The 55,076-nt window shown below is 72.7% G+C and carries 56 protein-coding genes and 3 pseudogenes (2 of these 59 cut by a window edge); 36 read left to right on the top strand and 23 right to left on the bottom strand.

Annotation, left to right across the window (positions count from 1 at the left end; genetic code table 11):
- Positions 1–1,788 carry the 5' portion of a D-glycero-beta-D-manno-heptose 1-phosphate adenylyltransferase gene (gene rfaE2 / locus C569_RS0110160; protein ID WP_026267941.1) on the bottom strand. It extends 27 nt beyond the left edge of the window, so only the first 1,788 of its 1,815 coding nucleotides appear in the window; its start codon is at positions 1,786–1,788; its stop codon lies off the left edge, out of view.
- A 111-nt stretch (positions 1,789–1,899) separates the two neighbouring features.
- On the opposite strand from rfaE2, the pseudogene C569_RS30045 reads away from it, so the two are divergent.
- Positions 1,900–2,259 (top strand): annotated as a pseudogene (locus tag C569_RS30045) (type 1 glutamine amidotransferase domain-containing protein); the annotation flags it as partial.
- Positions 2,260–2,295: 36 nt separating this feature from the next.
- Here the strand turns inward: C569_RS30045 and C569_RS0110170 are convergent.
- Complete coding sequence (locus C569_RS0110170) at positions 2,296–2,787, bottom strand: NUDIX domain-containing protein (protein WP_018785677.1); 492 nt, start codon at positions 2,785–2,787, stop codon at positions 2,296–2,298.
- 85 nt (positions 2,788–2,872) lie between these two features.
- Between C569_RS0110170 and C569_RS0110175 the strand changes: the two genes are divergently transcribed.
- Positions 2,873–4,522: a fatty acid--CoA ligase gene (locus tag C569_RS0110175; protein WP_026267942.1), complete on the top strand. Its 1,650-nt coding sequence runs from the start codon at positions 2,873–2,875 to the stop codon at positions 4,520–4,522.
- A gap of 181 nt (positions 4,523–4,703) precedes the next feature.
- Here C569_RS0110175 and C569_RS0110180 read toward each other — a convergent pair whose 3' ends face one another.
- The 5 genes from C569_RS0110180 to C569_RS0110200 form a co-directional block, all read right to left on the bottom strand.
- Positions 4,704–5,717, bottom strand: a complete 1,014-nt coding sequence (locus C569_RS0110180; protein WP_026267943.1) for an NADPH:quinone reductase — start codon at positions 5,715–5,717, stop codon at positions 4,704–4,706.
- Positions 5,718–5,780: 63 nt separating this feature from the next.
- Positions 5,781–6,440, bottom strand: a complete 660-nt coding sequence (locus C569_RS0110185; protein ID WP_018785680.1) for an HAD-IA family hydrolase — start codon at positions 6,438–6,440, stop codon at positions 5,781–5,783.
- Positions 6,441–6,463: 23 nt separating this feature from the next.
- On the bottom strand, positions 6,464–7,312 hold the full coding sequence (locus C569_RS0110190; RefSeq protein ID WP_026267945.1) for a hypothetical protein: 849 nt from the start codon (positions 7,310–7,312) through the stop codon (positions 6,464–6,466).
- Between the two features lie 139 nt (positions 7,313–7,451).
- The gene (locus C569_RS0110195) at positions 7,452–8,111 is read right to left on the bottom strand and encodes an FKBP-type peptidyl-prolyl cis-trans isomerase (protein WP_026267946.1); all 660 of its coding nucleotides are present in this window, start codon (positions 8,109–8,111) and stop codon (positions 7,452–7,454) included.
- Positions 8,112–8,388: 277 nt separating this feature from the next.
- Complete coding sequence (locus C569_RS0110200) at positions 8,389–9,381, bottom strand: Ku protein (protein WP_026267947.1); 993 nt, start codon at positions 9,379–9,381, stop codon at positions 8,389–8,391.
- A gap of 87 nt (positions 9,382–9,468) precedes the next feature.
- Between C569_RS0110200 and ligD (C569_RS0110205) the strand changes: the two genes are divergently transcribed.
- The 5 genes from ligD (C569_RS0110205) to C569_RS30050 all read left to right on the top strand — a co-directional run bounded on the left by ligD (C569_RS0110205) (position 9,469) and on the right by C569_RS30050 (position 13,309).
- Positions 9,469–10,407: a non-homologous end-joining DNA ligase gene (ligD, locus tag C569_RS0110205; RefSeq protein WP_026267948.1), complete on the top strand. Its 939-nt coding sequence runs from the start codon at positions 9,469–9,471 to the stop codon at positions 10,405–10,407.
- Positions 10,397–11,311: a non-homologous end-joining DNA ligase gene (gene ligD / locus C569_RS0110210; protein WP_018785685.1), complete on the top strand. Its 915-nt coding sequence runs from the start codon at positions 10,397–10,399 to the stop codon at positions 11,309–11,311. The genes ligD (C569_RS0110205) and ligD (C569_RS0110210) overlap by 11 nt, the downstream gene beginning before the upstream one ends.
- A 76-nt stretch (positions 11,312–11,387) precedes the next feature.
- Entirely contained in the window at positions 11,388–12,098 is a 711-nt protein-coding gene (locus tag C569_RS0110215) for a TIGR03089 family protein (protein WP_018785686.1), read from the top strand.
- Between the two features lie 139 nt (positions 12,099–12,237).
- The gene (locus C569_RS0110220) at positions 12,238–13,095 is read left to right on the top strand and encodes a GNAT family N-acetyltransferase (RefSeq protein ID WP_026267949.1); all 858 of its coding nucleotides are present in this window, start codon (positions 12,238–12,240) and stop codon (positions 13,093–13,095) included.
- On the top strand, positions 13,088–13,309 hold the full coding sequence (locus C569_RS30050; RefSeq protein WP_018785688.1) for a hypothetical protein: 222 nt from the start codon (positions 13,088–13,090) through the stop codon (positions 13,307–13,309). Before C569_RS0110220 ends, C569_RS30050 begins: the two co-directional genes overlap by 8 nt.
- Before the next feature lie 119 nt (positions 13,310–13,428).
- Here the strand turns inward: C569_RS30050 and C569_RS33110 are convergent.
- Positions 13,429–13,625: pseudogene (locus tag C569_RS33110) on the bottom strand (helicase); the annotation flags it as partial.
- Between the two features lie 41 nt (positions 13,626–13,666).
- Between C569_RS33110 and C569_RS0110230 the strand changes: the two are divergent.
- On the top strand, positions 13,667–13,912 hold the full coding sequence (locus tag C569_RS0110230; protein WP_026267950.1) for a toxin HicA: 246 nt from the start codon (positions 13,667–13,669) through the stop codon (positions 13,910–13,912).
- A complete protein-coding gene (locus tag C569_RS0110235) occupies positions 13,912–14,256 on the top strand; it encodes a type II toxin-antitoxin system HicB family antitoxin (RefSeq protein ID WP_026267951.1) in 345 nt (114 codons plus the stop codon). Before C569_RS0110230 ends, C569_RS0110235 begins: the two co-directional genes overlap by 1 nt.
- 10 nt (positions 14,257–14,266) lie before the next feature.
- Here C569_RS0110235 and C569_RS0110240 read toward each other — a convergent pair whose 3' ends face one another.
- On the bottom strand, positions 14,267–15,946 hold the full coding sequence (locus tag C569_RS0110240; protein ID WP_018785691.1) for a DNA repair helicase XPB: 1,680 nt from the start codon (positions 15,944–15,946) through the stop codon (positions 14,267–14,269).
- 185 nt (positions 15,947–16,131) lie between these two features.
- On the opposite strand from C569_RS0110240, the gene C569_RS0110250 reads away from it, so the two are divergent.
- Both C569_RS0110250 and C569_RS0110255 read left to right on the top strand, forming a co-directional pair.
- Positions 16,132–17,007, top strand: coding sequence for a L,D-transpeptidase (locus tag C569_RS0110250; protein ID WP_018785693.1), 876 nt, complete (start codon positions 16,132–16,134; stop codon positions 17,005–17,007).
- Between the two features lie 157 nt (positions 17,008–17,164).
- Positions 17,165–17,401, top strand: coding sequence for a hypothetical protein (locus C569_RS0110255; RefSeq protein WP_018785694.1), 237 nt, complete (start codon positions 17,165–17,167; stop codon positions 17,399–17,401).
- Position 17,402: 1 nt separating this feature from the next.
- On the opposite strand, the gene C569_RS0110260 is transcribed toward C569_RS0110255, so the two are convergent.
- Complete coding sequence (locus tag C569_RS0110260) at positions 17,403–19,865, bottom strand: helicase-associated domain-containing protein (protein ID WP_018785695.1); 2,463 nt, start codon at positions 19,863–19,865, stop codon at positions 17,403–17,405.
- Between the two features lie 37 nt (positions 19,866–19,902).
- On the opposite strand from C569_RS0110260, the gene C569_RS0110265 reads away from it, so the two are divergent.
- Positions 19,903–20,526, top strand: a complete 624-nt coding sequence (locus tag C569_RS0110265; RefSeq protein WP_018785696.1) for an HAD family hydrolase — start codon at positions 19,903–19,905, stop codon at positions 20,524–20,526.
- A gap of 28 nt (positions 20,527–20,554) precedes the next feature.
- Positions 20,555–20,941: a cold-shock protein gene (locus C569_RS0110270; protein ID WP_026267952.1), complete on the top strand. Its 387-nt coding sequence runs from the start codon at positions 20,555–20,557 to the stop codon at positions 20,939–20,941.
- Here C569_RS0110270 and C569_RS0110275 read toward each other — a convergent pair.
- Positions 20,902–21,732, bottom strand: a complete 831-nt coding sequence (locus tag C569_RS0110275; protein WP_018785697.1) for a 1,4-dihydroxy-6-naphthoate synthase — start codon at positions 21,730–21,732, stop codon at positions 20,902–20,904. The genes C569_RS0110270 and C569_RS0110275 overlap by 40 nt on opposite strands.
- A gap of 34 nt (positions 21,733–21,766) precedes the next feature.
- Entirely contained in the window at positions 21,767–22,477 is a 711-nt protein-coding gene (locus C569_RS0110280) for a TetR/AcrR family transcriptional regulator (protein WP_018785698.1), read from the bottom strand.
- A 117-nt stretch (positions 22,478–22,594) separates the two neighbouring features.
- Between C569_RS0110280 and C569_RS0110285 the strand changes: the two genes are divergently transcribed.
- The gene (locus C569_RS0110285) at positions 22,595–23,578 is read left to right on the top strand and encodes an NAD(P)-dependent alcohol dehydrogenase (protein WP_018785699.1); all 984 of its coding nucleotides are present in this window, start codon (positions 22,595–22,597) and stop codon (positions 23,576–23,578) included.
- Between the two features lie 56 nt (positions 23,579–23,634).
- Here the strand turns inward: C569_RS0110285 and C569_RS0110290 are convergent, their stop codons facing one another.
- Together C569_RS0110290 and C569_RS0110295 are read right to left on the bottom strand one after the other, a co-directional pair.
- Positions 23,635–24,321 (bottom strand): futalosine hydrolase, encoded by a 687-nt coding sequence (locus C569_RS0110290; RefSeq protein ID WP_018785700.1) that lies wholly within the window; start codon positions 24,319–24,321, stop codon positions 23,635–23,637.
- A complete protein-coding gene (locus tag C569_RS0110295) occupies positions 24,318–25,934 on the bottom strand; it encodes an MFS transporter (RefSeq protein ID WP_018785701.1) in 1,617 nt (538 codons plus the stop codon). The genes C569_RS0110290 and C569_RS0110295 overlap by 4 nt, the downstream gene beginning before the upstream one ends.
- Positions 25,935–26,021: 87 nt before the next feature.
- Here C569_RS0110295 and C569_RS0110300 point away from each other — a divergent pair, with 87 nt between their 5' ends.
- A complete protein-coding gene (locus C569_RS0110300; RefSeq protein ID WP_026267953.1) occupies positions 26,022–26,861 on the top strand; it encodes a DUF3027 domain-containing protein in 840 nt (279 codons plus the stop codon).
- 4 nt (positions 26,862–26,865) lie between these two features.
- On the opposite strand, the gene C569_RS0110305 is transcribed toward C569_RS0110300, so the two are convergent.
- Positions 26,866–27,084, bottom strand: coding sequence for a DUF2530 domain-containing protein (locus C569_RS0110305; RefSeq protein ID WP_254187972.1), 219 nt, complete (start codon positions 27,082–27,084; stop codon positions 26,866–26,868).
- A 138-nt stretch (positions 27,085–27,222) separates the two neighbouring features.
- Here C569_RS0110305 and C569_RS0110310 point away from each other — a divergent pair, with 138 nt between their 5' ends.
- From C569_RS0110310 to thpR, 5 genes are all read left to right on the top strand, one after another.
- Entirely contained in the window at positions 27,223–28,704 is a 1,482-nt protein-coding gene (locus C569_RS0110310) for an NCS2 family permease (protein ID WP_018785704.1), read from the top strand.
- A 61-nt stretch (positions 28,705–28,765) separates the two neighbouring features.
- Entirely contained in the window at positions 28,766–29,215 is a 450-nt protein-coding gene (locus C569_RS0110315) for a MarR family winged helix-turn-helix transcriptional regulator (protein ID WP_026267955.1), read from the top strand.
- Between the two features lie 68 nt (positions 29,216–29,283).
- Positions 29,284–30,570 (top strand): MFS transporter, encoded by a 1,287-nt coding sequence (locus tag C569_RS0110320; RefSeq protein WP_018785706.1) that lies wholly within the window; start codon positions 29,284–29,286, stop codon positions 30,568–30,570.
- A 74-nt stretch (positions 30,571–30,644) separates the two neighbouring features.
- Positions 30,645–31,154, top strand: a complete 510-nt coding sequence (locus C569_RS0110325) for a hypothetical protein (protein ID WP_026267956.1) — start codon at positions 30,645–30,647, stop codon at positions 31,152–31,154.
- Between the two features lie 4 nt (positions 31,155–31,158).
- Complete coding sequence (gene thpR, locus C569_RS0110330) at positions 31,159–31,719, top strand: RNA 2',3'-cyclic phosphodiesterase (RefSeq protein ID WP_018785708.1); 561 nt, start codon at positions 31,159–31,161, stop codon at positions 31,717–31,719.
- A gap of 50 nt (positions 31,720–31,769) precedes the next feature.
- On the opposite strand, the gene sepH is transcribed toward thpR, so the two are convergent.
- The 3 genes from sepH to C569_RS0110345 form a co-directional block, all read right to left on the bottom strand.
- Positions 31,770–32,849, bottom strand: coding sequence for a septation protein SepH (gene sepH, locus C569_RS0110335; RefSeq protein ID WP_018785709.1), 1,080 nt, complete (start codon positions 32,847–32,849; stop codon positions 31,770–31,772).
- Positions 32,850–33,040: 191 nt separating this feature from the next.
- Positions 33,041–34,168 carry a phosphoserine transaminase gene (serC, locus tag C569_RS0110340; protein WP_018785710.1) on the bottom strand — a complete coding sequence of 376 codons (1,128 nt, stop codon included), beginning with the start codon at positions 34,166–34,168 and terminating at the stop codon, positions 33,041–33,043.
- A gap of 283 nt (positions 34,169–34,451) precedes the next feature.
- Entirely contained in the window at positions 34,452–35,558 is a 1,107-nt protein-coding gene (locus C569_RS0110345) for a citrate synthase 2 (RefSeq protein ID WP_013283721.1), read from the bottom strand.
- Between the two features lie 273 nt (positions 35,559–35,831).
- Between C569_RS0110345 and pdxH the strand changes: the two genes are divergently transcribed.
- From pdxH to C569_RS0110380, 7 genes are all read left to right on the top strand, one after another.
- Positions 35,832–36,461, top strand: a complete 630-nt coding sequence (pdxH, locus tag C569_RS0110350) for a pyridoxamine 5'-phosphate oxidase (protein ID WP_018785711.1) — start codon at positions 35,832–35,834, stop codon at positions 36,459–36,461.
- Positions 36,458–37,750, top strand: coding sequence for an MFS transporter (locus tag C569_RS0110355; protein ID WP_018785712.1), 1,293 nt, complete (start codon positions 36,458–36,460; stop codon positions 37,748–37,750). The genes pdxH and C569_RS0110355 overlap by 4 nt, the downstream gene beginning before the upstream one ends.
- 15 nt (positions 37,751–37,765) lie before the next feature.
- Positions 37,766–38,692, top strand: coding sequence for an aldose 1-epimerase family protein (locus C569_RS0110360; RefSeq protein WP_018785713.1), 927 nt, complete (start codon positions 37,766–37,768; stop codon positions 38,690–38,692).
- A gap of 2 nt (positions 38,693–38,694) precedes the next feature.
- Positions 38,695–39,297, top strand: coding sequence for a nitroreductase family protein (locus tag C569_RS0110365; RefSeq protein ID WP_026267958.1), 603 nt, complete (start codon positions 38,695–38,697; stop codon positions 39,295–39,297).
- A gap of 53 nt (positions 39,298–39,350) precedes the next feature.
- Complete coding sequence (locus C569_RS0110370; RefSeq protein ID WP_013283726.1) at positions 39,351–39,656, top strand: type II toxin-antitoxin system VapB family antitoxin; 306 nt, start codon at positions 39,351–39,353, stop codon at positions 39,654–39,656.
- Positions 39,657–39,687: 31 nt separating this feature from the next.
- Positions 39,688–40,848, top strand: a complete 1,161-nt coding sequence (locus C569_RS0110375; RefSeq protein WP_018785715.1) for an acyl-CoA dehydrogenase family protein — start codon at positions 39,688–39,690, stop codon at positions 40,846–40,848.
- A 134-nt stretch (positions 40,849–40,982) separates the two neighbouring features.
- Positions 40,983–41,759, top strand: coding sequence for a DUF4230 domain-containing protein (locus tag C569_RS0110380; protein ID WP_018785716.1), 777 nt, complete (start codon positions 40,983–40,985; stop codon positions 41,757–41,759).
- Between the two features lie 80 nt (positions 41,760–41,839).
- Here the strand turns inward: C569_RS0110380 and C569_RS0110385 are convergent, their stop codons facing one another.
- Positions 41,840–42,043, bottom strand: a complete 204-nt coding sequence (locus C569_RS0110385) for a PspC domain-containing protein (protein WP_026267959.1) — start codon at positions 42,041–42,043, stop codon at positions 41,840–41,842.
- 893 nt (positions 42,044–42,936) lie between these two features.
- Here C569_RS0110385 and C569_RS0110390 point away from each other — a divergent pair.
- The 6 genes from C569_RS0110390 to C569_RS0110415 all read left to right on the top strand — a co-directional run bounded on the left by C569_RS0110390 (position 42,937) and on the right by C569_RS0110415 (position 51,567).
- Positions 42,937–44,307 (top strand): L-serine ammonia-lyase, encoded by a 1,371-nt coding sequence (locus tag C569_RS0110390; protein ID WP_018785718.1) that lies wholly within the window; start codon positions 42,937–42,939, stop codon positions 44,305–44,307.
- Between the two features lie 65 nt (positions 44,308–44,372).
- A complete protein-coding gene (locus C569_RS0110395) occupies positions 44,373–45,200 on the top strand; it encodes an ABC transporter permease (RefSeq protein WP_018785719.1) in 828 nt (275 codons plus the stop codon).
- Positions 45,201–45,944 carry an ABC transporter ATP-binding protein gene (locus C569_RS0110400; protein ID WP_018785720.1) on the top strand — a complete coding sequence of 248 codons (744 nt, stop codon included), beginning with the start codon at positions 45,201–45,203 and terminating at the stop codon, positions 45,942–45,944.
- Positions 45,941–47,896, top strand: coding sequence for a DUF5941 domain-containing protein (locus tag C569_RS0110405; RefSeq protein ID WP_018785721.1), 1,956 nt, complete (start codon positions 45,941–45,943; stop codon positions 47,894–47,896). Before C569_RS0110400 ends, C569_RS0110405 begins: the two co-directional genes overlap by 4 nt.
- A 16-nt stretch (positions 47,897–47,912) precedes the next feature.
- Positions 47,913–50,096, top strand: a complete 2,184-nt coding sequence (locus tag C569_RS0110410) for a bifunctional glycosyltransferase family 2 protein/CDP-glycerol:glycerophosphate glycerophosphotransferase (RefSeq protein ID WP_018785722.1) — start codon at positions 47,913–47,915, stop codon at positions 50,094–50,096.
- 157 nt (positions 50,097–50,253) lie between these two features.
- A complete protein-coding gene (locus C569_RS0110415) occupies positions 50,254–51,567 on the top strand; it encodes an ABC transporter ATP-binding protein (RefSeq protein ID WP_026267961.1) in 1,314 nt (437 codons plus the stop codon).
- A 47-nt stretch (positions 51,568–51,614) separates the two neighbouring features.
- On the opposite strand, the gene C569_RS0110420 is transcribed toward C569_RS0110415, so the two are convergent.
- On the bottom strand, positions 51,615–51,962 hold the full coding sequence (locus C569_RS0110420) for a hypothetical protein (RefSeq protein ID WP_018785724.1): 348 nt from the start codon (positions 51,960–51,962) through the stop codon (positions 51,615–51,617).
- Positions 51,959–52,207 carry a hypothetical protein gene (locus tag C569_RS0110425; protein ID WP_026267962.1) on the bottom strand — a complete coding sequence of 83 codons (249 nt, stop codon included), beginning with the start codon at positions 52,205–52,207 and terminating at the stop codon, positions 51,959–51,961. The genes C569_RS0110420 and C569_RS0110425 overlap by 4 nt, the downstream gene beginning before the upstream one ends.
- A 157-nt stretch (positions 52,208–52,364) precedes the next feature.
- Between C569_RS0110425 and C569_RS0110430 the strand changes: the two genes are divergently transcribed.
- From C569_RS0110430 to C569_RS0110440, 3 genes are read left to right on the top strand one after another with little or no spacing between them, the layout of a single operon-like run.
- Positions 52,365–53,165 (top strand): helix-turn-helix transcriptional regulator, encoded by an 801-nt coding sequence (locus C569_RS0110430; protein ID WP_026267963.1) that lies wholly within the window; start codon positions 52,365–52,367, stop codon positions 53,163–53,165.
- Positions 53,156–53,344 (top strand): DUF397 domain-containing protein, encoded by a 189-nt coding sequence (locus tag C569_RS0110435; protein WP_018785727.1) that lies wholly within the window; start codon positions 53,156–53,158, stop codon positions 53,342–53,344. Before C569_RS0110430 ends, C569_RS0110435 begins: the two co-directional genes overlap by 10 nt.
- Complete coding sequence (locus tag C569_RS0110440; RefSeq protein WP_018785728.1) at positions 53,341–54,252, top strand: aminoglycoside phosphotransferase family protein; 912 nt, start codon at positions 53,341–53,343, stop codon at positions 54,250–54,252. Before C569_RS0110435 ends, C569_RS0110440 begins: the two co-directional genes overlap by 4 nt.
- A 12-nt stretch (positions 54,253–54,264) precedes the next feature.
- Here C569_RS0110440 and C569_RS34190 read toward each other — a convergent pair whose 3' ends face one another.
- The gene (locus C569_RS34190; RefSeq protein ID WP_141708186.1) at positions 54,265–54,645 is read right to left on the bottom strand and encodes a nuclear transport factor 2 family protein; all 381 of its coding nucleotides are present in this window, start codon (positions 54,643–54,645) and stop codon (positions 54,265–54,267) included.
- A gap of 27 nt (positions 54,646–54,672) precedes the next feature.
- Positions 54,673–55,076 (bottom strand): annotated as a pseudogene (locus tag C569_RS34195) (AAA family ATPase) (its annotated part continues 301 nt past the right edge of the window); the annotation flags it as partial.

Consider the following 55,076-nt stretch of genomic DNA (forward strand, 5'->3'; position numbering starts at 1 on the left):
GTGGGCGCGGATCCGGTCGATGATCGCCGAAGTGGAGCGGTCCGGCACGTACCCGAGCGTGCGCACCTGACCGCCCAGCCGCCGGACCAGCGGCGCCTCCGGCACCATCTCCGGCGGGTAGTCGCCGCCCTTGACGTAGACGTCGGGGCGGACCGCCTCGATCAGCCGGGCCGGCGAGTCCTCCTCGAAGACCACCACGTGGTCGACGCAGGCCAGCGCCGCCAGCAGGGCGATCCGGTCCTCGACCGGGTTGACCGGCCGGTCCGGGCCCTTGAGTCGCCGTACGCTGCCGTCCGAGTTGACCGCCACGATCAGCAGGTCGCCGAGCGCGCGGGCCTGGGTCAGGTAGCGGACGTGCCCCGGGTGCAGCACGTCGAAGCAGCCGTTCGTGAACACCACCGACCGCCCGGCCCGCCGGTGCTCGCCCACCAGCGCGGCCAGCTCGTCGGCGCCGACCAGGGCCGGATGCCCGCCCTCGTCCGCGCCGGTGCCCAGCGCGGCCAGCAGATCCTGCCGTCGGCACACGCAGGTACCGGTGTCGGCCACCGTGATGGTGGCGGCGAGTTGGGCGAGCTGGGCGGCGGTGGGCAGGCCCGCGTCGGCGGCGAGCGCCAGCGTCATGGCCGCCAGGTAGGCGTCCCCGGCGCCCACCGCGTGGCTGGCCGGGACCGGGGTGCTGTGGCTGCGCCGGGGTTCGCCCTCGGCGCCGCCGACCACCGCGCCCTCGGTGTCCAGTGTCACCGCCACCACGTCGGCGCCGGTGTGTGCGCGCAGCTCGGGCAGGCGCGACTCGGCCAGTACGGCCCGGTCCACTCCGGCGCCGGCCGCCGCGTTCACCGTCACGCCGGTCCCGGTGACGCTGAGGCCGTCGCCGGTCAGCGCCACCCGCTCCTCGCCGGGCACGGGCTCGCCGGTCGGGCCGGCCGGCGCCTCGGCGGCGGGCGTGCCGGAGGCCGGGTGCGGGCTGCCCGGTACGCGCTCACCGGACCCGCCGGGGGCGGCGCCCACCATCAGCTCGGACGGGCCGTCGGTCTCCGCCCGGTGGTTCAGATGTACGTCGCCGCTGGGGACGGCACCCCGCTCGGCGTGCGCGAACCCGGCCGCCGCGCGGGCCAGCAGCCGGGTCGCCTCGGCGAAGCTCGGCGTCACCACCGTCGGGTTCAGCCCGCGCCAGTCGGCCAGGTCGTGCGCGTCGAGCGCCACGGTGCCGTACCGGTCGCGGTTGGCGACCAGCCAGGCGCGTACCGCCGAGGGCAGCGCGCCCAGGCCGTAGTCGCAGACCACGAGCGTGAGCGGCTGACCGGCGGCCACCGCCCGCAGCTCCTCGGTGGCACAGTGCAGCGCGGTCAGGAGGCGGGCCACGCCGTCGGCGTCCAGCCCGTCCTCCGGACCGCCGGAGTCCTCGCGGAGCAGGATCTGGTTGCCGGCGAGCATCCGCCGTTTGACCGGCGTGGGGCGGCCCGGCTGGCTCACCGTGCGGTCCCAGACCGCCGCCCGGTCCAGGCAGTCGTGCAGTTCGTCGCCGGCCACGTCGGCGCCGACCGGCGCGACCAGGGCGGCCCGGCCGCCGAGCGCTGCCACGTTCACCGCCGTGTTCGCGGCACCCCCGGCCGCGGAGATCCGCCGCCGCAGGGTGAGGACCGGTGCGGGCGCCTCCCGGCAGAGCCGCTCCGACTCGGCGAACCGCCACTCGTCCAGCATGGCGTCCCCGACGACCAGCACGGGACGCTGCTGCCAGCTCGCCACGACGGTGGCCAGCCGGCGCTCTTCCGCTGCTGCTCCTGCCATGCCTGTGCGGATCCCCCCGGGCTGTCGGGCCAAACGCGACGCGGGCCTCCCGATGCGTCCGGTTTCGCGGCATCGGGCGGGGGAACCGTGCAGACGTACCCCGGAGAGGAGGAGGCGGACGCCGGGGCGTACGACGGCCTGGTCCTGCCCGGTGGCGTGGCGAACCCCGACTTCCTGCGGACGGACCCGGAGGCGGTGCGGTTCGTCAAGTCGTTCTTCGACGCGGGCAAGCCGGTCGGCGTGATCTGCCACGGCCCGTGGACGCTCGTCGAGGCGGACGTGGTGCGGGGCCGCACCGTCACCTCCTGGCCGAGCCTGCGCACCGACCTCACCAACGCCGGCGCGAACTGGGTCGACCAGGAGGTCGTCACCGACAACGGGCTGTTCAGCAGCCGCAAGCCGGACGACCTGCCGGCGTTCTGCGCCAAGATCGTCGAGGAGTTCGCCGAGGGTCGGCACACCGCTTACTGAGAACTCGCGTCCCGGCTCAAAGGCGCCCGCGCCCGGCTACTTGAGGATCAGCCGGTTGGTCTGCTCGAACACGTCCAGGTCGGCGAGCGTCTCGTGCACGCTCGACGACAGCGGGTGCGGGAAGTCCGCCGGGTGGAAGAACCCCGAGTCGGTGGTCTCGTCGGTGAACCGGGCCAGCTCGCCGTCCCATTCGTCGACCCGGAACGCCGTGGTGAAGACCTGGTAGGTGTGCCCGTACATGTTGGTGTGGGTGCGGTCCGGGCCGGTGTAGAGCGCGAACGCGCTGACCCGCAGCGCCCGCAGCCCGGTCTCCTCCCGGACCTCCCGGACCGCGCAGTCGGCGATCGACTCGCCGAGTTCCATGGCGCCGGCCGGCAACGCCCACTGGCCGTTGTCGGAACGCTGGATCAGCAGCACCCGGGCGGCGTTGTCGCGCACCACGGCGCGGGCGCCGACGAACATCAGGGTGCGGTCACCGGCCAGGGCGCGGAGCTGCCCCACGTACGAGTCGGCCCACGAGATGCTCACCCGGACAATCTACGCATCATCCGCGATCACCTCGACGATTCCGGGGGGTTCCGCAGATGTGACCGCCGCCACTACGTTGTTACCCATGCGTAGCACGATGATGGATGCCCCGCTCCAGGTCGCCCGGATCCTCGAACACGGCGCCACCGTGCACGGCGCGGCGGAGGTGGTCACCTGGACCGGTGCCGAACCCCGCCGGATGACGTACGCGGAGGTCGGCCGTGCCGCCGCCCGGCTGGCCCACGCGCTGCGCGACGAGTGCGGGGTGACCGGCGACGAGCGGGTCGGCACGTTCATGTGGAACAACAACGAGCACCTGGTGGCGTACTTCGCCGTCCCGAGCATGGGCGCGGTGCTGCACACGCTCAACATCCGGCTCTTCCCCGACCAGGTCGCCTACGTCGCCAACCACGCGCAGGATCGGGTGGTGCTCGTCGACAGCACGCTCATCCCGTTGCTCGCCCGGGTGATCGGCGAGATGACCACTGTGGCCCACGTGGTGGTGGTCGGCGGCGGCGACCCGGCCCCGCTGCTGGCCGCGGCCGGCGACCGGATCACCGTGCACCACTGGGACGCGCTGCTGGCCGACCGCCCGGACCACTTCGACTGGCCGGAGGTGGACGAGCGCGACGCCGCCGCCCTCTGCTACACCTCCGGGACCACCGGCCACCCCAAAGGTGTCGCCTACTCCCACCGCTCGATCTACCTGCACTCGCTCCAGGTGTGCATGCCGGAGGGCTTCGGTCTCGGCCCGAACGACAGGGAACTGGCCATCGTGCCGATGTTCCACGCGATGTCGTGGGGCCTGCCGTACGCGGCGTTCCTCTCCGGCGCCTCCCTGCTCATGCCGGACCGGTTCCTCCAGGCCGAGCCGATCGCCGCGATGATCGCCGCCGAGCGCCCCACGCTCGCCGGGGCGGTGCCGACCATCTGGACCGACCTGCTGGCCTACCTGGACGCGCACGAGGTGGATCTCTCCTCGCTGAAGGAGGTGATCGTCGGCGGGTCGGCCTGCCCGCCGGCGCTGATGCACGCGTTCCACGACCGCTACGGCATCGACGTCATCCACGCCTGGGGCATGACCGAGATGTCGCCGCTGGGCTCGGTCTCCCGGGCGCCGGCCGGGGCGACCGGCGACGACGCCTGGCGCTACCGCTACACGCAGGGCCGCGTCCCGGCGGGTGTGACCGCGCGGATCGTGGGCCCGGCGGGCGAGCCGCTGCCCGCCGACGGGACGTCGGTGGGCGAGCTGGAGGTACGCGGACCGTGGGTGACCGCGCGGTACATCGGCGACGACGCACCGGAGGAGGAGAAGTTCCGGAACGGCTGGCTGCGTACCGGTGACGTCGGCACGCTCTCGCCGGACGGCTACATCACGCTCACCGACCGCGCGAAGGACGTGATCAAGTCGGGCGGGGAGTGGATCTCCTCGGTCGAGCTGGAGAACGCCCTGATGGCGCACCCGGCGGTGCTGGAGGCGTGCGTGGTGGGCGTACCGGACGAGCGCTGGGACGAGCGGCCGCTGGCCACTGTGGTGGTCCGCGAGGGCGCCTCGGTGACCGCCGAGGAGCTGCGGGACTTCCTCGCCGGTTCGGTCTCCCGCTGGCAGTTGCCGGAGCGCTGGGCGTTCATCGACGCGGTGCCGAAGACCAGCGTCGGCAAGTTCGACAAGAAGGTGGTGCGCTCGCGGTACGCCGACGGCGGGCTCGACGTGCGGGAACTGACCGCGTCGTAACGTTTCGCGGCGTACCGTCGCCTACACGGGTAGGAACGAGTTCCCAACGGACTTTCCTCCCCAGAGGGCGGCCCCGGCGTTCGCACCGCGCCGGGGCCGCCCGTCCGTTACGGGGTGACCCGCACCGTCATTGTTGCGAAACTTGTTCGCGTCTGTCCGGCTGTCGGGGAAATCCGGTCGCCTACTCGTCGGCGGTGCTCACCAGCACCTTGCCCACCGCGCCGTCCTGCACCGCCTGCTGCGCGGCGGCGGCCTCCGCCAGCGGATACCGGTGCAGCGGCAGCCCCGCCTCCTCGCCGACCCGGATCGCGCCCTGCGCCACCGCCGCCGCGATGTCGGTCACCGCCTGAGCCTTCGCCACCTTCGGCGCGGTGTAGATCAACACGAACTGCCAGCGCGCGTTCGGGCCCATCAGCGGCCGGATCGGCAACGTCACCTCGCCACCGCCGTCGTCGGCGTACACGCAGACCGCCCCGCCGGTGCGCAGCATCCGCACATCGGCGGCGGCGTTGCGGGCGGCTGACACCTCGACGATCGTGTGCACCCCGTCGGGCGCGACCTTGCGGACCTCCTCGACCACGTCCTGCTCGCGATAGTTGATCACGAAGCTGGCGCCGGCCGCCGCCGCGAGCTGCGCCTTCTCCGGGCTGCTCACCGTGGTGATCACGCACGCGTCGGCCCACCGGGCGAGCTGGATCGCCGCATTGCCCACCGCACCCGCACCGCCCTGCACCAGCACCACGTGGTCGCTCAGCGCGCCGGCGTGCAGCTTGTCCGGCATGAACTCGCCCGCGGTCAGGCAGCGGTGCGCGGTCATGAACGGGATACCGAGCGCCGCGCCCAGGTCGAACGAGGCCGCACCGAGCGGCACCGCGTGCCGGACCGGGACCAGTGTGTACTCGGCGGCGGTGCCCCACGGCCGCTGCCACGCCGCCTCCCACACCCAGACCCGCTCACCGATGAGCGTCCCGTCCACGCCCCCACCGACCGCCTCGACCACCCCGGCGCCGTCCTGGTGCGGGATCTGCCAGCCGGCCGGCAGCGGCCACGCCTGGCGGGCCTTCCAGTCGGTCGGGTTCACGCCCGACACGGCCATCCGGACCAGCACCTCGCCCGGTCCGGGTTCCGGCACCGGCCGCTCGGCCACCTGGAGCACCGAGGCGTCCCCGCTGCGCTCGTACACGATCGCCCTCATCGCCGTCCCTCCATTCAAGGAAGGGCCCCCTATTAACGCCTCAGGTAGAGGAAGGGCCCCTTCCTAACATCCCTCGACCAGCTCGGGCGTGAGCGCGCCGATCGAGGGGAGCAGCACGGCCGCCAACGCCTGCGCGTCCGGGTCGAGCGGGTACGACGAGTGCGGCACCGCCACCACCCGGCATCCGGCGGCGGCCGCCGACCGGACCCCGTTCGACGAGTCCTCCACCGCCACGCACCGGGCCGGGTCGACGCCCAACCGCTGCGCCACCGCGAGCCACACGTCGGGCGCGGGCTTGCCCCGGGCGGTCTCCTCGGTCGACAGCGTCGCGCCGAACGCGCCGGCCAGCCCTGTCGCGTCCAGCGCCGCCGCGATCAGCCGGGTCGGTGAGGAACTGGCCAGCCCCAGCGGCCACCGCGCGGCCATGCCGCGCACCACCGCGTCCGCGCCGTCGATCAGCGGTACGCGCTGCGCGTACCGCCGGGCCATCTCGGTCACCACCTCGGTGGCGACCTGCTCGGCCGACCTGTCGACGCCCAGCTCACCGCTCAGGTACGCGGCCCACTCGCCGGTGCTCATCCCCATCAGCCGGCGCTGCGTGTCCGGCTGCCAGGTGCCCCCGTGCTCGGCCACGTACGCGCGCCGGACCTCCTCCCAGACCGGCTCGGAGTCCACGATCACGCCGTCCAGGTCGAAGAGCACCGCGTCCACCACGTCGACCATCCTGCCCCAGCCGACGGCCGGACTCACCGCGGAAGCGCCGCCGACGCCGAACGCTGCGCCGGAAGACCGATCGGGGCCTGGGACGGGATGATCGTGCGGCAGCGCGTCGCGATCGGTTCCAGCAGCTCCCGCAGCCGGGCGGTAGGCTCCGCGCCCAGCGCCCGCCACGGACCCGCCGCGGCCCGGTCGGTGGCCTCCTCGACCACGCGGAACGTCTCAGTGGCGTACGGCGTGGGACTCAGCTCGGCGGTCAGCCAGCCCTTCTCCACCAGGCGTTGCTCGGCGGTGGTCCACTGCTCGTCGGTCCACCCCCGGGCCGGCTGGTGGAACTCGCGGGACTGGTCGACCCGGCACCGCCAGGCCACCACCTCGACCGGTTCCAGCCCGGTCGTCACCAGCGCCGCCACGTGGCCGTCTCCGCGGTGCTCGCGCAGCGTGGCGGCGGCCTGCCAGAGCCGGGCGAGCGGGTATTCGCCCCGGGGCAGCGCGGCGTTCACCGCGCCGAGCACCCGCCCGGCGACGTCCACCCGGCCGGCCGCCTCCGCCAGCAGGTCGGCGGCCTCGACCAGATGCGACTCGGGCAGTTCGTAGGTGAACTCGGCGAGCGCCTGGACGCCACCGGTGAGCCGGGCCCGCAGCGCCTCCTCCGGGGTGGCCAGGCGCCACACCGACGGCAGCGCACGGGCCACCATGGCCGGCGCGAAGCTGAAGAACGCGGCGGTCACCGCGGGCGCGTCGACCGCTCCGAGCGGCGCGGCCCGGCCGGCGAAGTAGCCGCGCCAGTAACCCCGCAGCCCGACCGCCTCGAACGCGGCGCGGGCGCGCGGATGGAAGTAGGTGACCGCGTGGACCGGCTCGTAGAGCGTCCACATCTGCCGGGCCACCCCGGTCTCGTCCAGCGCCGCCACGTGCACCTCCGCGTCGGTGGGCAGGTCACCACGGGCGGACGTACCGCCCGTGGTGACCACGAACCTACTGCCGCTGGGTGACCGGACGGAAGCCCGGAGTGAGCTACTGCGCAGCCAGCACGTCGACGACGAAGCGCAGCGGCCCGGCCGGACGGCCGCCCGCGGCGTCGTTGCCGTACGCCAGCTCGGCCGGGAGGTCCAGCTGGACCCGGCTGCCCACCGGCACGCCGACCAGGCCCTGGTCCCAGCCCTTGATGACCTGGCCCACGCCGATCTGGAAGGTGGCCGGCTGGCCGCTGTCCCAGGACGCGTCGAACTGCTTACCGTCCTTGTAGAAGACACCCACGTAGTTCGTGGTGATGTTCTGCCCGGCCTTCACCGCCGGGCCGGTGCCCTTGACGAGCGTGGTGACGGTGAGCTTGGTCAGCTCACCGGTTCCGGCCTGCACAGTCGGCTTGGTCTTCAACGCCGGGTCGATGCCGGCGGGCAGCTCCGCAGCGGGCGGCGCGGTGGGCTCGGCCGGGGCGGTGGGACTGGCCGAGGAGCCGGCGGTGGACGCCTTGTCGTCGTCGCCGCTGTTCAGCCAGACCAGGCCGCCGACCAGAGCCACCACGGCGAGCACACCGACGGCCGCGCCGAGGATCGACTGCCGGCGACGGCGCGCCTCGGCCGCCTTCTTCTCGGCCAGCTGGGCGGCCAGCCGCCGCTGTGCCTTGGTGGCCGGGGCCTGGCCCGCCGACCGGTTCTCCACACGCTCGCTCACGTCGACTCCCTGCAGGGTGGGTGGGTGCGCCCCCGGCGGGCCGCCGCCGAGGCCAGCGCACACGGTACCCGCCCGGACCCCCAGCGTGCCGCTGCGCCCGCCACGATCCGGACACGAAGCCCGATACGGGGGCACCGCGCAGGGATACGTCCCGAACCATGGCGATCCTCAGCGAAGAAGACCCGGCCCGTCCGCGTCACCCCGACCGAGAAGCTCGGCCGCGGCTGAGCGGCGAAGGCGCCGCCCTCCACCCGGGGCGGGGCCTTCGCCGTACGCGTCAGGCGGTCTTCTTCTTCGCGGGCGCCTTCTTGGCGGTGGTCTTCTTGGCCGGTTCGGCCTTCTTCGCCGCCGTCTTCTTCGCGGGGGTCTTCTTGGCGGTGGTCTTCTTGGCTGGTTCGGCCTTCTTCGCCGGCGCCTTCTTCGCGGCCTTCTTCGCCGAGCGGGCCGACGAGATCGGCGTCGGCTCGGCGCCGCCACCGGACGGCGCCTCGCCCCGGGCCGCGCGGGCCCGCTCCACGGACGCCTTGAGCGCCGCCATCAGGTCCACCGCGGCGGCCGGCGCCGCCTCTTCCTCCTCCGGCTGCACCACCTCGCGGCCCTCGACCTTGGCGTCGATGACCTCCTGCAACGCCGCCCGGTAGTCGTCGGTGAACGCGTCCGGCTCGAACTCACCGGCCATCGAGTCGATCAGCGAACTGGCCATCGCCAGCTCCGGCGGGCGCACCTTCAGGTCCTCGTCCAGGAAACCGAAGTCGGGCCGGCGGATCTCGTCCGGCCACAGCATGGTGTTGAGCAGCAGTACGCCCTCGCGGACCCGCAGCGTGGCGAGCTGCTCGCGCTGGCGCAGCGCCACCTTGACGATCGCCACCCGCTCCGAGTCGGACAGCGCGTCGCGCAGCAGCACGTACGGCTTGGTCGCCGAGCCCTCCGGCTCCAGGAAGTACGCCTTGTTGTAGAGGATCGGGTCGACCTGCTCGGCCGGTACGAACTCCAGCACGTCGATCGCGTGCGAGGTGCTCAACGGCAGGTCGGCGAAATCCTCGTCGGTGAGGATCACCATCTCGCCGCCGCCGATGTCGTACCCCTTGGCGATGTCGTCGTAGGTGACCTCCTCGCCGCATACCGAGCAGGTGCGCTTGTAGCGGATCCGGCCGCCGTCCTCACGGTGCACCTGGTGGAAGCGGATGTCCTTCTCCTCGGTGGCCGAGTAGACCTTCACCCCGATCGACACCAGGCCGAACGACACCGCTCCTTTCCAGATCGCCCGCATGCCCGCGCTCCTCTCCCCGGTTGACCACCAGAATCGCAAACGATCGAACGGGACGCACGCGCTTCGCTACGCAACTACAGTCAGAAGGTGCCCGGCGCGCCGTTGAAGCCGATGCTCGCGACGACCGGGCAGCTCCCGGCCGGCGCGGGCTGGTCGTACGAGTTCAAGTGGGACGGCGTCCGCGCGCTCGCCGACATCTCCCGCGGCGACCGGCACTTCTACGCACGCTCCGGCGTCGAGATCACCACCGCGTATCCGGAACTGCTCAACCTGGCCGAGCAGGTAGGCGACGCGCTGCTCGACGGCGAGGTGGTCCTCTTCACCGACGGACAACCCTCGTTCACCGCGCTCGCCGAGCGGATGCACGTCCGCAACCCGGCGAAGGCGGCGCGGCTCGCGGCGACCGTACCCGTCACGTACATGGTTTTCGACCTGCTGCGGCTCGACGGCGTCGACCTGACCGCCCGCCCGTGGCGGGAGCGGCGGGCGGCGCTGGAGTCGCTCGGGCTCGGCGCCGCCCGGTGGGCGGTGCCGCCGGTCTTCGCCGACGGCCCGGCCACCTACGCGGCGGCCGGCGAGCACGGGCTGGAGGGGGTGATGGCCAAGCGGGCCGACTCGCTCTACCGGCCCGGCGTGCGCTCGCCGGACTGGGTGAAGGTCAAGCTGGAGGTCACCGCCGACTTCGTGGTCGGCGGCTGGCGACCAGGCGCGCGGCGCGTCGGCGGCCTGCTGGTCGGCGTGCCCGGCCCGGACGGGCGGCTGGTCTATCGGGGGCGGGTCGGCGGCGGGATCGGCGCGGCGATCGAACGGGAACTGCTCCGCGAGCTGGAACCGTTGCGCACCGCCGTCTCGCCGTTCGCCGCCGGTGTGCCGCGCGAGGATGCCCGCGGCGCGATCTGGGTAACTCCCCGGGTCGTGGTGGAGGTCAAGTACGGCCAGCGCACACCGGACGGGCGGCTGCGCTTCCCGCGTATCCTGCGCCTGCGCCCGGACAAGCCGCCCGAGGAGGTCGACGATGCCGTCTGACCGGCTCAAGGTCGAGGTCGAGGGGCGCTCACTGGAGCTGTCCAACCTGGACAAGGTGCTGTTCCCGAAGGCCGGTTTCACAAAGGGCGAGGTCATCGACTACTACACCCGGATCGCCCCCGTGCTGCTGCCGCACCTGCGGGACCGCGCGCTGACCCGGATCCGGTTCCCCAACGGCGTCGACGGCGGCTCGTTCTTCGAGAAGAACGCGCCCGCCGCGACCCCCGGTTGGGTACGGAAGGAGAACCTGCCCGCCCCCGGGTCGACGAAGGGGCGGGAGACCATCGACTACGTGGTCTGCGACGAACTGCCCACGCTCGTGTGGCTGGCCAACCTGGCCGCGCTGGAGCTGCACACTCCGCAGTGGAAGATCGGCGCGCACCCGGACATGATGGTCGTCGACCTGGACCCGGGCGCCCCGGCCGCGCTCGAGCAGTGCTGCCAGGTGGCGGTGCTGATGCGCGACCGGCTGGCTTCCGACGGGATCTCCTCGTTCCCGAAGACGTCGGGGAAGAAGGGCATGCAGCTCTGCTGCCCGATCGCCGGTACGCAGGACGCCGAGATCGTCTCCGACTACGCCAAACGGATCGCGCAGGAGCTGGAGCAGGCGCACCCGAAGCTGATCGTGTCGAAGATGGCGAAGAACCTGCGCCCCGGCAAGGTCTTCATCGACTGGAGCCAGAACAACGCGGCGAAGACGACTGTGGCGCCGTACTCGCTGCGCGCCCAGTCGGTGCCCTCGGTGTCGACGCCGCTGACCTGGGACGAGGTGGAGGCCGGTGCGTCCGGCAAGCGGCCGTCGACGAAGCCGTACACGGCGGGGGAGGTGCTCAAGCGGGTGGCGAAGCAGGGTGACCTGCTGGCCCCGCTGCTCGACGGCGGTCCCGAGCTGCCCGCGCGCTGACCCGGGCTGCTTCGGCTGCGCCGGACGGGCGGCTCGGACGGTTAGGGTGGGCGGACCAGCAGACAGGAGTCCGCGCATGGCCCACCAGGCAACCGTCGCCGTCACGCCCGACGCGGTCGGATATACGCTGCTCAGCTACCACGACGACGCGACCGGGGAACGCACCGACCTCACCGCCGCGCAACTCGGCGAGTGGACCGCCCGCAGCGCCGGGCTGCTGCGCGACGGGTGCGGACTGCGCCCCGGTGACCGGGTGGCGGTGCTCCTGCCGCCGCACTGGCGTACCGCCGCGGTGCTGCTCGGGGCCTGGTCGGTCGGGCTGACGGTCTCGTTCCGGCCCCGCGCGCTGGCCGGGCTGCCGGTGCTGGAACCGGGCGCGGACCGGCCGTACGACGCGGTGCTCGTGACCCCGGAGCGCCTCGACGACTGGCTGGAGGACGTGCCCGAGGGGACGCACCGCTACCTGGTGGGGACCGGGCCGGGCCCGCTCGCCGAGGTGCCGCCGGGCTGGCTGGACTGGTCCGCCGAGGTGCTGCGGCACCCGACCGACCCGCCGGACTACACAGCCGTCGACCCGTCCGACCCGGCCACGCCGGACGGCACCAGCTTCGGCGCGTGGCGCCGCCTGGCCGCCGAGATCGCCACCCAGCTCGACCTGCACCCGGGCGACCACCTGGTGATCGACCCGGCCGAGGACGAGCAGCCCTTGAAGTGGCTTCTGGCCCCGTTGTCCGCCGGAGCCACGATCTTGATCCACGCCACCCCAACCCCCTCACCGCCTCGCTGACCTTCGTTGCGGCCCTCGCGGTGCCGGATTTGTGGCTCTCGCCGAGGCGGCAATTTGGTTGACCTTCACGGGAGGGGTGGGGCCTACTGCCTCGGGGAGCTGGACCGTGGGGTCGGGCTCGGCGGTGGCGGGAGTGGGCGTGAGCGGGATCGACGGGCTGGTCTGGCGGGAGTACGGCGAGGACGACCTGCCCGCGTTGACCGGGCTGGCGCAGGCGTGTCTCGCCACTGACGGCGGGTTGCCGCTGTTCGGGCGTACCCCGTTGGCGCGGGCGCGGCTGCTGCAGACGCGTACCCACGGCGCCTGGTCGGGCGGCGACCTGGTCGCGGCCGTCGGGGTCGGCACGGCGCGGACGCCGGCCACCGCCACCGGCCTGGTGCACCCGGTGTGGCGGGGGCGCGGGCTCGGCGGCACGCTGCTCTACTGGGCGGAGAAGCAGGCGGGCGACGCGGGCCTGCTGGTCACCACGGAGACGTGGAACGCGGGCGCGGAGGAGTTGTTCGCGGCGCGCGGCTACACGCGGACGTTCACGGAGTGGGTGCTGCGGCACGACCTCGACGCGCTACCCGAGGTCGCCGCGCCGGACGGCGTGACCGTGGAGCAGGCGACGCTGGGGCCGGAGCTGTTCGCGACCTACCGCCTGTCGTTCGCCGATCGGCCCGGATTCGTGGAGCCCGAGGCCGGCGAGTGGCTGGGCGACCTGCGTGACGACGAGGACTTCCGCCCGGAGTTGACGCTGTTGGCGCGCGGCCCGGCCGGTGAGGCGGCCGGCTTCGTCACAGTGCTCGACGACTGGATCGACCAGGTCGGCGTGGTGCCCCTGTGGCGCGGGCGGCGGGTCGGGGCGTACCTGGTGGCGCGCGTGCTGCGTGGCTTCGCCGACGCGGGCGCGGAGGCCGCGTGGCTCTGCGTCAACGACGACAACCCGGCCGCCGGGCTGTACCGGAGGCTCGGCTTCCACGACTTCGGCCGTCGCGCCCGCTACCTCCGTGACTGACCCGACCCGGGCGGCGATCGTGCGGGCACTCGCCGACCTGTGGGCGAACGGCTGCCCGGTGCCCGCGCCCGGGCACCAGGAGCGGCTCGCCGTCGTGGGCGTGCGCCGCTGGCGCAGCGTCGCGCGCCGGCACCGGGGGCGGCGGCTCAGCCATGCCGCCGAGGAGGGCATGCGCCTCAACCAGTACGTGCTGCGGAAGCTCAGCGCCGCCTGACTGAACATCTACGAACAGTGGCTGTCGACCAGCAATGAGGAAGTCATCATGGAAGATGTCGTGGTAGACCAAGGATGGGTGCCAAAGGTTCCGCGTGTCTAGTGCGACCCAGTTGGAACTGCCCGACCTGAACTGTAGGACCTCCGCTCGGCGTCGGTCAGCGTCACCCGTACCTCGGTGCATTGGGCCGGGCGATCCAGCCCTGCGACTCGATGTCCTTCCACGGCGCGTCTTACCGCTTGGGGCCGATCAGGCTGAACACGTCACCCTCCCGGCCGTCCTCGCGTACCAGGGTGGCGGTCAGGTCCAGTCGGCGAAGGGTTGCGACGGTGGTACCGCTGGCAGTACCATTAATCTGTGCCGTCCATAGACAAGCTCGTTGAAGCGATGCGGAAGAGCCAGCAGAACATCGCCTACAACGATCTCTATGGGGTGTGCGAGCACTATTTCGGCAAGCCGCGGCAGGTCGGCACCTCCCATGCAGTGTTCAAGATGCCCTGGGCGGGCGACCCGCGCGTCAACATCCAGAACGACAAGGGCAAGGCCAAGGCGTACCAGGTACGGCAAGTGCTCAAGGCGATCGACAAGAAGGAGGCCATGTGATGCAGACCGGTCCCCATCCTGAGGTGTCCCACTACACCTACCGCGTTACGTGGTCGGTCCAGGACCGTGAGTTCGTCGCCACCTGCGCCGAGTTCCCGTCCCTCTCCTGGCTGGCACCTTCCCAGATCGAGGCTTTGCAGGGGCTTCAGGCCGTACTGCGTGAAGTGATCGCGGACATGGAGGAGCAGGGCGAACAGGTGCCGCAGCCGTTCGCTGAGCGCAGCTACTCAGGCAAGTTCAACCTCCGCGTCGGAGAGAGCCTGCACCGCGAGCTTGCCATCCACGCCGCCGAGGACGGCATGAGCCTCAACCAGTACGTCCTACGGAAGCTCAGCGCCGCCTGATCAACACGGGTCAGTCCACACTCGGCAGCTTCGGTCCCAGCACGTCGTCGGCGTCCACGATGGTGTACGCGTACCCCTGCTCGGCCAGGAACCGCTGCCGGTGCGCGGCGTACTCGGTGTCGATGGTGTCCCGGGAGACCACCGTGTAGAAGTGCGCCTGCCGGCCGTCGGCCTTCGGGCGCAGCACCCGGCCCAGCCGCTGCGCCTCCTCCTGCCGGGAGCCGAACGTGCCGGACACCTGGATCGCGACAGCGGCCTCCGGCAGGTCGATCGAGAAGTTGCCCACCTTGGAGATGACCAAGGTCCGCAACGAACCCGAGCGGAACGCGTCGAACAGCCGCTCCCGCTCCTTGTTCGTGGTGGAGCCCTGCACGATCGGCGCGTCCAGGTATTCGCCGAGCTGGTGCAACTGGTCGAGGAACCCGCCGATGACGAGGACCTGCTCGGACGGGTGCCGCTCCACCAGAGCCCGGACCACCGGCAGCTTCGTGCGGGCGGTGGCCGCCATCCGGTAGCGCTCCTCGGCCTCCGCCGTCGCGTACGCCAGCCGCTCGGCGTCGGTGAGTGTCACCCGTACCTCGGTGCACTCCGCCGGGGCGATCCAGCCCTGCTGTTCGATGTCCTTCCACGGCGCGTCGTACCGCTTCGGGCCGATCAGGCTGAACACGTCGCCCTCCCGGCCGTCCTCGCGTACCAGCGTCGCGGTGAGGCCGAGCCGGCGACGGGCCTGGAGGTCCGCCGTGAAGCGGAAGATCGGCGCGGGCAGCAGGTGCACCTCGTCGTAGACGACCAGGCCCCAGTCGCGGGCGCCGAACAGGTCCAGGTGGGTGAACGCGCCGCCGCGCCGCGAGGTGAGCACCTGGTACGTGGCGATGGTGACCGGGCGGATCTCCTTGCGCTCGCCCGAGTACTCGCCGATCTCCTCCTCGGTCAGCGACGTGCGGGCGATCAGTTCCCGCTTCCACTGCCGTCCGGCCACGGTGTTGGTGACCAGGATCAGCGTGGTCGCCTTCGCCTCGGCCATCGCCGCCGCGCCGACGAGCGTCTTGCCGGCACCGCAGGGCAGCACCACGACGCCGGACCCGCCGGCCCAGAACGCCTCGACGGCCTCCCGCTGGTACGACCGCAGCGTCCACGGCTTGCCGCCGTCGGAGCCGGACTCGGCCAGCTCGATCGGGTGTGCCTCGCCGTCCACGTATCCGGCCAGGTCCTCGGCCGGCCAGCCCAGCTTGAGCAGCGCCTGCTTGAGCCGGCCCCGCTCGGACGGGTGCACCGCGATCGTGTCGTCGTCGATCTTGGCGCCGAGCATGCCGGCGAGCTTCTTGCTCTTGGCGACCTCGATGAGCACCACCCGGTCCAGCCCGCGCAGCACCAGGCCGTGCACCGGGTCGTTGGCGAGCTGGAGCCGGCCGTACCGGTCCATCGTCTCGGCCACGTCGACCAGCAGCGCGTGCGGCACCGGGTAGCGCGAGTACTTGATCAGCGAGTCGACCACGCCCTCGGCGTCGTGGCCGGCGGCCCGCGCGTTCCACAGGCCCAGCGGCGTGAGCCGGTAGGTGTGCACGTGCTCGGGGGAGCGTTCCAGCTCGGCGAACGGCGCGATCGCCATCCGGCACGCCTGCGCGTCGGGGTGATCCACCTCCAGCAGCAGCGTCTTGTCCGACTGCACGATCAGTGGTCCACCGCTCACGCCAGCGTCCTCTCGTATCGCCCGGAACCCGCTGCCCGGAACTCCGTCCGCACCCGGCTGACCTGCCGCAGGCCGACCATCCAGTGTTGCACGCCGGCGGGCGCCGCAAAAAAGTCTCGCTGGACAGGCAACGCCATACTCGTCCCACACGTCTAGCAAGCGGGACGACTGTCCAGGGAGGGCCCATGCTGCGTGTCCGGTTTCTCGCCCGGGTCGCCGCCCTGGTGGTGGTCGTGCTGGTCGGTGTCGGCGCCTGTGCGCTCGATCCGCAGGCGAACGGCGCCGGGGGGAGCACTCCCGGGCCGGTCGGGCTGACGGAGGGAGCATCGGGGGCGAGCGCGTCGCCCACGCCGGAGCAGCCGGTCACGTCCCCGTCGGCGCAGCCGAGCCGGACGGCCTCGCCGAAACCCTCCCGGTCGCCCGAGGCGACGAAGACGACGAAGCCCGAGCCGAAGCCGAGCGCGTCCGCCGGATGCCCGCAGGGGGAGCACCAGCGGGCCGTGGAGACGTACCTGACCCGGCTGGGCGGCTTCGGGACGCTGACCGTGGACGGCGAGCAGTCCGCCGCCGACTGCGCCGCGATCAGGAAGTTCCAGATCCGGTACGGGATCAGCCCGCCCGCCGGTCGCGCCGGCCCCACCACGTACGACGTGGCGAAGCGGCTCGCCGCCACCGACACCGCGCGGTGCAAAGCCGGTTCCCGGCTCACCTTCTGCGTCGACCTGACCCGGCAGACGGTCTGGGCGATGCGCGGTGGCACCGTGGTGACGGGCCCGACCGTCACCCGCACCGGCATGTCCGGCTTCGCCACCCCGGCCGGCACGTACTCGGTGGGCCGGAAGAACCCGCGTGAGTGGTCCAACCCGTACGAGGTGTGGCTGCCGTACTGGCAGCAGTTCAACGGCGGGATCGGCTTCCACGAGACCACCACCTACCTGCACGACGGCGCGATCGGATCGCACGGGTGCGTCAACCTGCTGCACCGTGACGCGGTACGCCTGTGGGAGCTGGGCTCGGTCGGCACCCGCGTCGTGGTGATCGGCCGCCGCCCCGGCACCTGAGTGCTCCACCTGAGCGCTCCGCCTGCGCGCCGGAACCGAACCGCAACCGCCGCACCCGTGACCGGACCGCCCGGATCAGGGTTTTAACCCCTGTCCGCGCGGTCCGGTTGGTGCAACCCTGGAAGCCGGGTCCATGCCGGGACGGGGAGGGACTGCCATGATCGTTGACCAGGACGTGCTTCCCGACGACGAACGGACGCGGCAGCACGAGGTGCCCACGGCGGTAGTGCTCGCCTACGCGGCCGCCGCCGCGGGGGTGTTCGGCTGGTTCCTGTTCGGGCTGCTGGTGCAGCAGCAGGGCTTCGTCGACTCGGTGGGCGAGTCGGCCGGTGCCGCGTTCGCCCTGCTGCTGGCCGTGTCGGTGATCGGCACGCTGCGCCGGAACGGGGAGTAACTCACTCCTCCAGCACGGCCGCGGTGATCCGGTGCAGCGCGAACGTGTGCAGCATCTCCGTCCGGTCGTCCTCGGCGCGCAGGTAGCCGGCGCCGATCGACACCGGCCGGACCAGCCGGGACGCGGTCGCCCCGTGCGCGTCGACGTAGCCCACCCAGACCAGCGCCTTGTCCCGTACCGCCTGTTGGAGCACCGCCAGCGCGTCGCCGTGCCCGGACACGGGCGCCGGCCCGGCCGCCGCCGGGGCGCCGCGGACCACAGCCGGGGCCCGCCGGGCCGCCCGGGCCGCCGCCTCGCCGCGGCGGATCTGCTCCACCACGCCGAGCAGGCGGGGCATCGGCAGCTTCGGCGTGGCGAGCGGGTCCACCGCACGGCTGATCGCGGTACGGGCCGGTGCCCGCCGGGTCTTCGGCCGCGCCAGCACCATCGCGCCGCCGGCGTCCTCGGGCACCGGGGCGTAACCGGCGTCGCGCAGCGCGGTCAGCATGCGGTTGACCTGGTACGGGGTGACCAGCACCGTGGGCGCGAGCCGGCGGAACGCGAGCGGCTCCAGTCGCCGGTCCGCCTGCACCTCGGTGAGCAGCGCCTCGTCGTCGCTGCGGACGTACGCCCCCGCCGAGCCGACGCGCAGCCCGCCGTGTTTGCGGGCCACGTCGTCGACGAGATAGGTGAGGCCCTGCGGCACCGGGGTACGCGACCGGCGGCGGAACAGCGCGTGCAGGTCGTCGGCGGTGTAGCCGGCGTCGAGCGCCCGCCTGACGCTCGCCGGGGTGACCCGGTGCACGCTGGCTCCGCCCGCCGACTCGTGCTCGGCCACCACGTCCAGCTCGGCGGCGAGCGCCGGGTCGGGCGGGCCGGGCACCACCACCGTCAGGTCGGCCTGCACCAGTACGTGGTCGACCGGGGCGGGCAGCAGCCCGTCCAGCGCCCGTACCGTCGTCGACGCGTCGCCCGACTCGGCGTCGGAGCGCAGCCCGAGCGGGTCGTCACCGCGCTCGTCGGTCTCGGTCAGCTCGGCGAGCAGCAGCCGCCCGTACGAGGTGAGCGCGCCGAGCCCGGTCACGCCCAGCGTGGCGGCCTCGGCGAGCACCTCCCGGTGCGCGGCCTCCCGCCCCCGGGCCCGCCGCGGCGCACGCCAGTCCAGCAGTTCCAGCACCTCGTCGGTGGTCGGCGCGGTGCCGGGTGGCAGGTCGGCCAGCACGGTGAGCACCGCACGACGGGCGGCCGGCGCGCCTGCTCGTTCCGCCTCGGCGGAGAGCACCGAGATGGGCCGGTCCCGGTCGTCGCGCTGCCCGATCAGGCCGGCCTGGCGGGGCATCGCCATCCAGGCGCGGGCGAGCTGCTCCCAGCGCTGGGCCAGCGACACCGCCCGCCACACCTCGTACCCGCCGGTGGGCAGGATCTGCTGGTCGCCGCCGTACCGGGTGGTGGCCGCGCCGGTCAGCTCCATCTCCCCGGTCAGCCCGGCCGCGTACGCCACCTCGAACAGCAGCGCGGTGGCCGGCTCGTCCAGGCCGAGGCCGCGGGCGAGCCGTCGCAGGTCGCGTACGCCGACGCCGCCGGAGCGCAGGACGGGTGCGGGTTCCGCGGTCAGCGCCTCCAGCATCGCCTCGGTGTGCCGGACCACCTCCATGGTCTGCCCGGCCCCGGCCGAGTCGACGGACTTGACCTCGCGCGGCGGCCCGGACACCACCGGCGGGCTGGTGCGCAGCGGGCCCAGCGGACCGGCGTCGCGGCGCAGCACCAGCCCCACCTCGCGGGGCAGCTCGACGGTGCCGTTGCGGCCGCCGGACATCCGGACCAGCAGCCGGTGCTCGACCAGCCAGCGGATCGGCGAGCCGGTCGGCGTTCCGCCGTTGACCAGGTCGGGCGGGAGCACGTCCTGGGCGCCGGTGGCCGGGGCCTCCAGCGCTCCGGGCGTCACGGTTCCGACCGGCGGCCCGGCGGCGAGCCGGTCCAGGACGGCCCGAGCCGAGGGCGGCGCGGACAGCAGCGTCCGACGCAGCTTCGCCGGGTCCGCGCAGAGCGCCGCCGCGCGCGGGTCAAGCTCCGCCGCCGGCCGGCCCAGCCCCGCCGGGTACGGGGACACCTCGTCGATGCCGCCGGCCACGCACAGGTCGTGCTCGGGGCCGTACAGCAGGAACCGGGCCCGGAGCCGGTCGACGGCGGTGCGGACCGCTGTGGGTGCGGGTGGCTGCGGCCCGGCGGTGGCCATGGCCACGATCTGGTCGGTGGAGGTGGCGCCCTCGGGGCCGCGGGTGAGCCGGGCGGCGTCGAGGATCTGGAGGGTGAACTGGTCGAGCCCGTCGAGCGCCCGGGCCACGGAGACCCGGGACTGGGCGCGCAGGGCGAGGGCGGACACGTCGGCCGGCACCGGCACGACGAGGTCCGGCCGCAGCTGGAGCAGGGCGGCAAGCGACTCGTCGGGGAGGGCCCGCAGGTGGTCGGCGAGTGAGGTGGTCATCGTCGTACCACGCTAGCCCGCTGGGTAGGTTCTCGGCATGTCTCCGCTGATGGTCGGCTTCGACCTCGACATGACTCTGGTCGACTCCCGCCCCGGGATCGCCGCCGCGTTCCGGGCGCTCACCGCGCGTACGGGCGTGCACGTGGACGGGGACCTGGCCGTCTCCCGGCTGGGTCCGCCGCTGCGCACCGAGCTGGCGCACTGGTTCCCGCCGGAGCGGATCGAGGAGGCGGTGACGCTGTACCGCGAGCTGTATCCGGCGTACGCGATCACTCCGACCGTGCCGATGCCCGGTGCGGTGGCCGCGTTGCGCGCGGTGCAGGCGCGCGGCGGCCGGACGATGGTGGTGACGGCGAAGATCGGCCGGTTGGCGAAGCTGCACCTGGACCACCTCGGGTTACCGGTGGACGAGTTGGCCGGGGACGTGTTCGCCGAGCAGAAGGCGGTCGCGTTGCGCGAGCACGGCGCCACGCTGTACGTGGGCGACCACGTGGCCGACATGGCTGCCGCGCGAGCCGCGGGAATCCCGGGTGTGGCAGTGGCGACCGGCCCGTGTCCGGCCGGCGAACTGACCGAGGCCGGGGCGTACCTGGTGCTCGATGATCTCGTCGAATTCCCGGCGGCGCTGGAGCGGATCATCGGGCTAGCCTTGGGTGGGTAGACGGTTCGAGTGGAGCGGGGTTCAACAGGTGCCGACGGGTCGAGTGAAGTGGTACGACGCCGCCAAGGGGTACGGGTTCGTCACCAGTGACGAGGGTGGCGACGTGTTCCTGCCGAAGGGCGCGCTGCCGGCGGGTGTCGCCGACCTGAAGGGTGGTCAGCGGGTCGATTTCAGCGTGGTCGACAGCCGGCGGGGCGCCCAGGCGATGGGAGTCAAGCTGCTGGAGGCACCGCCGTCGGTGGCGGAGCTGCGCCGCCGGCCGGCCGAGGAACTCCACGGCCTGGTGGAAGACATGATCAAGGTGCTGGAGGCGAAGGTCCAGCCGGACCTGCGCCGTGGGCGCTTCCCGGATCGGAAGACCGCCCAGAAGATCGCTCAGCTGGTCCACGCGGTGGCGCGCGAGCTGGAGGTCTGAGGGACGAGCCCGGCGTCGGCGGCCCGGCCCAGCAGCGCCTCCACGGCGGCGAAGCCGGCCTCTCCCAGGTCGGCGGTGAACTCGTTGACGTAGAGGCCGATGTGCCGGTCCACCACGTCGGGCTCCATCTCCTGCGCGTGCGCGAGGACGTACTCGCGGCTGGCAGCCGGGTCGGCCCACGCCTGGCGTACCGACTCACGGACCCAGGCGGTGGCCTCGGCCGGGTCGACAGCGCCCCGGCGGGCCAGGATCGCGCCGAGCGGGATCGGCAGCCCGGTGTCGCCCTCCCACCACTCGCCCAGGTCGACCAGTGCGGTCAGGCCGTGCCGCGGATAGGTGAAGCGCGCCTCGTGGATGACCAGGCCCGCGTCGTACCGGCCGGCGGCCACGCCCGGCATGATCTCGTGGAACGGCACCACCTCGATCCGCGCCGGGGCCTGGCCGGCCGTCCAGAGGCGGAAAAGCAGGTACGCGGTGGTCCGCTCGCCGGGCACCGCCACCGTCGCGCCGGACAGGTCGGTCCGGTCACCTCGGGTCAGCACCAGTGGGCCGCAGCCCCGGCCGAGCGCGCCGCCGCAGGGCAGCAGGTGGTAGTCGTCGAGCAGCCAGGGCAGCGCCGCGTAACTGACCTTCACCAGATCGAACGCCCCCCGCTCGGCGGCGGTGTTCGTGACGTCGACGTCCGCGTAGGTCACCTCGACCGGCGGCGCGCCCGGCACCCGGCCGTGCACCAGGGCGTCGAAGACGAACGTGTCGTTGGGACAGGGCGAGATCGCCAGGGAGAGCGCCACGGTCCCACCGTAACCCCGGTGTCCGGCGCGTCCGTCACCCCGGCCGGTGTGACGTCCAGCCGTTCCGGTGCAGCCGATCGATGCCGTCCAGCAGCAGGTCCAGCGCGAACTCGAACTCGAACTGGTCGTCGCAGCCCGGCCCGACCACCGAGTCGCCGTCGTGGGACGCGGCGGTGGCGATCGCCGCGAGGTGCGGGAACCGGGCGGCCGCCTCCGGCGGCAGGTCGGCCGGGGCCTCGGGCACTGTCGCGCCGGAGCGCCCGGCCTGCCGGGAGGCGTCGAACAGTTCCTGGCTGAAGCCCAGCACCCGGCTGCCCAGCGCGTGCATCACGTGGTGGGCGAGGTCGGTGGAGAACCCGCTCGACCGCAACGCGCCGACCGTGGAGTCGAGGTACGCGAGGACGGCCGGTGTGGCGGTGGTCCGGGACTCGATCGCCAGCGACGCCCAGGGGTGGCGGAGCAGCATCCGTCGCGCGGACAGGACGCGCCGGCGGACCGCCTGCTTCCAGTCGCCGGCCACGGGTGGGTCGATCTCCGCGACGACGATGTCGATCATGCCGGCGAGCAGTTCGTCCTTGTTGGCGACGTGCTTGTAGAGGGCCATCGGTACGACGCCCAGTTCCTGCGCGAGGTTGCGCATGCTGAGCGACTCGATCCCGGTCCGGTCGGCGAGCGCGACGGCGGTACGCAGGACCCGGTCCCTGGTCAGGGGTGCCCGGCGTGCCGTCTCCACCTGCTCAGCCATGTCGTCAGCAGTCCTCCCGTCGGCCGTTGACACAGTAACCGTCTTGACTGGTGTACGGCGTACACCTAACCTGGTTCCCATCGGGGTGTACGCCGTACACCTGGGAGGGAGTGGGACATGAAGGCGATCGTCCAGGACCGGTACGGCCCCCCGGAGACACTCACGCTCGCCGACGTCGAGCCGCCCGAGCCCGGCCCCGGCGATGTCCTCGTCCGGGTCGAGGCCGCCGCGTTGAACGCGTACGACTGGCACGTCATGCGCGGCGACCCGCGGGTGTCGCGGCTGGCGCTCGGCCTCGGGCGGCCCCGGGCGCGCGTCCGTGGCCGCGACTTCGCCGGCCGGGTCGAGGCCGTCGGCGCCCAGGTGCGGCAGATACGCCCCGGCGACGCCGTCTTCGGTGACCTCGGCGAGGCCGACGGGGCGTTCGCCGAGTACGTACGCGTGCCCGAGCACCTGGTCGCGCCGCGGCCGGCGAACCTGACACCGGCGCAGGCGGCGGCCCTGCCGCTGGCAGGCGTCACCGCGCTCCAGGGGCTGCGCGACGCCGGGCAGGTCCGGCCCGGCCACCGCGTCCTGGTCAACGGGGCCTCCGGCGGCGTCGGCACGCTCGCCGTCCAGCTCGCGAAGGCGCTCGGCGCGACGGTGACCGGCGTGTGCAGCACCCGCAACGTCGCGCTGGTCCGCTCGCTCGGCGCCGACCACGTGGTCGACTACACCCGCGACGACTTCAGCCGCGACGGACGCCGCCACGACGTGGTGTTCGACCTGGTCGGCAACCGCTCCCTCACCGCGTTGCGGCGGGCGCTGACGCCGGCCGGGACGCTCGTGCTCTCCGGCGGCGGCGTCTACCGTGGCGGCAGCCTGCTCGGCCCGATCGGGCTGCTGGCGCGAGGGCGGCTGCTCGCGCCGTTCGTCCGGCAGCGCGTCGTCGTCCTCGCCACGTCACCCGGCCGGGCACACCTCGACGTGCTGCGCGAGCATGCCGAGGCCCGCCGTCTCACCCCGGTCGTCGACCGGACGTATGCGCTGCACGAGGTGCCCGAGGCCGTCCGCCACCTCGAGACCGGGCACGCGCGGGCCAAGGTCGTCGTCACGATCTGACCCCGCCGTTCCCAGGCCAGCCGGTTGTCCACAGGGTTGTCCACAGGTGGACAAGATTAGTGGAGGGCGGCTGCGACGGCGGTGAGCGCGGCGAACGCCTCCCGCATCCGCCACGCGCTCCGGTCACGCGGCCCGATCGGGTTGGAGACCGTCCGCAGTTCGGCGAAGGGCACACCGGCCTGGGCGGCGGCGACCGCCACGCCGTACCCCTCCATGGCCTCGGCCACCGCGTCCGGGTGCCGTTCGGCCAGCGCCGCGGTGCTCGCGGCGGTGCCGGTCACCGTGCTGACGGTGAGTACCGTGCCGACGGTGGCTCCCGGCAACGCGGCGTGCAGGCGGGCCAGCAGGCCCGGATCGGCGAGCACGGTCCGGCCGCCGCCCAGCAGCTCGGGAGGCATGCCCAGGTCCTCGACCGGGATGAAACCGCCCGGTGACTCGGCACCGAGGTCGGCGGCGACGCTGCGTTCGGCGAGCACCGTGCCGCCCACCGTGACCCGGCCGACGAAACCTCCGGCGATGCCGGCGCTGACCACGGCCCGGTACGGCCGCCCGGCCGCCTCGGCCAGCGCCAGCAGCCGTGCCGTGGCGGCCCCCGCGACCGCCGGGCCGACCCCGACCGCAAGCACCGTCACGTCCGGCGGTGCTGTCCCGTCCGGCGGCGCCGGTGCGGCTGATGCGGTGAGGCCGGCACGGATCGCCTCGGCCTCGGCGGGCACCGCCGTGACCACGAGCAGCCCGGTCACGCCACCGGCCCCCGGGGATCGCGCCGTTCCTTGTCCTCCACCGTGCCCGGTCCGCCGACCGAGGAGGACGGCCGGTAGATGTGGAAGCCGGGCGGTGCCAGCCCGTCGTCGTCTTCCGCCGTGCCGGAGCGCTGGGGCGCCGGTGACGTGGGCGCCGGATCGTCGAACGAGGTCGCGGCCGGCTCCTCGGCGCGGGTGGCCTGCTCCGCCACCAGCTCCTCGTCGCCGAGCGGCCGGCCGACCAGGTGCTCACCGCGCAGCTTGCCGGCGACCAGCACGCCGCGTACGGCCACCAGCGCGGCCACCGCGGCGGCGACCGTCACGCCGATCAGGCCGGTGAACGGCACTAGACCCAGCCCGCCCCCGGCCACGAACGCGAGCATCAGCGCGGTCTCCGAGTGCGCGAACGAGCTGGCGCGCAGCCGCTCCGGGATGCGTTCCTGGATCGAGGCGTCCACCGCCAGCTTGGCGATCCCGCTCATCATCGCCGCCACCAGGCAGAGCAGCGCCACCATGGGCAGCGAGAACTTCAGCGCGGCGAGCACCGCCACACCGGCCACCACGATCGTGCCGCTGGACTGGAGCGCTGTCGGCCGGTGGATGCGCAGACGGGTGCCCAGCGCGGTGGCCAGGAACGTGCCGACCGCCAGCGCGCCGCCGACCAGGCCCAGCGCGCCCTGGCCGCCGAGGTCGCGGCCGAAGAAGTCGGTGGTCAGGTCACCGGCCTTGATCGCGAAGGCCAGGAACAGCAGCAGGAAGCCGTAGAGCCCGCGCAGCGCCGCCGCGCCGATCAGCGTGGCGATCACCAGGCGGCCGCTGGGGCGGCCCCGGCCCAGCGGGCGCTCGCCGTCGCGGCGGCGCATCACACGCAACGGGTGCGGCATCCGCTCCGGCGGTTCGGAGTCGGCCTTCGGCGGCAGCCGGAGCGAGATCACCATGCCGATCAGGAAGATCACCGAGGCGACCCGCAGCGGCCACTGCGGCCCGAACCAGAACGCGGCCAGCCCGATCGGCGCGACGAGCGCGCCGGCCACCGTGCCGTAGACGCTGGCGCGTGCTCCGACCTGGGACAGCCCCAGCCCTTCGGGGAGCAGCCGGGGGACCGCCGCCGAGCGGGCCACCCCGTACGCCCGGGAGAGCGCGAGCACCCCGAACGCCGCCGGGTAGAGCCCGAACCCGCCGATGTAGTCGGAGATCATCCAGGCCAGGAACGCCCGGCCGAGCATGGTGGTGGCCAGCGCGTACCGCCGGCCGTGGCGGAAGTGGTCGAGCAGCGGGCCGACCACCGGGGCGAGCATGGCGAACGGGACCATGGTCACCAGCAGGTAGAGGGCGACCTTGTTGCGCGCCTCGCCCAGCGGCACGTCGAAGAAGATCGTCCCGGCCAGGCCGATCGCGATGAGCGTGTCACCGGCGCAGGAGAGCGCATGCAGGTCGAACAGGCGGACCATGCCCACCTCGTTGCCGGCACTGCGGGCCCGGGCCGTGCCGGCACGCCGGGTCATCCAGCGTCCGCCGTGCACCGAGCCCCGCAGCAGCAGCCGGGTGGCGCGGATGCCGGTGCCGACGGTCCGCCCGAGGAAGGAGCGGCCGGAGCGGGAGGACAGCGCCATGCGTCCCATCCTCGCCCATCCGCTCCGCGTGTGCCGCATCACCCGGAGAGAATGACTCCGGGGAGTGCCTGTCGCCCGTGGACGGGCATGGGGAACAATGGTCGGGTGACCAGGCCCGCCTCCGCCCGCGCTCCCCGGCTCGACCAGGTCTGCGCCGCCGCCGTCGAGGTGGCCCGCGACGCGATCACCGAGGTGGAGCCCACCGACATCGGCGATCATCTCCAGGCGGTCGCCGAGGGCGACCGGGTCGTCACCCACTACTTCGAATGCCGGCTGTCCGGTTACCGCGGCTGGCGCTGGGCCGTCACGGTGACCCGGGTGCCGCGCAGCCGGCACGTCACCGTCTGCGAGACGGTGCTGCTGCCCGGTCCGGACGCGCTGCTCGCTCCGGGCTGGCTGCCCTGGCAGGAGCGGCTCAAGCCGGGCGACCTGGGCCCGGGCGACCTGCTGCCCACCCCGGCCGACGACGAGCGACTCGCCCCCGGATACCTGCTCTCCGACGACCCGGCCGTGGAGGAGACCGCCTGGGAGCTGGGCCTGGGCCGGGCCCGGGTGCTGTCCCGGGAGGGCCGCGCCGAGGCCGCCCAGCGCTGGTACGACGGCGACCACGGCCCGGACGCCGCGATCTCGGCCGCCGCCCCGGCCGCCGCCCGCTGCGGCACCTGCGGTTTCTACCTGCCGCTCGCCGGTTCGCTGCGCCTGGCGTTCGGCGCCTGCGGTAACTTCTACGCCCCTGACGACGGCCGGGTGGTGAGCGCCGACCACGGGTGCGGCGCGCACTCGGAGACGCTGATCGAGTCGGCCGAGACGCCCGTCGACGAACTGCCGACCGTCTACGACGACAGCGCGGTCGAGGCCATGACCGTCAGCCGGGCTCCGGGCTCCGTGGAGGCGGCCGAGCCGGCGGAGCCGTACGGCCACCCCTGACGGGTCAGCGTGCTCGCTGCGCGGCGGTCGCGCGCCGGCGCCGCCGGTTGGCGTCGTGCCGCATCATCACCGCCAGGCCGGGAAAGCCCCACAGGAAACCGGCCAGGCAGGTCCAGAGCCAGTTCTGACGCCCGGACTCGGTGAGCCAGTCCCGGAAGAAGATCAGCAGCACCAGGCCCGCCACCGCCCAGGCGATCAACCCGGCGACGGCGAACGGCACCATCGGCGGGTCGAGCGGCTCCGGCCGCGGCTGCTGCTCCTGTGGCACCGGCCCAGCGTACGTGATCGTTCTTCCCTGCCTGCCACGTGATCTGGGACGATGCGCGCGACAAACCTGGCCGATGACCTAGATGAGGAACCGATGTCCATTGCTCCGCCGCCGGATCACGGCACACCGCCCGATCCCGCGCATCCACGAAACGCCTTCGACCGCTTCTTCCTGATCTCGGCGCGCGGGTCGACGCTGAGCCGGGAGCTGCGGGGCGGCTTCGCCACGTTCTTCACGATGGCGTACATCGTGGTGTTGAACCCGCTGATCCTGGGCAGCGGAAAGGACGGCGACGGCCGTTCGCTGGCCATTCCGGCGCTCGCCGCGGCGACCGCGCTCGTCGCCGGTCTGATGACCATCCTGATGGGCGTGGTGGCCCGGTTCCCGATCGCGCTCGCGGCCGGCCTGGGCGTGAACGCGCTCGTCGCGTACGAGATCGCGCCGCAGATGACCTGGGCGGACGCGATGGGCCTGGTGGTCATCGAGGGTGTGCTGATCGGCATCCTGGTGCTCACCGGTCTGCGCACCGCGGTGTTCCGCTCGGTGCCGACGCAGCTCAAGACCGCGATCGGTGTCGGCATCGGTCTGTTCCTGACCATCATCGGCCTGGTCGACGCCGGTTTCGTCCGGCGCGTGCCGGACGCCGCGAACTCCACAGTGCCGGTCGGGCTGGGCATCAACGGCAAGATCGTCAGTTGGCCGATGCTCGTCTTCGTGGTCGGCCTGCTGATCACCCTGGTCCTGGTGGTACGCCGGGTCCGGGGCGCGATCCTGATCGGCATCCTGGCCTCCACCGTGCTGGCCATCGTGGTCGAGGCGATCGCCAACGTCGGCCCGTCCTTCGTCGACGGCAAGCCGAACCCGAAGGGCTGGGCGCTGAACGTGCCCGAGCTGCCCAAGCAGATCGTCGATCTGCCCGACCTGTCGCTGCTGGGCCAGTTCAACGTGCTGAACTCGTGGAGCCGGGTCGGCTGGCTGGTCCCGCTGATGTTCATCTTCACGCTGCTGATCACGGACTTCTTCGACACCATGGGCACGATGGTCGCGATCGGCCAGGAAGGGGACATGCTCGACGAGACGGGCACCCCGCCGAAGGCCAAGGAGATCCTGCTCGTCGACTCGATCGCCGCCGCCGCGGGTGGCGCGGCCTCGGTGTCCAGCAACACGTCGTACATCGAGAGTGCCGCGGGTGTCGCGGAGGGTGCCCGGACCGGCGTGGCCAACCTGGTCACCGGCGCGTTGTTCCTGCTCGCCATGTTCCTGGCGCCGCTGTCGCTGATCGTGCCGTTCGAGGCCGCGTCGACGGCGCTGGTGGTGGTCGGCTTCCTGATGATGACGGCGGTCCGCACGATCGACTGGACCGACTACGAGATCGCCATCCCGGCTTTCCTCACCATCGCGCTGATGCCGTTCACCTACTCGATCTCGAACGGCATCGGGGCCGGCGTGATCAGTTTCGTGCTGCTGAAGGTGGCTATGGGTAAGGCCCGAGAGGTCCACCCGCTCCTGTACGGGGTCGCCGCGTTGTTCATCGTGTACTTCCTGCGCGGGCCGGTCGAGTCCGTGTTGCTCTGACGCTGGTGAGCCTGGTCATAACGCATGTCGTTAGCCAGGCTCATTAGTTAAGCTAACTAGTGTGACGGAGCGGACGGTGACGGCGAAACGCGTGCCACCGGCGCAGCTGGCTCCTCAGCTGCGGGATGCGATCACCCGGCTCAACCGGCGGGTCCGACAGGCCCGGCCGGTCGGCGACCTCACGGTCACCCAGCTGTCGGCGCTCACCAGCCTCAAACTGGCGGGCGCCCTCACGCCACGGGAACTGGCCGATGTCGAACGGGTGCAGCCGCCCACGATGACGAAGATCGTCGCGAAGTTGGAGGAACGCGGCCTCGTGCAGCGGACCCCCCATCCGACCGACGGACGGCAGGTCATCCTGGCGGCGACCGAAGGGGGACGGACCGTACTCGACCAGTTCGAGCGGGTCCGTGACGAGTGGCTGGCCACCCGGCTGGCCGCGCTGACCGAGGAGGAACGCGAAACGCTACGGCGTGCTGCGGACATCCTCGAGGGCATCGCTCGCGCCTGACACCGCCGCCCGCGGTTCGCCTCGTCATCTGTGGATGAAGCGTACCGACGCGAGGAGGCGCACCTAGAGTGCAGGCCAAGCTGAGCACGATGTTCCAGTCCCTACGAGTCCGTAACTACCGACTCTTCGCCACCGGGCAGCTGATCAAACTGATCGGTGTCTGGATGATGTTCATCGCCCAGGACTGGCTCGTCCTCGAGCTCAGCGACAACTCCGCGACCGCGCTCGGCGTGGTCACCGCGTTGCAGTTCACCCCCGTACTCCTGCTCACGCTGCTGTCCGGCCGGCTCGCCGACCGCTACGACAAGCGGATGCTGCTCTTCGTCGCCAACGCGTTCTGGACCGTGCTGGCGCTCGCCATGAGCGTCCTGGTCCTCACCGGCCTGGTGCAGCTCTGGCACGTCTTCACCTTCGCCGCCCTGCTCGGTGTCGCGAACGCGGTCGAGACGCCGGTCCGCCAGGCGTTCGTGTCCGAGCTGGTCGGCATGCCGCTGCTGCCGAACGCGCTCTCGCTCAACGCGGCCGTGTTCAACTCCGCCCGGATCGTCGGCCCCGCCGTCGCCGGCCTGGCCATCGCCGCCGTCGACGTCGGCCCGGTCTTCCTGGTCACCGCGCTCAGCTCGATCGCCCCGCTGGTCAACGTGGTCCGGATGCGAACCGACGAGCTGCACCGCAAGGAGCTGCCGCCGGTCGGCGAGCGGGACCAGGCCCGGGTGGTCGACGGCCTGCGGTACGTGGCGCGGCGGCCGGACCTCCTGCTGCCGATGCTCCTCATGTCGGTGATCGGGATGAGCCTGTTCAACTTCCAGCTCACCCTCGCCGCGCTCGCCAAGACCGTGTTCCAGACCGGCGCCGCCTCGTTCGGCCTGTTCAGCACCGCGCTGGCGGTCGGCGCGCTGGTCGGCGCGCTCGCCGGGACCGGCCGGCGCAGCCGGCCCTCGGTGTGGCTGGTGCTCGGCGCGGCGATCGGCTGCGCCAGCTTCGGCACGCTCGTCGGGCTCGCGCCCGCGTACTGGATGGTGGTGTCGCTCCTGCTGCCCACCGGCTTCTTCATGGTCTTCTTCGCCCAGGCCTCCAACCAGCGGGTGCAGCTCGGCGTCGACGCCTCCTTCCGGGGGCGGGTGATGGCGCTGTGGGTGCTGGTGTTCCTGGGCACCAACCCGGTCGGCGCGCCGATCATCGGGTGGGTGGCCGAGCGGTTCGGCGCCGGCGCGAGCATCTGGGCCGGTGGCCTGATCTCGCTGACCGCCGCGCTGCTGGCGCTCGCCTGGCAGCTGCGCCGCTCCGGCGCCCGGCTGCGGCTGCGGGTGCTGCCGATGCCCCGCTTCTACGTGGTCTCGCCCGGCGCAGAGTAACTCCGATCCCGGCCGTGCCGGTCCGATTACCCAAACGGGTGGCGGGCCGGTGCGGCAGGGCTTAGCGTCGATGTGTGGAAGTGGGGCAAGGGCTGCTGCTGGCGCTGGCGATCCTCGCTGTCTGCTGCCTGCCCGCCCTGTTCGCGCTGCTGTTCTGCGCCGACGAGATCATCGACCGGGTCGCCTGTGGGTGGGCCGAGTGGCGGGAGCAGAGCCGGGAACGCCGTACCATCGCCCGGCTCGACCGGGCCATCGAGGCCGAGGCGCTCACCCGCGACATCGACCTCACCGAGTTCGACAAGGACGGCCGCCGCCCGCTGGAACAGCTCGCCACCGACCTGCGCCGGCTCGGCGGCCACCGGCTCGCCGCCGCCGACCGTAGCGTGGTGTGGCACGGCGCGGTCATCGAGGCGTACGACGAACGGCTGCGCGCCGCCTGCCACGCGCTCGGCATCGCCGAACACCTGGCCGAGCTGGACGGCGTCGACCGGGAGATCGAACGGGTACGCGTCGAAGGGCTGCTGCACGCCGCCGGGCTGACCCTGCCGGCCGCCCGCGCCGCGCACCACCAGCGGCACCCCTGACCGGGTGCGCCTCTTCGCGGCGATCTACCCCCCTGCCGTGGCGGTCGCGGACCTGACCGCCCGGATCAAGGGCCTGCGGGTCGCCGCCGCCCGCCACGCCCGGCTCGCCGACCCGGCGAATCTGCACCTCACGCTCGCCTTCCTCGGCGAGGTGCCGGACGGCCGGCTTCCCGATGTGGAGCACGCGCTCGCCTCGGCCGCCCGGACCGCTCGTGCCCCGCTGCTGCGCCTCGCCGGTGGCGGCAGCTTCGGTCCGGGCCGGTCCACGGTGCTCTGGGCCGACGTGCGCGGCGAGGTCGATGCGCTCGACGCGCTCGCCCGGTCGATCCGCGGCGGGCTGCGCGAGGCCGGGCTGCCCTGCAACGACAAGCCGTTCCGCGCGCACCTGACCATCGCCCGCCCCGGCGACCGGGTGCCCGAGGCCGACATCCGCTCGGACGTGCACACGCTGCACGACTACGCCGGGCCGCAGTGGACGGCCGGCGAGTTGCTCCTGGTACGCAGCCACCTGGGCGGTACGCCGCGCCACACCCGCATCGCCGCCTGGCGGCTGGCTGGGCGTTAAGAAGGGGCCCTTCCTTACACCTTGTCGACGAGCCAGGGTGGAGCGATGGCTCAGGATGATTCGCGGGCCGCCGGGCCGGTGCCGAACAGCACGTCGTCCCAGCTCGGCAGCCGCTTGCGCGGCTTGCCACCGGACTCGGCGGACTCGGCGGCCGCACCGCCGGTCGCCGCCGCCGGGCCGGTGCGGCGGGGCCGCAGCACGGCCAGCGAGGGTACGGCCGGGATCTCCTTCGGCGCGTCCGAGTCGTCGTCGAAGGCCGAACCCTGCCCACCACCGAGCAGCGCGGCGGCACCACCGGCGACGGCCCGCTGACGGGGCGCGTCCTGCGCGGCCGGGGAACGGGTGTCGAGACCACGCCCGGACGCGCCGCCGAGCGGACGGTCCAGTGAGGCGAGCAGCGCGTCCCGGCCGGCGCGGATCGGGTCACGCCCCGGACGGGCGTGCTCGGCCGCGGCCGGCAGGCCGTGCCCACCCCGGCTCGGCTCGCCGCGTGACGGACCGGGCAGCGCGTGGCCGCCCCGCTCCGGCGCCGGCTCCTGGCCGAGGATCGGCGTGGGCCGCTCGGCGCAGAGGTATTGCGCCATGTCGTCGTGCGGGGCGACGTGCTGCCGGGTCTTGTCCAGATCCCACACCGCCTGGGCGGTGGCCTTGCCGGACGGCCAGGTCGCGATGATCCGCCAGGTGCCGTCGTCGCGGCGGTAGGCGTCCCACGAGATCTTCTCGGTGTCGATGCCGTGCTGGGCCAGCCGGCCGTTGACGACCTCGGCCAGCGGGGTCGGCCGCTCCGCGCCCTTGAGCCGGGTGCGGCGGGCGTGCTGGGCGAGCATGGCCCGCTCCTGAAGCACCGGCCCGGCGTAGCGCAACACCCGGTCGACCGGCACTCCGGCGATGCGGGCGACGTCCTCCGCGGACTCGCCGGAGCGGATCCGGGCCTGAATGTCCCGTGGGGACAGCGACGGCGTCGGGTCGGTGGCGCTCGGCACCACCGCGAGCGGCGGGGTGCCGGGCTCGGCGTGCAGCGCTGACGCGATCCGCTCGTCGATGGGCAGCGCCAGCAGGCGCCCCACCTCGTCGGCGAGCACCAAGGCCTGGCCGTCCTCGGAGAGGGCGACGAAGCGTACTGGGCGCATGGGCTTGCCTCCGTCCCGCTTCGCTGGCCGTCACGCCACGGGAGCCGGCCACCCGGGCGTCTCGCACCACCGTACGCTCATCTACCCGCCGATGGGGACTGCGACACCCCGGCATGTCGTGACTGAGCTGCGGTAATGATCACGGTGGGTGGCCGCCGGAGCCCCGACGGCCACGCACCGTGACCACGTGATCAGAGTCGCTCGACCACGTAGTCGATGGACGCGGTGAGCGCCTCGACGTCGGCCGGCTCGACGGCCGGGAACAGCGCCATCCGCAGCTGGTTGCGGCCCAGCTTGCGGTACGGCTCGGTGTCGACGATGCCGTTGGCGCGCAGCGCCTTGGCGATCGCCGTGGCGTCCACCCCGTCGGCGAAGTCGACGGTGGCGACCACGTTGGACCGCAGCGCCGGGTCCGACACGAACGGCGTGGCGAACGACGAGCGCTCGGCCCAGCCGTACACGATGCCGGCGCTCTCGGCGGTGCGCTTGGCCGCCCAGGCCAGCCCGCCCTGGGAGTTCATCCAGTCGGTCTGCTCGGCGGCCAGGAAGATGGTCGCCAGCGCCGGGGTGTTGTACGTCTGCTCCAGCCGCGAGTTGTCGATCGCGGTGACCAGGTCGAGGAAGGCCGGGATGTAGCGGCCCGACTCCTTGACCTCGGTCGCCCGGGCCAGCGCGGCCGGCGACATCAGGGCCAGCCAGAGCCCGCCGTCGGAGCCGAAGCACTTCTGCGGGGCGAAGTAGTAGACATCGGTCTGGGCGACGTCCACGTCCAGCCCGCCCGCCCCGGAGGTGGCGTCGACCAGCAGCAGCGAGCCCTCGTCGGCGCCCGCCACCCGGCTGATCGGCACCGCGACGCCGGTGGAGGTCTCGTTGTGCGGGGTGGCGTAGACGTCCACGCCGGCCTCGGCCACGAGCGCCGGGGCGCTGCCCGCGTCGGACTTGCGCACTGTCGGCTCACCGAGGAACGGCGCGTCGGAGACCGACTTGGCGAACTTGGCGCCGAACTCGCCGAAGCTGGCGAACTGGGCCCGGTCGCGGATCAGGCCGAATGTGGCGACCTCCCAGAACGCGGTGGTGCCGCCGTTGCCGAGCACCACCTCGTACCCCTCGGGCAGGGAGAAGAACTCGGCCAGGCCGCGGCGCAGCCGGGCCACCTGGTCGCGGACCGTCTTCTGCCGGTGCGACGTGCCCAGGTAACTGGTGGCGACGTCGGAGAGGGCGGAGACCGCGGCCGGACGGACCTTGGACGGGCCGCAGCCGAAACGTCCGTCGGCGGGCTTGAGGTCGTCGGGAATCCGGATGGTCGGTGCGTCAGCCACGGTTCTCAAGATCCTTCCGCATGGGCGAGGGCGGGCCCTTCGTGCGGGTTCGGACCGGTGGCCGGGCGTGCGCCGGGCGCACGAGGCGGCCGGGGTCCGAGCCCGGCCGGCAGCGCTGCCGGCCTTCATCCTCGCACCCGGGCGGGCCGGACCGGCGGCTGGTCCCACGGTCGGCGCTGAGTCGTGCGCCACAGCGGCGCGGCACCTCGTGGGCACGGAGGCGGGCGTTAAGAAGGGGCCCCGCCTCTACCGGAGGCGTTAAGCGGGGCCCCTTCCTTACACCTCAGACGCCGTGCGGGATGGCGTCCCAGCCCTCGACCTGCTGCGGCTTGCGCGGGCCGTGGCCGACGTACGTGGCCGACGGCCGGACCAGCCGCTGGAGCTTCTTCTGCTCCAGGATGTGCGCCGACCAGCCGCCCATCCGGGCGCAGGTGAACATCGAGGTGAACATGTGCGCCGGCACCTCGGCGAAGTCCAGCACCACGGCCGACCAGAACTCGACGTTCGTGGCGAGGACGCGGTCCGGGCGGCGGGCCTGCAGCTCGGCCAGCGCGGCCTTCTCCAGCGCCTCGGCGACCTCGAAACGGGGCGCGCCCAGCTCCTTGGCGGTACGCCGCAGCACGCGGGCGCGCGGGTCCTCGGCCCGGTAGACCCGGTGGCCGAAGCCCATCAGGCGCTCGCCCCGGTCGAGGACGCCCTTGACGTACCCGTCGGCGTCGCCGCTGCGCTCGACCGCCTCCAGCATGCTGAGCACCCGGGACGGGGCGCCGCCGTGCAGCGGGCCGGAGAGCGCGCCGATGCCGGAGGAGATGCAGGCCGCGGCGTCCGCGCCGGTGGAGGCGACGATCCGGGCGGTGAAGGTGGAGGCGTTCAGGCCGTGCTCGGCGGCCGAGATGAAGTACGCGTCGACGGCCTTGACGTGGCGCGGGTCGGGCTCACCGCGCCAGCGCTTCATGAACCGCTCGACGATGGTCTCCGCCTTGTCGATCTCCTTCTGCGGCACGGCCGGCAGGCCGAGGCCGCGCGCCGACTGGGCGACGAAGGACAGCGCGGTGACCGACACCCGGGCCAGGTCCTCGCGGGCCTGCTCGTCGGAGATGTCGAGGAGCTGGTTGAGCCCCCAGTACGGGGCGAGCATGGCGACCGCGGACTGCACGTCGACGCGGATGTCACCGGAGTGCACCGGCACCGGGAACGGCTCGGCCGGCGGCAGGCCCGGGCCGAATCGGCCGTCCACCAGCAGCGCCCAGACGTTGCCGAACGAGACCTGGCCGATCAGGTCCTCGATGTCCACGCCCCGGTAGCGCAGTGATCCCCCCGCGCGGTCGGGTTCGGCGATCTCGGTCTCGAAGGCTACGACGCCCTCCAGCCCCGGTTTGAAATCGGACATGTCGTCTCCTGGCTTCGGCTCGGCGCGCCCGGGCGGGCTGATCGAGCCCCGCAGCTCAGGCGACCCTTCAGGGATGTGGTTCGGAACATCTTGCCCGGTGGATAACGCGCTGCGCGACCCACAGCCACTGTGCGCCACGCGACATCCCCGCCGGTGGACGCCCGTTCGGGGAGGAGAAGACTGGGTACCGGGGCCTGGCCAGCGTCGGGGGACGCCGGCACGCCCGGGAGAGGGACTAGCACAGTGACAGGCGACACACCCGGCCCGGCCGGCATGCGTAACGAGTACGCGGCCGACCTGGGCCTGACCGAGACGGACCTGGCGCCGGACTGGCACACCCAGTTCGCCCGCTGGTTCGCCGACGCGGTGGCCCATCCGCTGCCGGAGCCGAACGCGATGGTGCTCGGCACGGCCGACGCCCGGGGCCGGCCCAGCGGGCGCACGGTGCTGCTCAAGGGGTACGACCCGGAGGGCTTCGTCTTCTTCACCAACCACGGCTCGCGCAAGGGTGCCGAGGTGACCGGGAACCCGTGGGCCAGCCTGGTGTTCCCCTGGTTCCCGATGCAGCGGCAGGTGATCGTGACCGGCCGGGTCGAGCAGGTGGACCGGGCCGAGACCGAGACGTACTTCGCGAGCCGGCCGCGCGGCTCGCAGCTCGGGGCGTGGGCCAGCGCCCAGTCGACGGTGGTGCCGGACCGGACCGTGCTCGACGCGGCGTACCGGGCGGCGGCCGAGCGGTTCGCCGACGTGGACCCGATCCCCGCGCCGCCGTACTGGGGCGGGTTCCGGGTCCGTCCGGAGACTGTCGAGTTCTGGCAGGGCCGGGCCAGCCGGCTGCACGACCGGCTGCGTTTCCGGCGTACCGGGGACGGGGTCTTCGTCGTCGAGCGGCTCGCACCGTGACCGACGTCACTTCGGCCCGGCGGCGGGGCGCACGCCGCTGGGCGATCGACCTGCGTCCGCTGCGCGTGCCCGCGTACCGGCGGGTCTGGACCGGCAACGCGATCGCCATGTTCGGGTTCCAGTTCACCGCCGTGGCGGTGCCGGTGGAGATGTTCGACCTGACCGGCGGCTCGCTCTGGGTCGGTCTGCTCGGCATCGCCGGGTTCGTACCGCTGCTGATCTTCGGGTTGTGGGGCGGCGCGGTGGCCGACGCACGGGACCGCCGCCGGGTGCTGCTGGTCGGCGGCGCCGTGCTCTGGGCCGCCACGCTCGGGCTGCTGGTGCAGTCGCTGGCCGGGGCGCGCAGCCCGCTGCTGCTCCTGCTGCTCGTCGGCCTCCAGGCGACCGCCTTCGCGATCACCTCGCCGGCCCGCAGCGCGATCCTGCCCCGGCTGGTGCCCGCCGAGCTGGTCCCGGCGGCCACCACGCTGAACTTCACCACGTTCACCGCCGCCGCCGTCTTCGGCCCGCTCGCCGCCGGGCTGATCTTCGCCGCCTGGCCGGTCGGGGTGGCGCTGCCCATCGCGTACGCGGCGGACGCGCTGCTGTTCACCGCGTCGCTCTGGGCCACGCTGCGCCTACCGGCGATGCCGCCCGCGCCGGACCCGGACGGCGGTGTCCGCAAGGCCGGGCTGGCCAGCATCGTCGACGGCTTCCGCTACCTGGCCACCACCCGGGTGCTGCTGCTCTCGTTCGCCATCGACCTGATCGCGATGATCCTGGCCATGCCGCGGGCGCTGTTCCCCGAGCTGGCGCAGGAACGCTTCGGCGGCGCCTCGGCGGTGGGCTGGCTCTACAGCTCCATCGCCATCGGCGCGATGCTCGGCGGCCTGACCTCCGGGTGGATCGGCCGGGTCCGCCGGCAGGGCCTCGCGCTCACCGTGGCGGTGGTCGGCTGGGGTGTGGCGATCGCGCTCGCCGGGCTGGCCGGGCAGCTGTGGGTGGCGGTGGTGCTGCTGGGTGTCGCCGGTGCGGCGGACCTGGTCAGCGCCACGCTGCGCCAGTCGATGCTGCTGGTCTACGCGCCGGACCGGATGCGTGGCCGCCTCCAGGGTGTGAACACGGTAGTGGTCGCCGGTGGCCCGCGTCTGGGCGATCTGCGCGCCGGTGCGACGGCCGCCGGTTTCGGCACCGGCTTCGCCATGGTCGGTGGGGGTCTGGCCGCCGCCGTACTCGCGGTGCTGCTGGTGGTGGCGTTCCCGGCACTGTTGCGCTATCGCTCGACCACCCCCGCCGAGGAGCGCCGCTGACGGTAGGGTCGCCGAATGGGGATCGACGCGCAGCCACCGTCCGGTACACAGTGGACCATCGCGGCCGACGGCCACGAGGCCGTCGTGGTCGAGGTGGGCGGTGGGCTGCGGGCCTACCGCCACGACGGCGTGGACCACCTCGACGGGTACGCCGAGGACGAGGTCTGCCCCGGTTCGGCCGGGCAGGTGCTGGCGCCCTGGCCGAACCGCATCCGGGACGGGGTCTACACGGTCGGGGAGCGGTCGTTGCAGCTCGACCTCACCGAGCCGGAGCGGCACAACGCCCTGCACGGCCTGGTGAACTGGGTGCGGTGGCAGCCGGTCGAGCAGTCGGCGGACAGCGTGACCATCGGCTACGACCTGCCGCCGAGCCCCGGCTACCCGTGGGCGTTGCGGCTGCGGGCCCGGTGGAGCGTCGGCCCGGACGGCCTGCGGGCCGAGCACGAGGCGACGAACCTGTCCGACGAGCCGGCGCCGTTCGGCTTCTCCGTGCACCCCTACCTGCAACTGCCGAAGGTCGGCGTGGACGAGCTGCGGTTGCACGTACCGGCCCGGCGGCGGGTGCTGGTGGACAGCCGCATGCTGCCGGTCGCCGCCGCCGAGGTGAGCGGCTCCGAGTTCGACTTCACCAGCCCGCGACCGATCGGCGACCTGGTGCTCGACACCGCGTTCGGTGACGTCGAGCGGGACGCCGACGGCGGCTCGGCGGTGGTGCTCAGCGCGCCGGACGGCTCGTCCGGGCTGCGGATCTGGGCGGACCGCGAGTTCGGCTGGTGGCAGGTGTTCACCGGCGACACCCTCGGCGGGGAACGGCACCGCCGGTCCGTGGCGGTGGAGCCGATGACCTGCCCGCCCGACGCGTTCCGCTCCGGCAAGGACCTGATCGTGCTGGAGCCGGGGCAGACGTGGCGGGGCGCCTGGGGCGTCCGCCCGGAGGTCTGAGCGTGGAGTTCGCCGAGGTCGTCCGGCGTCGCCGGATGGTGCGCAACTACGACCCCGGCCGGCCGGTGCCGCCGGAGGTGGTGGATCGGCTGCTGGACCACGCCGTCCGGGCCCCGTCGGCGGGGTTCTCGCAGGGCTGGGGCTTCCTGGTGCTGGAGGAGCCCGAGGACCGGGAACGGTTCTGGGCCGCGACCACGCCAGCCGGCGGTGGCCGGGAGCGCTGGCTGGCCGGGATGCGCCGGGCGCCGCTGATCGTGGTGCCGCACGCCAACCGGGACGCCTACCTCGACCGCTACGCCGAGGCGGACAAGGGCTGGTCGGACCGCGCCGAGGGCCGCTGGCCGGTGCCCTACTGGTACGTGGACACCGGTTTCGCGGCGCTGCTGATGCTGCTCACCGCCGTCGACGAAGGGCTTGGCGCCTGCTTCTTCGGCATCCCGCCGCAGCGCATCGGGGCGTACCGGGAGGCGTTCGGGGTACCGCCGGAACTGCACCCGATCGGTGCGATCACAGTAGGTTACCGAGCCGTCGACCATCGGTCACCGTCGCTGCGTCGAGGGCGGCGACCGGTGCAGGATGTGGTGCGGCGGGGACGGTGGACCTGAGCGGTTAGGCTGACATCCACATTGTCAGCCTGGCCTGGGGAGGAGAGCACGCCGTGATCTTCAGGGCGGTCCGGGACGGGCGTCCCTACCCGGAGCACAACCTCACGCTGAAGCAGTGGGCCGAGATCCCGCCGCGCCCGCTGCGGCTCGACCAGCTCATCACCACCAAGCGTGAACTGGCGCTGGACAAGCTGCTCGCGGAGGACTCCACCTTCTACGGCGACCTCTTCCCGCACGTGGTCCAGTGGAACGGCGGCCTCTACCTGGAGGACGGCCTGCACCGGGCACTGCGTGCGGCCCTCCAGCAGCGCAACCAGATCCACGCGCGGGTGCTCGTGCTCGGTGACCAGGGCGAGTGACGCCTCCCTGAGTCTTGGTTAAGGTGACGCCATGACTCCTCTCGACCTGCTCGACATCGATGCGTCGCTCAGCGACGAGGAGCGGCAGATCCGCACCGTCGTGCGCCGGCTGGTGACCGACCGGGTACGCCCGCACGTCGCCGGCTGGTACGAGGACGGCCAGGTTCCGGCTCGCGAACTCGCAGCTGAGTTCGGCAAGCTCGGCCTGCTCGGCATGCACCTGACCGGGTACGGCTGCGCCGGCGCGTCAGCGGTCGCGTACGGGCTGGCCTGCCTGGAACTGGAGGCCGGCGACTCCGGCGTCCGCTCGCTGGTGTCGGTGCAGGGATCGCTCGCCATGTACGCCATCTGGCGCTACGGCAGCGAGGAGCAGAAGCAGCGCTGGCTGCCCGCGATGGCGGCCGGCGAGGCGATCGGCTGCTTCGGGCTCACCGAACCCGACCACGGCTCCGACCCCGCCTCGATGACCACCCGCGCCCGCCGCGACGGCGACGACTGGATCCTTAACGGCAGCAAACTGTGGATCACCAACGCGCCGATCGCGGACGTGGGCGTGATCTGGGCGCGTACCGACGACGGGGTGCGCGGCTTCGCCGTACCCATGGACACGCCGGGGGTGACGGCGCGCGAGATCCGGCACAAGATGTCGCTGCGCGCGTCGGTGACCGGTGAGGTCGCGCTCGACGACGTCCGGCTGCCGGCTGACGCGCGACTGCCCGAGGCGATCGGGCTCAAGGCGCCGCTGGGGTGCCTGACCGAGGCCCGGCACGGCATCGTCTGGGGCGCCCTCGGCGCGGCCCGCGACTGCCTGGAGACGGCCCTGGAGTACGCGACCACGCGCACCCAGTTCGGCCGCCCGCTCGCCGGTTTCCAGCTTACCCAGGCCAAACTCGCCGACATGGCGGTGGAGTGGAACAAGGGCATGCTGCTCGCGCTGCACCTGGGCCGCCTCGCCGACGCGGGCACGCTGCGGCCCGACCAGGTGAGCGTGGGCAAGCTGAACAACGTCCGGGAAGCGCTCGCCATCGCCCGGCAGTGCCGCACGATCCTCGGCGCCAACGGCGTCTCGGGCGAGTACCCGGTGATGCGGCACGCCAACAACCTGGAGAGCGTACTCACCTACGAGGGCACCTCCGAGATCCACCAGCTCGTCATCGGCCAGCGGCTGACCGGCGTCTCCGCGTTCGCCTGAACCCGCGGTTTCACCCGATGCGGTCGCTCGGCGGGCGACTGTCGCACACTGGCCGTACCGTCATTGTCAGTCGATGTGTCGGCTGAGGATCGATGTGTCGGACGAGGACCTGTCGGACGAGGACGGTGAGGGCGATGGCCCGCGACGGTGACATCAACGAGCCCACCCGGGAGTTTCCGGACTACCCCACCAGCGAGTCCCTTCGTGACCGGGCGGAGGGCTCCCCCGGCCACGACCGCGAGTACGCCCCCGGTGCTCCAGGCACGGGCGGCGGCCCGGCCCGCGGCCTGCTCTGGGTGCTCGGCGCGGCGGCGCTGGCCGTGGTGGTGCTGCTCGGCGTGCAGGCCACCGGCCTGCTGCCCGACTTCCGTAACCCGTTCGCCAAGGAGCAGACCGACCGTAGCCAGCCGCCGCTGCTCAAGTCGATCCGGGACCTGAGCCGTTACGTCGCCGCCGAGGGCAACTTCCAGGTGGTGGTCGACGTGCAGAACGACAGGCGCAACGTGCCCGACTTCCTGCTCAACGAGCGCACGCTGTTCGTCGGGGCGGGCCGGGTCGAGGCGTACGTGGACTTCACGAAGATCGCCGACGGTGCCGTCGTGGTCTCCGAGGACGGCAAGTCCGCCGAGATCAAGCTGCCCGCGCCGCAGCTCGGCGAGACCGACCTGGACATGGACAAGAGCTACGTGTTCGCCGAGCAGCGCGGCCTGATCAACCGGCTCAACGACCTGATCGCGAGCGATCCCAACCGGCAGCAGCAGATCTACAAGCTCGCCGAGGACCGGATCACCACCGCCGCCCGGGACAGCGGCCTCACCACCCGCGCGGAGGAGAACACCCGCAAGATGCTCGAAGGGCTGCTGCGTTCCCTCGGGTACGAGAAGGTGACAGTGACCTACACCGCACCCTGACCCTCATGCGTCGCGCGCCCGCCCCGGCGGTCCGGGGCGGGCGCGTTCGCGTGTGTGCCGGCGTCCCGGCTCGTGTCGCGTCAGCGGGTGGCGAGGTAACGGTCCTCGTTCGGCATCAGGATCCACAGGACCAGGTAGACGATCACCTGCGTGCCGGGCAGCAGCAGCGACAGCAGGAACAGCAGCCGGACCATCCCGGCCGACATGCCGAACCGCTGCCCCAGGCCGGCGCAGACACCGGCGATCATGCGCCCCTGACGGGGCCGGACCAGTTTGCGACTCATCGTCGTCTCCCACTTCTGCGGCGATCCGCCGCGCTGATTCCACGGTAGAGAGGGGTACGCACCGTGCCCTCAGCCCCGAGGAGGATCGGCGACCCGGGCACCCGTAGGTGCTTACCCCGGACCGCCCCCACCGACGCGTTCTCACGTATGGCCGCAGAAGCCCCGCCCGGCCGTCGCCTGATCGCCCCCACGATCCCCCGGCTCCGGCTTCCCCGCCCGGCCACCTTCGCCCCGCGCTCCGAGGCCCCGCCCGTGCTTCGAGCCCTCTCGCCCTCGCCCGTGTTCCCGCCCTCGCCCGTGTTCCCGCTCCCGCCCGTGCCCCCGGGGCCTCGCCCGCGCGATCTTGCAGTTGCGGCCCCTGCTGTGCCCGATTCGCACTCTTTGGAGGGGCCGCAACTGCAAGATCGCTGCGGCTGTGGGGCGCGTGTGTCCGTGTGGGCACTCGCTCGACGGGCTGGTGCATCGGGCGGCTCACCATTCGGGACTGGCGTTCTGGGGGGTGGGATCAGCGAAGATCTTGGTAGGAAAGGGCCCCTATAGGGGCCGTTTGGTACCAAGATCTCGCCGGGAGCCGGGAGCCGGGAGCCGGGAGCCGGGAGCCGGGAGCCGGGAGCCGGGAGCCGGGAGCCGGGAGCGGCAGGGCTGGAAAAGCGCCGATCTTGGAGTTGTGGCGGTTCATCTATGCCGCGAAAAAACAGGGTATTCCGGGGGCGGGGGTGGGGCGGGCCGGGGCGGGCATGTGGCGGAGCGGGGGCGGGGATTCACGGGGCGAGGTAGGCTCGCCGGTCGGGCGCCCCCACCCCGGGCGCCGGCCGTCTACCCGCCCGGCGGGCGCGGCACCCACGCACCGGCTCGGATCCGCACAACGGGGACGACGGCGAGGAAAGCAGCCAATGATCAGTGTTTTCGATCTTTTCAGTGTCGGTATCGGGCCGTCCAGCTCGCACACCGTCGGGCCGATGCGGGCCGCCCGTACGTTCGTGGCGGGCCTGAAGGCCGACGGGCAGCTCGCCGACGTGGCGCGGGTACGGGTGGAGCTGTTCGGTTCGCTCGGCGCGACCGGGCACGGGCACGGCAGTGACCGGGCGGTGCTGCTGGGGCTGGAGGGTGAGGTTCCGGAGAGGGTCGACACCGACTCGGTCGGGCCGCGTGTGGAGCGCATCCGCACCCGGCGGCGGCTCGACCTGTTCGGCAGCCAGGGGATCGACTTCGACCCGGACGCCGATCTGGTGCTGCACCGCCGGCGCTCGTTGCCGTACCACCCGAACGGGATGACGTTCTCGGCGTACGACGCGGCCGGGAACGAGGTGCGGGCGCGCACGTACTACTCGGTCGGCGGTGGGTTCGTGGTGGACGAGGCGGCCGCCGGGGCGGACCGGATCAAGGCGGACACCACCCGGGTGCGGCACCCGTTCCTGACCGGCGCGGAACTGCTCAAGGTCACCTCCGGGACCGGCCTGTCGATCAGCGAGGTGATGCTCGCCAACGAGCTGTCGTGGCGCAGCGAGGCGGATGTCCGGGCGGGTTTGCTGGAGATCTGGCGGGTGATGCGCGAGTGCGTGGAGAACGGCTGCACCCGTGACGGCGTACTCCCGGGCGGGTTGAAGGTCCGGCGGCGCGCGGCGGAGTTGCGGCGCAGTCTGGAGGCGGAGACCGGCAGTCAGGATCCGCTGCGCGCGATGGACTGGGTGACGCTGTTCGCGCTGGCGGTCAACGAGGAGAACGCGGCCGGCGGGCGGGTGGTGACCGCGCCGACGAACGGCGCGGCCGGGATCATCCCGGCCGTCCTGCACTACTACACCCGGTTCGTGCCGGGCGCGTCCGAGGAGGGCGTGGTCCGGTTCCTGCTGGCGGCGGGCGCGATCGGCGTGTTGTTCAAGGAGAACGCGTCGATCTCCGGTGCCGAGGTGGGCTGCCAGGGCGAGGTGGGTTCGGCGTGCTCGATGGCGGCGGCCGGGCTGGCCGAGGCGCTCGGCGGCACGCCGGAGCAGGTGGAGAACGCGGCCGAGATCGGCATGGAGCACAACCTGGGGCTGACCTGCGACCCGGTGGGTGGCCTGGTGCAGATCCCGTGCATCGAGCGTAACGCGGTGGCGAGCATCAAGGCGATCACCGCGGCTCGGCTGGCGTTGCGGGGCGACGGGGTGCACGCCGTGTCGCTGGACAAGGTCATCAAGACCATGCGGGAGACCGGCGCGGACATGAAGGTCAAGTACAAGGAGACCGCGCGCGGCGGGCTCGCCGTCAACGTCATCGAGTGCTGACTCCGTTGGGGTGACCCGGGGCGGAGGGCCGTCGCGCCGGCACGAGCAGGCGCGACGATGGTGCGGTGACGTCAGGCGTCGCGGCGCTCTGGTCCGCCCGCACCTCGCTGCGCATCCTGGTCCGCCGGGATCTCGCGGTGAAGTACCAGCAGTCGGTGCTGGGCTACTTCTGGTCGCTGATCGAGCCGCTCGGCATGGGCCTGATTTACTGGTTCGTCTTCGGCGTGCTCTACTCCGGCGCGACCCGCCGGCACCTGGGTGAGGCGGCCGGGTCGTACCCGCTGTTCCTGATCACCGGGATCTTCGCCTGGATGTGGGCGAGTTCGGCGCTGACCGAGGCGGCGAACGCGCTCACCGGGCAGTCGCGGCTGATCACCACGATGAACCTGCCCCGGCCGATCTTCCCGATCGGGCGGGTCACCGGCCGGTTCGCCGAGTACCTGGCCGGGCTGCCGATCCTGGCCGCCGTCGCGGCGCTCTACGCGAGCCAGGGGAAGATCCGCCCCGGCTGGAGCCTGCTCGCGCTGCCGCTCGCGGTGGCGGTGCAGTTCGTGCTGCTGGTGGGCCTGGCGCTGCTGCTGTCGGCGGGCAACGTGCTGATGCGCGACATCGAGCGCACGATGCGGCTGATCATCCGGCTGCTGTTCTACGCGACCCCGATCATCTATCCGCTCGACCTGGTGCGGGAGTCGGGCATGCCGGGCTGGCTCAAGCTCGGGTACGAGCTGAATCCGCTGGTCGGGATCTTCCAGCTGCACCACGCGGTCTGGTACCCGGACGAGTTCCCCGATGCCCGGCTGCTCACCGTCACGGTGTCCGGCAGCGTGCTGGTGCTGGCGTTCGGCTGGTGGGCGTTCCACCGCCTCGAACCGGCAGTGCTGAAGGAACTCTGAATGGCGCCGATCATCGAGGCGGACGGGCTCGGCATCCGGTTCGTCCGCAACCGGCGACGTCAGCTGCGGCTGCGGGAGCTGATCGTGCATCGGGGCGCCCGCGACCCGGACGCGGGCCGGTTCTGGCCGTTGCGCGACCTGTCGTTCCGGATCGAGCCGGGCGAGACGGTGGGCGTGGTGGGGCGCAACGGCACCGGCAAGAGCACGCTGCTGCGGCTGATCGCCGGTGTGCTCATCCCGGACGAGGGCTCGATCCGGGTGCGCGGCCGGGTGGCGCCGCTGCTCGAACTGTCCGCCGGGTTCTCCGGTGACCTGACCGGCCGGGAGAACCTGTACCTGGTGGGCGGGCTGCACGGGCTCTCGTCGGCGTACCTGCGGGAGCACTTCGACGAAATCGTCTCGTTCGCCGGTGAGCAGGTGGAACGCGCGATCGACACGTCGGTGCGGCACTACTCGTCGGGGATGAAGGTGCGGCTCGGCTTCGCGGTGATCGCGCACCTGCCGCATCCGGTACTGCTTGTGGACGAGGTGACAGCGGTCGGGGACGCGGAGTTCCGGGCGAAGTGCTATGCGACCATCGAGCGACTTCTCGCGGAAGGGCGCACGCTGGTGCTGGTGTCACACAACGACAAGGACCTCACCCGGTTCTGCCGTCGGGGGCTCTACCTCGACGCCGGACGGCTGATCGTCGACGGGACGATCGACGAGGCGCTGGCCGCCTACGCCGACGCGGCGAAGCGGTGACGCTCGCGATCGTGCTCGCCGCCGATCCGGCGGCGAGCCGGCTCACCGGGCCGCCGGGCCGCCCGTCCGAGCCGATGACGGGCCGTCCCGACGGGGAATCGCTCACCGAACGCCTGGCCGGGCAGTGGCGCCGGGCCGGGGCGGACGACGTGCGTATCGCCGCCGACCTGACCGAGCTGGCCGACCTGGTGGCCGACGCTACCGGGCCGGTGCTGGTCAACGGCGCGGATCTGGTGGCGCACACGGCCGTACTCAGGCATCTCGCGACCAGCCCGGTGGGGCCGACGGTGGCGCTTGTGCTCACCGATCCGCCCGCTCCCGGGCAGGCCACCGTGCGCGAGGAACGCGGGCAGGTGGTCGAGGTCGGCGCCGCCGACGCGAGCGGCGTGTTCGGCGGCGCGCTGCGGGTGGGCGCGGCCGACCTGCCGGCACTGGCCGACGCCGCCCGCCACGCCGCAGACGGCGGGCCGCTGGGCGCGGTGGACCGGCTCGTGGCCGGCCTCGCCGCCCGGGGCGCGCTGATCTTCGCCCATCGGGTACGTCTGCTCGTGGCGCACCGGGTCGGCGACGAGGCGCAGCGGCGGGCGGCCGAGACGGCGGTGGCCGCTGTGGACGAGGACCGGGCCGAGTTGAAGCTGTCGGTGAAGGAGCGGGACGACTTCTTCACCACGTTCTTCGTCAGCACCTGGTCGCCGTACGTCACCAAGGCGGCGGCCCGGATCGGGATCGGCCCGACCGGTGTCACCATGGTCTCGGTGGCGTTCGCGGTGGCCGCGGCGGTGCTGTTCGGCACCGGTGGGCGGCCCGCGCTGGTGGCCGGCGCGGTCCTGCTCTACCTGGGGTTCGTGCTGGACTGCGTGGACGGGCAGCTCGCCCGCTACACCCGGCACTTCAGTGCCTGGGGCGGCTGGCTGGACACGATGGCCGACCGGTTCAAGGAGTACGTGGTCTACGCCGGTCTCGGCTTCGGGGCCACGCATGCCGGGTTCCGGTACGGCTGGGCGCTGGCGCTGGCCGCGATGACGTTGCAGACGGTGCGGCACATGACCGACACCTGGTACGGCGCGCTGCACGACGAGGCGGCCCGGCGGCCGAAGGTGGTGACCGCCGACGCGGGCGGGATCGGCGGGAAGCTGAACGCCGCGTCGACGCGGGTGCAGGCGGACACCGGCTCGGTGTCGTACTGGTTGAAGCGCACAGTGGTGTTCCCGATCGGTGAGCGGTGGGCGCTGATCGCGATCGCCGCCGCGCTGTTCGGGCCGCTGGTGGCGCTGTGCGCGGTGCTGGTCTGGGGGACGCTGGCGTTCGCGTACACCCTGGGGTTGCGGACCCTGCGGGCGCGGTGGATGCGGGTGCCGGTGCTGACCACTGTGGATGCTGCTCTGCACCGCGACGACGGCCTGCTGGTGCGGACGCTGCAGTCGATGCGCAGGCCGTTGCCAGTGGCGCTGGTGGCCGTGCTGGGTGCGGCGGCGCTGCTGGGCTGGGCGCTGTGGGCGGTGCACGGCGGGCGCGACGTGCCCGCTTGGGGGGTGGTTCTCGCACTGGTGCTGCTGGCGGGCGCGGGTTCGCGGGCGCCGCACGGCGGGTCGCTGGACTGGCTGGTGCCGGCTGCGTTGCGGGCGGCCGAGTACCTGTTCGCGATCGCGGTCGGGGTGGCGGGCCGGGCACCGGCCTGGCTGATCTTCGGGTACGTCCTGGTGCTGACGCTGCACCACTACGACCTGACGGCCCGGCTGGAGAAGCGGCAGTCGGCGCCGCCGCTGCACGCGGCCACGCTGGGCTGGCTGGGGCGCTCCGTGCTGCTGGCAGCCGCGGCAACTACCGGAACTGTGAGCTTCGTTCTGGCTACAATGACTGCGTACCTTTTCGTGGTTTTTGTCGCGAGCGTGGTCCTCGCCTGGGTGGTCCTGCCTGCCCGCGCCCGTGGGGGTGTGCGCTCGCCGGGCTGACGGAGGGCGGTCCGGGGTGACCTTGATCAGCTTCGTCGTGCCGGCCTTCAAGGTGCAGGGCTACCTGCGGGAATGTCTCGACTCGATCCTCGACCAGCCGTTCGGCGACATCGAGGTGATCGGCGTCGACGACGCCTCTCCCGACGACAGCGGCGAGATCCTGGCCGAGTACGCGCTCCGCGACCCCCGGGTCCGCCCGGTGCGCCTCGCCGAGAACGCCGGGCTCGGTCCGGCCCGCAACATCGGGCTGGACCGGGCCGTCGGCGAGTACGTGTGGTTCGTCGACGGGGACGACTGGCTGGTGCCCGGCTGCCTCCCGCACGTCGCCGACCGGCTCCGCGACACCGCGCCGGACGTGCTGCTCGTGGACCACGTCCGGGCGCACTGGAACAACATCGGCACCCGCAGCGCGATGCGCGACGTGTTCCCGGTCCCGCCGGGCGCGACGACGTTCGCGCTGCGGGACCGGCCGGAGACGCTGAAGCTGCTGCACACCGCGTGGAACCGGGTAGTGCGCCGGGAGTTCCTGCTCGAACACGGGCTGCGCTTCGAGCCGGGCTGGTACGAGGACGTGTCGTTCAGCTATCCGGCGCTGATGGCGGCCGGGCGGATCGGCGTACTCGACCGGATCTGCCTGAACTACCGGCAGCGCCGCACCGGCGCGATCACGAAGACCCGGGGGGACCGGCACTTCGAGGTCTTCGCGCAGTGGCACCGGGTGTTCGGGCTGATGGACCGCTGGCAGGTGACCGGGCTGCGGCCGGCGGTCTTCGAGCGGATGATCTGGCACTACCTGACCGTGCTCGGCAACGGCGCCCGGATCGCCCCCGAACTGCGGGCGCCGTTCTTCGCCCAGATGCACGCCGACTACGTGCGCTTCCTGCCGCCCGAGGGCTACCCCGTCCCGCCCGGCCCGGAGGGGCTCAAGTACCGGCTGGTGGCGGCCGGGCGCTGGCGGACGTTCAGCGCGTTGCGCGAGGCGCACCAGGCGGGGCAGACGGCCCGGCGGACCGCCCGGCGGGCCCGGCGACAGGTCACGCCGGTGGTGCGGCGTACCGCCCGGCGGGCGCGTGACCTGGCGTTCGGCGAGTACTACCGGGCCGAGTCGCACCGGCCGATCGACCCGACGCTCGCCGTGTACGCGGCCTACTGGTACCGGGGCTACTCGTGCAACCCGGCGGCGATCTACGAGGCGGCCCGCCGGCTCGCGCCGCAGGTGCGCGGCGTGTGGATCGTCCGCCGCGACCGGGTGGCCACGTTGCCGCCGGGCGTCGAGTACGTGGTGGCCGGCACCCGCGAGTACCACCGCGTCCTGGCCCGCGCCCGGTGGCTGGTAAACAACGTCAACTTCCCGGACTTCGTCCGCAAGCGTCCGGGCTCGGTGCACGTGCAGACCCACCACGGCACGCCGGTGAAGGTGATGGGGCTGGACCAGCAGCGCTACCCGGTGGGCGCGACGGGGATGGACTTCGCCGGCCTGCTGCGGCGGGTGGACCGGTGGGACTACAGCATCACCTCGAACAGCTTCTCCACGCAGATGTGGGAGCGGGCGTACCCGGCGGACTACACCACGCTGGAGGTCGGCTACCCGCGCAACGACCGGCTGGCGCTGGCCACCGCCGAGGACCGCGGCCAGGTCCGTGCCGCGCTGGGCATCGCACCCGACGAGTACGTGATGCTCTACGCGCCGACGCACCGGGAGCACCTGCCCGGGTGGCGGCCACCGTTCGACCCGGACCGGATGCTCGACGTTCTCGGGCCACGGGGCCGGCTGCTGATGCGCAGCCACTACTTCCACGACCGGGAGCGGCATCCTCGGGGGCCGGCGTCGGACGGCGTGCTGGACGTGAGCGCGTACGACCGGGTGGAGGACCTCTACCTGGCGGCGGACGTGCTGGTCACCGACTATTCCTCGGCGATGTTCGACTATGCCGTGCTGGACCGGCCGATAGTGGTCTACGCGCCGGACTGGGACGCCTACCGGGTGACCCGTGGCGTCTACTTCGACCTGCCGGCCGAGCCGCCGGGTGCGGTGGCGCGGGACTTCCCCGGGCTGCTCGACGTGTTCCGTTCCGGCGCGGTCGACGACGAGGCGGCCGGGCGGGCCCGGACGGCGTTCCGGGCGCGGTTCTGCGCCCTCGACGACGGGCACGCCGCGGAGCGCGTGGTCCGTCGCGTGTTTCTCGGCGAAACGCCATAAAAGGGGTTACCGGCAGGTCACTTGACGATAGCGGCCCGCGAAAACCGCTTAATAGGACTGTCACGAGCCGAACATGGCACGTTTACCCGATGTGCGGATCAGATGATCCTGGTCACAGTCATTCCCGGGTTTGGGGCGAAGAACTGGGGAGGTGACGGTGGCGACCGTCGCGCTCAAGGATGTCACCAAGGTGTTCCCGGACGGAACAGTCGCGGTCGACACCATCAATCTGGACGTCAACGACGGCGAGTTCATGGTGCTGCTCGGCCCGTCGGGCTGCGGGAAGTCGACGGTGCTGCGCATGGTCGCCGGGCTGGAGGACCCGTCCTCCGGCGCCATCATGCTCGGCGGTGAGCTGGCGAACGACCTGCCACCGCGCGACCGGAAGATCGCCATGGTCTTCCAGGACTTCGCGCTCTATCCGCACATGACGGTCGGCGACAACATCGGCTTCCCGCTGCGCCTGAGCGGCGTCGAGCCCGGCCCGCGCGGCGAGCGGATCCAGGACGTGGCGAGCGCGCTCGGCATCGGCGACGTGCTCGCACGCAAGCCCGGCCAGCTCTCCGGCGGCCAGCGGCAGCGGGTCGCCATGGGGCGGGCGATAGTGCGCCGGCCCGGTCTGTTCCTGATGGACGAGCCGCTGTCGAACCTGGACAGCGGGCTGCGCGCCGAACTGCGGGCGGAGATCTCCGGCCTCACCCGCGAGCTGGGCGTCACCACCATCTACGTGACCCACGACCAGGCCGAGGCGCTGACCATGGCCGACCGGGTCGCCATCATGCGCAAGGGCGTGCTCCAGGACGTGGGCACCCCCACCCAGGTGTACGGCCGGCCGGCCACGCTCTACGTCGCCGCGTTCCTGGGCAGCCCCCGGATGAACCTGCTGGAGGCGTCGGTCTACGTCCACCTCGACCGGTACGTCGCGCTGAACCTCGGCGAGCAGGCGCTCTACCTGCCCTGGGACGACATCCGCAGCCGGGCCGTGGCGCACTACCACGGCGAGCGGATCGTGGTCGGCATGCGCGCCGAAGCGCTCACCCCGGTCGCGCCGGACACCGCCGGGGACGTGCTGCACGGGCGTATCCGCTACCTGGAGCACCACGGCCACGAGTCGCTCGCGTTCCTCGACATCGGCGCCACCGCGATCGTGGTGGACGAGATGGGCACCCCGGTCGAGCGGACCGCGCCGGGCCAGCGCGGCCTGCGCCGGTTCAACCAGGTGATGCAGCGGCTCACCGGCCGCGCGACGGAGTCGTCGGGCCCGGCCCTGGAGGTCGGCGGGGGCGGCGGCAACCGTACGAGCGTGCTGCCCGACCCGGGCCGCCACCACCGTCGTCCGGCGGAACTGGCGGTACGGCTCGCGCCGTACCCGCAGGTGTCGCCCGGTCACCCGCTCGCCGTGCAGGTAAGGATGGACGCGCTGCACTTCTTCGACGAGCGCGGCGACCGCATCGACGTCGGCTGGCGGTGAAAGAAGGGGCACCCTATTAACGCCTCCGGTAGAGGAAGGGCCCCTTATTAACAATCACCGCCCGGTGGGACGGGCGGGTGACGGCGGTACGGGCCCCAGCCGACGAAGCGGGCGAACATGTCCGCGGGGGCGGGCGCGTCGTTCGGGTTGAGCCGGTAGAGGTCGCGCGTGGCCTCGTACAGCAGCCCGCACAGGTAGATGGACAACCCGATCCGGTTGTCCTCGTACTCGCTGCGGAGCAGCAGCCGGGCCGTCGGGCACGGCCACGGCTGGCCGCAGGCCCGGCAGCACCAAATCGGACGCAGCGGCGTGTGCGGGGTGGCGTGCAACGGGTACGGCCGGGGGCGGTCCGGCGTCGGCCCGTCCGGCGGCTGCCCGAGCTGGTGGCTGATCACCGGCGCTCGCCGGGCTGTTCCGGGGCGGTCCGGCCGCCGTCGCCCGCCCGCTGCTCCGGTACTGACCATCGGCCGCCGTTCGCCCGCCACTGCTGGGCCGGGGTGAGGTTGCCGACCCGGCCGGGGCCCATTGTCGGGAGTGGACGCGTGGGTTGCCGCATCCACTCCGGCAGGTTGTCGCCCCGTACCCGCTGGGGCAGTGTCGGTGCCGACGCACCCCGGCAGCGGAACCAGCGCAGTCGCACGGTGCAACTCCTTTCGGTAGCGGGAACCGGACGAATTCGGCTCCACTGCGTGACAGTTTCGTCACCGCGCCGCTAGGGTCGGAAGGCGTTCCACCCCCACCTTCCTGGCCGTCCGACCGGCCGATTTCCGTGTGCAGCCGTGTGCAGAGGTGTGCAGATGATCCGTGTGCCGTTGTGGGAACTGTTCGCTGGTGAGCTGCGCCGGTTACGTACCGATGCGGGGTTGACCCAGGAGGCGTTGGGCGAGCGGGTGAGCTATTCGGCGTCGCTGGTGGCGGCCGTCGAGCAGTGCCGCCGGGCGCCGCGCGCCGAGTTCACCGAGCGCTGCGACGAGGTGCTGAACGGCGGCGGCCTGCTGGTGCGCATCCGTGATGCGCTGATGCAGGAGGCACTGATGCCGTGGTTCCGCGAGTGGGTGAGCATCGAGCAGGAGGCTGCCTCACTGCGTAGCTTCCAACCGTTGGTGGTGCCTGGCCTGTTGCAGACCGAGGAGTACGCCCGCGCGCTGCACGAGGGCGCGAGCCCGCTTGTCGGTGATGCGATGGAGCAGCAGGTGGCCGCCCGGCTGGCCCGGCAGGTGGTGCTGGACCGCCCGGCGCCGCCGCAGTTCGTGGCGGTGCTCGACCACTCGGTCCTGAGCCGTGCGGTCGGCGGGCCGAAGGTGATGCGGGAGCAGTTGGAACACCTGGTCGAGATGGGCCGCCGACCGCGGGTGCACCTGCACCTGGTGCCGGAGACGGTCGGTGCCTATCCGGGGCTCAACGGCGCGTTCGTGCTCGCCACCCCCGCCGACGGCGACGACGTGGGCTACCTCGATAACCAGTTGCACGGCACAATCGTGGAGCGGACGGTGGACGTAAACTCGCTGCGGCAGACCTGGGAGTCCGTCCGCGCGGAGGCGATGCCGCACGGGGCGACCCTGGCGGCGATTTCGGAGGCGGCGAAGCGATGGAGTTGACCGGCGCGATCTGGCGCAAGAGCACCCGCAGCAGCGGCAACTCCGGCGACTGTGTCGAGGTGGCGGACAACGTGCCCGGTGTGGTGGGGGTGCGGGACAGCAAGGACCGGCAGGGGCCGGTGTTGGCGTTCACGCCGTCGAGCTGGGCGGCGTTCGTCGCGCACACCAAACGGGCGTGAGCGACGTACCGGATCTCGGTCCTCCGCCACGGCGCATCCCGGTCGACGCGGCGCAGGTGCGTCGTCTGGTCGCCGACCAGTTCCCGCACCTGGCCCGCCTCGGGATCGAACCGGTCGCCAACGGCGGCTGGGACAACTGGACCTTCCACCTCGGCCCCGAGCTGCTGGTGCGCCTGCCCAGCGCGGCCGAGTACGCCCTAGCCGTCGAGAAGGAACATCGCTGGCTCCCGGTCCTCGCCGCCCGGCTGCCGCTACCCGTTCCCGGCCCGGTGGCGAGGGGCGAGCCGGGTGCCGGCTACCCCTATCCGTGGTCGATCTACCGATGGCTCGACGGCGAGACCGCGCGGCCGGACCGCATCGCCGAACCGGTGCGATTCGCGCTCGACCTGGCCGGATTCCTCGCGGCCCTGCGGGACGTGGACGCCGCCGGCGGTCCGCAGCCGGGTGTCCACAACTGGTTCCGGGGCGGCACGCTGCGCACGTACGACGGGAAGGTCGAGCAGGCGCTCGTGGCACTGGACGGCCACGTCGATGCCGGGCTGGTACGCGAGATCTGGGCGCGGGCGGTGGCGGCCCGATGGGACGGGGTGGACCGCTGGTTCCACGGCGACATCGCCCCGGGGAACCTGCTGCTCGCGGACGGCCGGCTGGCGGCCGTCATCGACTTCGGGACGTGCGGCGTCGGTGACCCGGCCTGCGACCTGGCGATCGCCTGGACGTTGCTGACGGCTGAGGGGCGGGAGGCGTTCCGCGAGCGGCTGGCGGTGGACGACGCGACGTGGGCACGCGGACGTGGCTGGGCGCTCTGGAAGACGCTGTCCACCTACTCCCGCACCGTCGACGACCCCGAGGACGCGGAGGAATCGGCCGAGGCGCAACGCATTCTCGGGGAGATACTCGCCGGATAGGCGGCCGGTGTCTCACCCGGCGGCGGCCTGCTCTCCCGGCGCGAACGGCCACTCCTCGAACGACAGGCACCGGCCGTCCTCGGCGAACCGCATGATCCACAGGTCGCTCCACTCCTGGTGGACGGGGTCGCCGTACCGGACCCGCACCCGGGCCACCGCGGTGTCGCCGTCGACCGCGACGATCTCCGAGGTCATCTCGAAGACCTCGTCGGGTCCGTCGCGCTCGCTGTCCCACATGCGGGTGATGGCGGGCAGGCCGACGACCGGTTCCCGGTACGGCCCCTGGCGGTAGCTCGCGTCCGAGGTGAACATCGTGCCGAGCGCCGCCGTTCCCGGTGTGCGCCACGCCTGCTCGTACGCCGCGATCCAGGCGGCCACCCGATTCCTGTCCATGGTCGCCAGCCTGCCATCCGTGTGCGTGCGGGTCGCCCAGATCGGCCGCCGGGGATCGTCGTTGTGCACGACGATGTCGGCGTGCTCGGCCGGGCGGGCCGTGGCGACGTAAAGACGCTGGGCGGGGAGGTAACGCTCCCGCCAGCGCCGTTCGACGTCGGCCCGGGACGACACCGGGCTCTCCCGGACCACCGCACGATCCACGGTACGGTCCGGCGCGGTCGACACGAGCACGCGCAGCTCCCACCGATCGACCAGTTCCGGGCGCAGGAGGAACACACCGTCGACCACCAGCACGGCGTCGGCGGGGGCGGTGGCGAGCGGCGGGGACAGCACCGTATCCGTCGCGTGGTCGTAGACGGTGCAGCGGAAGCGTCGATCGCCGCCCGGCCCGAGCGGATCGAGCAGCACCCGGTTCAGCGTCCCGTGGT

The organism is Micromonospora sp. CNB394 (assembly GCF_000374985.1).
Lineage (GTDB): Bacteria > Actinomycetota > Actinomycetes > Mycobacteriales > Micromonosporaceae > Micromonospora > Micromonospora marina.

What these genes read in the sequence shown, in the direction of transcription:
- C569_RS0110175 (WP_026267942.1), top strand. Translation starts at nt 2,873, where the DNA reads ATGCGTAGCACGATGATGGATGCCCCGCTCCAGGTCGCCCGGATCCTC.
- C569_RS0110180 (WP_026267943.1), bottom strand. Translation starts at nt 5,717, where the DNA reads ATGAGGGCGATCGTGTACGAGCGCAGCGGGGACGCCTCGGTGCTCCAG.
- C569_RS0110185 (WP_018785680.1), bottom strand. Translation starts at nt 6,440, where the DNA reads ATGGTCGACGTGGTGGACGCGGTGCTCTTCGACCTGGACGGCGTGATC.
- C569_RS0110190 (WP_026267945.1), bottom strand. Translation starts at nt 7,312, where the DNA reads ATGTGGACGCTCTACGAGCCGGTCCACGCGGTCACCTACTTCCATCCG.
- C569_RS0110200 (WP_026267947.1), bottom strand. Translation starts at nt 9,381, where the DNA reads ATGCGGGCGATCTGGAAAGGAGCGGTGTCGTTCGGCCTGGTGTCGATC.
- ligD (WP_018785685.1), top strand. Translation starts at nt 10,397, where the DNA reads ATGCCGTCTGACCGGCTCAAGGTCGAGGTCGAGGGGCGCTCACTGGAG.
- C569_RS0110215 (WP_018785686.1), top strand. Translation starts at nt 11,388, where the DNA reads ATGGCCCACCAGGCAACCGTCGCCGTCACGCCCGACGCGGTCGGATAT.
- C569_RS0110235 (WP_026267951.1), top strand. Translation starts at nt 13,912, where the DNA reads ATGCAGACCGGTCCCCATCCTGAGGTGTCCCACTACACCTACCGCGTT.
- C569_RS0110250 (WP_018785693.1), top strand. Translation starts at nt 16,132, where the DNA reads ATGCTGCGTGTCCGGTTTCTCGCCCGGGTCGCCGCCCTGGTGGTGGTC.
- C569_RS0110255 (WP_018785694.1), top strand. Translation starts at nt 17,165, where the DNA reads ATGATCGTTGACCAGGACGTGCTTCCCGACGACGAACGGACGCGGCAG.
- C569_RS0110260 (WP_018785695.1), bottom strand. Translation starts at nt 19,865, where the DNA reads ATGACCACCTCACTCGCCGACCACCTGCGGGCCCTCCCCGACGAGTCG.
- C569_RS0110265 (WP_018785696.1), top strand. Translation starts at nt 19,903, where the DNA reads ATGTCTCCGCTGATGGTCGGCTTCGACCTCGACATGACTCTGGTCGAC.
- C569_RS0110280 (WP_018785698.1), bottom strand. Translation starts at nt 22,477, where the DNA reads ATGGCTGAGCAGGTGGAGACGGCACGCCGGGCACCCCTGACCAGGGAC.
- C569_RS0110285 (WP_018785699.1), top strand. Translation starts at nt 22,595, where the DNA reads ATGAAGGCGATCGTCCAGGACCGGTACGGCCCCCCGGAGACACTCACG.
- C569_RS0110295 (WP_018785701.1), bottom strand. Translation starts at nt 25,934, where the DNA reads ATGGCGCTGTCCTCCCGCTCCGGCCGCTCCTTCCTCGGGCGGACCGTC.
- C569_RS0110300 (WP_026267953.1), top strand. Translation starts at nt 26,022, where the DNA reads ATGGGGAACAATGGTCGGGTGACCAGGCCCGCCTCCGCCCGCGCTCCC.
- C569_RS0110305 (WP_254187972.1), bottom strand. Translation starts at nt 27,084, where the DNA reads ATGGTGCCGTTCGCCGTCGCCGGGTTGATCGCCTGGGCGGTGGCGGGC.
- C569_RS0110310 (WP_018785704.1), top strand. Translation starts at nt 27,223, where the DNA reads ATGTCCATTGCTCCGCCGCCGGATCACGGCACACCGCCCGATCCCGCG.
- sepH (WP_018785709.1), bottom strand. Translation starts at nt 32,849, where the DNA reads ATGCGCCCAGTACGCTTCGTCGCCCTCTCCGAGGACGGCCAGGCCTTG.
- C569_RS0110345 (WP_013283721.1), bottom strand. Translation starts at nt 35,558, where the DNA reads ATGTCCGATTTCAAACCGGGGCTGGAGGGCGTCGTAGCCTTCGAGACC.
- pdxH (WP_018785711.1), top strand. Translation starts at nt 35,832, where the DNA reads ATGCGTAACGAGTACGCGGCCGACCTGGGCCTGACCGAGACGGACCTG.
- C569_RS0110360 (WP_018785713.1), top strand. Translation starts at nt 37,766, where the DNA reads ATGGGGATCGACGCGCAGCCACCGTCCGGTACACAGTGGACCATCGCG.
- C569_RS0110375 (WP_018785715.1), top strand. Translation starts at nt 39,688, where the DNA reads ATGACTCCTCTCGACCTGCTCGACATCGATGCGTCGCTCAGCGACGAG.
- C569_RS0110380 (WP_018785716.1), top strand. Translation starts at nt 40,983, where the DNA reads ATGGCCCGCGACGGTGACATCAACGAGCCCACCCGGGAGTTTCCGGAC.
- C569_RS0110385 (WP_026267959.1), bottom strand. Translation starts at nt 42,043, where the DNA reads ATGAGTCGCAAACTGGTCCGGCCCCGTCAGGGGCGCATGATCGCCGGT.
- C569_RS0110390 (WP_018785718.1), top strand. Translation starts at nt 42,937, where the DNA reads ATGATCAGTGTTTTCGATCTTTTCAGTGTCGGTATCGGGCCGTCCAGC.
- C569_RS0110400 (WP_018785720.1), top strand. Translation starts at nt 45,201, where the DNA reads ATGGCGCCGATCATCGAGGCGGACGGGCTCGGCATCCGGTTCGTCCGC.
- C569_RS0110430 (WP_026267963.1), top strand. Translation starts at nt 52,365, where the DNA reads ATGATCCGTGTGCCGTTGTGGGAACTGTTCGCTGGTGAGCTGCGCCGG.
- C569_RS0110435 (WP_018785727.1), top strand. Translation starts at nt 53,156, where the DNA reads ATGGAGTTGACCGGCGCGATCTGGCGCAAGAGCACCCGCAGCAGCGGC.
- C569_RS34190 (WP_141708186.1), bottom strand. Translation starts at nt 54,645, where the DNA reads ATGGACAGGAATCGGGTGGCCGCCTGGATCGCGGCGTACGAGCAGGCG.